Origin of the sequence: Sinorhizobium mexicanum (assembly GCF_013488225.1) — a bacterium.
Taxonomy (GTDB): domain Bacteria; phylum Pseudomonadota; class Alphaproteobacteria; order Rhizobiales; family Rhizobiaceae; genus Sinorhizobium; species Sinorhizobium mexicanum.
The window spans coordinates 3,942,501-4,000,171 of the sequence record NZ_CP041238.1; the positions used below are offsets into that span (position 1 = coordinate 3,942,501).

Annotated in this window: 43 protein-coding genes and 1 tRNA gene; 23 read left to right on the top strand and 21 right to left on the bottom strand. The window is 62.8% G+C overall.

The genetic code is table 11. The annotated features are described in order from the left end of the window. Positions 1–252: 252 nt before the first annotated feature. On the bottom strand, positions 253–1,200 hold the full coding sequence (locus FKV68_RS18570; RefSeq protein ID WP_180939240.1) for a LysR family transcriptional regulator: 948 nt from the start codon (positions 1,198–1,200) through the stop codon (positions 253–255). Between the two features lie 247 nt (positions 1,201–1,447). Between FKV68_RS18570 and FKV68_RS18575 the strand changes: the two genes are divergently transcribed. From FKV68_RS18575 to FKV68_RS18605, 7 genes are all read left to right on the top strand, one after another. After that, entirely contained in the window at positions 1,448–2,653 is a 1,206-nt protein-coding gene (locus FKV68_RS18575) for a beta-hydroxybutyrate-binding protein (RefSeq protein ID WP_180939241.1), read from the top strand. 12 nt (positions 2,654–2,665) lie between these two features. After that, positions 2,666–3,448 (top strand): ABC transporter ATP-binding protein, encoded by a 783-nt coding sequence (locus FKV68_RS18580; RefSeq protein ID WP_180939242.1) that lies wholly within the window; start codon positions 2,666–2,668, stop codon positions 3,446–3,448. 1 nt (position 3,449) lies between these two features. Next, positions 3,450–4,151, top strand: coding sequence for an ABC transporter ATP-binding protein (locus tag FKV68_RS18585; RefSeq protein WP_180939243.1), 702 nt, complete (start codon positions 3,450–3,452; stop codon positions 4,149–4,151). A 3-nt stretch (positions 4,152–4,154) separates the two neighbouring features. Next, complete coding sequence (locus FKV68_RS18590; RefSeq protein ID WP_180939244.1) at positions 4,155–5,042, top strand: branched-chain amino acid ABC transporter permease; 888 nt, start codon at positions 4,155–4,157, stop codon at positions 5,040–5,042. Continuing rightward, a complete protein-coding gene (locus FKV68_RS18595) occupies positions 5,035–6,036 on the top strand; it encodes a branched-chain amino acid ABC transporter permease (RefSeq protein WP_180939245.1) in 1,002 nt (333 codons plus the stop codon). The genes FKV68_RS18590 and FKV68_RS18595 overlap by 8 nt, the downstream gene beginning before the upstream one ends. Before the next feature lie 52 nt (positions 6,037–6,088). Further along, positions 6,089–7,684: a GMC family oxidoreductase gene (locus FKV68_RS18600; RefSeq protein WP_180939246.1), complete on the top strand. Its 1,596-nt coding sequence runs from the start codon at positions 6,089–6,091 to the stop codon at positions 7,682–7,684. 110 nt (positions 7,685–7,794) lie between these two features. Beyond that, complete coding sequence (locus FKV68_RS18605; protein ID WP_180939247.1) at positions 7,795–9,273, top strand: aldehyde dehydrogenase family protein; 1,479 nt, start codon at positions 7,795–7,797, stop codon at positions 9,271–9,273. A gap of 131 nt (positions 9,274–9,404) precedes the next feature. Here FKV68_RS18605 and metH read toward each other — a convergent pair whose 3' ends face one another. The 4 genes from metH to FKV68_RS18625 all read right to left on the bottom strand — a co-directional run bounded on the left by metH (position 9,405) and on the right by FKV68_RS18625 (position 15,949). Then, on the bottom strand, positions 9,405–13,178 hold the full coding sequence (gene metH / locus FKV68_RS18610) for a methionine synthase (RefSeq protein ID WP_180939248.1): 3,774 nt from the start codon (positions 13,176–13,178) through the stop codon (positions 9,405–9,407). Positions 13,179–13,356: 178 nt separating this feature from the next. Then, entirely contained in the window at positions 13,357–14,514 is a 1,158-nt protein-coding gene (gene pmi / locus FKV68_RS18615) for a mannose-6-phosphate isomerase Pmi (RefSeq protein WP_180939249.1), read from the bottom strand. 16 nt (positions 14,515–14,530) lie between these two features. Next, positions 14,531–15,025, bottom strand: coding sequence for a heme-degrading domain-containing protein (locus FKV68_RS18620; protein ID WP_180939250.1), 495 nt, complete (start codon positions 15,023–15,025; stop codon positions 14,531–14,533). Between the two features lie 27 nt (positions 15,026–15,052). Beyond that, positions 15,053–15,949 carry an ROK family protein gene (locus FKV68_RS18625; protein ID WP_180939251.1) on the bottom strand — a complete coding sequence of 299 codons (897 nt, stop codon included), beginning with the start codon at positions 15,947–15,949 and terminating at the stop codon, positions 15,053–15,055. A gap of 307 nt (positions 15,950–16,256) precedes the next feature. Here FKV68_RS18625 and FKV68_RS18630 point away from each other — a divergent pair. After that, positions 16,257–16,333 (top strand) — tRNA-Arg (locus FKV68_RS18630). A gap of 114 nt (positions 16,334–16,447) precedes the next feature. Here FKV68_RS18630 and FKV68_RS18635 read toward each other — a convergent pair. The 3 genes from FKV68_RS18635 to FKV68_RS18645 form a co-directional block, all read right to left on the bottom strand. Further along, complete coding sequence (locus FKV68_RS18635) at positions 16,448–17,743, bottom strand: MFS transporter (protein WP_180939252.1); 1,296 nt, start codon at positions 17,741–17,743, stop codon at positions 16,448–16,450. Positions 17,744–17,818: 75 nt separating this feature from the next. Next, positions 17,819–18,220, bottom strand: a complete 402-nt coding sequence (locus FKV68_RS18640; RefSeq protein WP_180939253.1) for a MarR family winged helix-turn-helix transcriptional regulator — start codon at positions 18,218–18,220, stop codon at positions 17,819–17,821. Between the two features lie 120 nt (positions 18,221–18,340). Further along, positions 18,341–19,066, bottom strand: coding sequence for an META domain-containing protein (locus FKV68_RS18645; protein WP_180939254.1), 726 nt, complete (start codon positions 19,064–19,066; stop codon positions 18,341–18,343). Positions 19,067–19,385: 319 nt separating this feature from the next. Here FKV68_RS18645 and dxr point away from each other — a divergent pair, with 319 nt between their 5' ends. Beyond that, the gene (gene dxr / locus FKV68_RS18650; protein WP_180939255.1) at positions 19,386–20,561 is read left to right on the top strand and encodes a 1-deoxy-D-xylulose-5-phosphate reductoisomerase; all 1,176 of its coding nucleotides are present in this window, start codon (positions 19,386–19,388) and stop codon (positions 20,559–20,561) included. Positions 20,562–20,632: 71 nt separating this feature from the next. Here dxr and hemA read toward each other — a convergent pair whose 3' ends face one another. The 4 genes from hemA to FKV68_RS18670 all read right to left on the bottom strand — a co-directional run bounded on the left by hemA (position 20,633) and on the right by FKV68_RS18670 (position 25,783). Next, complete coding sequence (gene hemA, locus FKV68_RS18655) at positions 20,633–21,847, bottom strand: 5-aminolevulinate synthase (protein ID WP_180939256.1); 1,215 nt, start codon at positions 21,845–21,847, stop codon at positions 20,633–20,635. 206 nt (positions 21,848–22,053) lie between these two features. After that, a complete protein-coding gene (locus FKV68_RS18660) occupies positions 22,054–22,851 on the bottom strand; it encodes an FAD binding domain-containing protein (RefSeq protein WP_180939257.1) in 798 nt (265 codons plus the stop codon). Between the two features lie 15 nt (positions 22,852–22,866). Continuing rightward, positions 22,867–25,215, bottom strand: coding sequence for a xanthine dehydrogenase family protein molybdopterin-binding subunit (locus FKV68_RS18665; protein ID WP_180939258.1), 2,349 nt, complete (start codon positions 25,213–25,215; stop codon positions 22,867–22,869). A 79-nt stretch (positions 25,216–25,294) separates the two neighbouring features. Beyond that, positions 25,295–25,783 (bottom strand): (2Fe-2S)-binding protein, encoded by a 489-nt coding sequence (locus FKV68_RS18670; protein ID WP_180939259.1) that lies wholly within the window; start codon positions 25,781–25,783, stop codon positions 25,295–25,297. Positions 25,784–26,207: 424 nt separating this feature from the next. On the opposite strand from FKV68_RS18670, the gene FKV68_RS18675 reads away from it, so the two are divergent. The 3 genes from FKV68_RS18675 to FKV68_RS18685 all read left to right on the top strand — a co-directional run bounded on the left by FKV68_RS18675 (position 26,208) and on the right by FKV68_RS18685 (position 35,814). Further along, entirely contained in the window at positions 26,208–26,459 is a 252-nt protein-coding gene (locus FKV68_RS18675; protein WP_180939260.1) for a glycine zipper domain-containing protein, read from the top strand. Between the two features lie 298 nt (positions 26,460–26,757). Then, positions 26,758–28,671: an autotransporter assembly complex protein TamA gene (locus FKV68_RS18680; protein WP_180939261.1), complete on the top strand. Its 1,914-nt coding sequence runs from the start codon at positions 26,758–26,760 to the stop codon at positions 28,669–28,671. A 99-nt stretch (positions 28,672–28,770) separates the two neighbouring features. Beyond that, a complete protein-coding gene (locus tag FKV68_RS18685; RefSeq protein WP_180939262.1) occupies positions 28,771–35,814 on the top strand; it encodes a translocation/assembly module TamB domain-containing protein in 7,044 nt (2,347 codons plus the stop codon). Between the two features lie 167 nt (positions 35,815–35,981). Here the strand turns inward: FKV68_RS18685 and FKV68_RS18690 are convergent, their stop codons facing one another. Continuing rightward, positions 35,982–36,458 (bottom strand): VOC family protein, encoded by a 477-nt coding sequence (locus FKV68_RS18690; RefSeq protein WP_180939263.1) that lies wholly within the window; start codon positions 36,456–36,458, stop codon positions 35,982–35,984. A gap of 344 nt (positions 36,459–36,802) precedes the next feature. Beyond that, a complete protein-coding gene (locus FKV68_RS18695) occupies positions 36,803–37,237 on the bottom strand; it encodes an Lrp/AsnC family transcriptional regulator (protein WP_180939264.1) in 435 nt (144 codons plus the stop codon). Between the two features lie 141 nt (positions 37,238–37,378). Here FKV68_RS18695 and rocF point away from each other — a divergent pair, with 141 nt between their 5' ends. The 3 genes from rocF (at position 37,379) to FKV68_RS18710 (ending at position 40,306) form a co-directional block, all read left to right on the top strand. Next, positions 37,379–38,302, top strand: coding sequence for an arginase (gene rocF, locus FKV68_RS18700; protein WP_180939265.1), 924 nt, complete (start codon positions 37,379–37,381; stop codon positions 38,300–38,302). A gap of 78 nt (positions 38,303–38,380) precedes the next feature. Then, the gene (gene rocD / locus FKV68_RS18705) at positions 38,381–39,586 is read left to right on the top strand and encodes an ornithine--oxo-acid transaminase (protein WP_180939266.1); all 1,206 of its coding nucleotides are present in this window, start codon (positions 38,381–38,383) and stop codon (positions 39,584–39,586) included. Positions 39,587–39,826: 240 nt separating this feature from the next. Continuing rightward, positions 39,827–40,306, top strand: a complete 480-nt coding sequence (locus tag FKV68_RS18710; protein WP_180939267.1) for a chemotaxis protein CheW — start codon at positions 39,827–39,829, stop codon at positions 40,304–40,306. Positions 40,307–40,469: 163 nt separating this feature from the next. Here the strand turns inward: FKV68_RS18710 and FKV68_RS18715 are convergent, their stop codons facing one another. The 7 genes from FKV68_RS18715 to FKV68_RS18745 form a co-directional block, all read right to left on the bottom strand. Continuing rightward, positions 40,470–40,700 carry a formate dehydrogenase subunit delta gene (locus FKV68_RS18715; protein WP_180939268.1) on the bottom strand — a complete coding sequence of 77 codons (231 nt, stop codon included), beginning with the start codon at positions 40,698–40,700 and terminating at the stop codon, positions 40,470–40,472. Then, positions 40,690–41,517, bottom strand: a complete 828-nt coding sequence (gene fdhD, locus FKV68_RS18720; protein WP_180939269.1) for a formate dehydrogenase accessory sulfurtransferase FdhD — start codon at positions 41,515–41,517, stop codon at positions 40,690–40,692. The genes FKV68_RS18715 and fdhD overlap by 11 nt, the downstream gene beginning before the upstream one ends. A 21-nt stretch (positions 41,518–41,538) precedes the next feature. Beyond that, entirely contained in the window at positions 41,539–44,421 is a 2,883-nt protein-coding gene (gene fdhF / locus FKV68_RS18725) for a formate dehydrogenase subunit alpha (protein WP_180939270.1), read from the bottom strand. Between the two features lie 224 nt (positions 44,422–44,645). After that, on the bottom strand, positions 44,646–46,202 hold the full coding sequence (locus FKV68_RS18730; protein ID WP_180939271.1) for a formate dehydrogenase beta subunit: 1,557 nt from the start codon (positions 46,200–46,202) through the stop codon (positions 44,646–44,648). Then, a complete protein-coding gene (locus FKV68_RS18735) occupies positions 46,199–46,678 on the bottom strand; it encodes a formate dehydrogenase subunit gamma (RefSeq protein WP_180939272.1) in 480 nt (159 codons plus the stop codon). The genes FKV68_RS18730 and FKV68_RS18735 overlap by 4 nt, the downstream gene beginning before the upstream one ends. Before the next feature lie 181 nt (positions 46,679–46,859). Beyond that, complete coding sequence (locus FKV68_RS18740) at positions 46,860–47,756, bottom strand: LysR family transcriptional regulator (RefSeq protein WP_180939273.1); 897 nt, start codon at positions 47,754–47,756, stop codon at positions 46,860–46,862. Positions 47,757–47,914: 158 nt separating this feature from the next. Then, a complete protein-coding gene (locus FKV68_RS18745) occupies positions 47,915–48,685 on the bottom strand; it encodes an SDR family NAD(P)-dependent oxidoreductase (protein ID WP_180939274.1) in 771 nt (256 codons plus the stop codon). A 269-nt stretch (positions 48,686–48,954) separates the two neighbouring features. On the opposite strand from FKV68_RS18745, the gene FKV68_RS18750 reads away from it, so the two are divergent. From FKV68_RS18750 to FKV68_RS18785, 8 genes are all read left to right on the top strand, one after another. Further along, positions 48,955–49,719: a DeoR/GlpR family DNA-binding transcription regulator gene (locus FKV68_RS18750; protein WP_180939275.1), complete on the top strand. Its 765-nt coding sequence runs from the start codon at positions 48,955–48,957 to the stop codon at positions 49,717–49,719. 130 nt (positions 49,720–49,849) lie between these two features. Further along, positions 49,850–51,367, top strand: coding sequence for a glycerol-3-phosphate dehydrogenase (gene glpD, locus FKV68_RS18755; protein ID WP_180939276.1), 1,518 nt, complete (start codon positions 49,850–49,852; stop codon positions 51,365–51,367). A 102-nt stretch (positions 51,368–51,469) separates the two neighbouring features. After that, positions 51,470–52,540, top strand: coding sequence for an ABC transporter ATP-binding protein (locus FKV68_RS18760; RefSeq protein ID WP_180939277.1), 1,071 nt, complete (start codon positions 51,470–51,472; stop codon positions 52,538–52,540). A 20-nt stretch (positions 52,541–52,560) separates the two neighbouring features. Next, the gene (locus tag FKV68_RS18765) at positions 52,561–53,631 is read left to right on the top strand and encodes an ABC transporter ATP-binding protein (protein WP_180939278.1); all 1,071 of its coding nucleotides are present in this window, start codon (positions 52,561–52,563) and stop codon (positions 53,629–53,631) included. Between the two features lie 3 nt (positions 53,632–53,634). Next, entirely contained in the window at positions 53,635–54,501 is an 867-nt protein-coding gene (locus FKV68_RS18770) for a carbohydrate ABC transporter permease (RefSeq protein ID WP_180939279.1), read from the top strand. A 20-nt stretch (positions 54,502–54,521) separates the two neighbouring features. Next, positions 54,522–55,346 (top strand): carbohydrate ABC transporter permease, encoded by an 825-nt coding sequence (locus tag FKV68_RS18775; RefSeq protein WP_180939280.1) that lies wholly within the window; start codon positions 54,522–54,524, stop codon positions 55,344–55,346. Beyond that, positions 55,346–55,765, top strand: a complete 420-nt coding sequence (locus tag FKV68_RS18780) for a DUF2160 domain-containing protein (protein WP_180939281.1) — start codon at positions 55,346–55,348, stop codon at positions 55,763–55,765. The genes FKV68_RS18775 and FKV68_RS18780 overlap by 1 nt, the downstream gene beginning before the upstream one ends. Positions 55,766–55,847: 82 nt before the next feature. Next, positions 55,848–57,572, top strand: coding sequence for an ABC transporter substrate-binding protein (locus FKV68_RS18785; RefSeq protein ID WP_180939282.1), 1,725 nt, complete (start codon positions 55,848–55,850; stop codon positions 57,570–57,572). Positions 57,573–57,671 lie beyond the last annotated feature (99 nt).

The window sequence follows — 57,671 nt, forward strand, 5'->3', positions numbered from 1 at the left end:
ACTCTAGAGCGAAGGTCATCGTCGCCAGCAGCGCCGCCGCCCTCGTCAGTGATCGGGCTTATAGACCCACCCTCCCCAACACGTCAACAACCATTTTCAAAAAAATGTCAAAAAAAGATAACATGCTGAAATCGTTGGTGCATTTTAATCGGGGCGGAAAATGAGAACCGGATGGCTTCCAAAAGCCCCGCATTTCGCGCCTCGGCAACGAATATGCGATCACTGGCCTCCTTTCCTAATATGGTTAACGCATTATTGCGCTTCAAGGGCGCGCCGAGGGCTGCTCCCCGACCCCGATCTTTCGCGCAGAAAACACGACCGGTTCTCGCTCACGGCCTCAATGAGAAAGTCGCGTACCGCGCGAACCCGCGGCACGGCGATCAGATCGCGATGGCAGATCATCCAGTAGGTGCGCTTGAGCTCGATTTCCTCCGGCAACACGATCTCGAGATTGGGCTCGTCACGCGCCATGAAATGCGGCAGGACACAGAGGCCCAGCCCCTGTCGCGCGGCCTTCAGCTGCGTCAGGATGCTCGAACTCTGGAAATGGGCTCGAAGTCCCGGCTGGACTTCGCCGAGATAGTCGAGTCCCGGCGTGAAGATCATGTCCTCGATATAGCCGACGAAACGATGGGAGCCGAGATCGTTGCGGCTGCGGATGAGCGGGTGCGTGGCGAGGTAGCTGCGCGCGCCATAGACATGCAGCGTATAGGGCGTCAGCACTTCCGAATGGTAGGGGCCCGCCTTGGGTGCGGCGAGTGCGACGGCAATATCGGCCTCCTTGCGCGACAGCGACATGATCTGCTGGATCGCAACGAGTTCGAGCGAGATATTCGGATAGCGGTTGGCAAAGGCTGCGAGCCGGTCCGACAGGAAGAAATTGCCGAAGCCTTCGAGGATGGACATGCGGACGACGCCGCGTTGTGCGGTCATGCCGTCGCTGATGTCGAGCTGGAGTTGCTCGGTCTCCCGTTCGATCCGCTCGGCCGTCTCGATAAAACGTTGCCCCATGGTCGTCAGCACGTAGCCGCGCGGATTGCGCTCGAAAAGCTTGACCTTGAGCGCGAATTCCAGCCGATCGATGCGGCGCGACACCGTCGCATGACTGGTCCTGAGCCGCCGTGCCGCGGTCGACAGTTGTCCGGTTCGCGCGACAGCTAGGAAGAATTGCAGGTCGTCCCAGGTGAAATTCGGATTCATGCCCGCCCCCTCTGTTCGAAAATGAACAGATCCTGTTTATAATTTACGGTTCGGCCCGCTTGCATCCAAGCAGAATTTTCGGGATTGTAAGCATTGAGCCGACATCTGAGGAGCATGTCTGGCCAATTTTGAACAGAGCCGAGTGGATCGAATCCCGCCGATATCGCCGAAAAGGCCTATCGGTACCGTCGCGCGTCCTTAGCGATATTTCGCCCGCCCAACTCTGAAAGTCCTGGGAGGAGACATGATGCATAAAAAACTGATGGCCACGCTTGCAATGGTGCTCGCAAGCAGCACGGCGGCACTCGCCGACGCGTCGGACGGTAAGGTCAAGATCGGCATTCTCAACGACCAGTCCGGCGTCTACGCCGATTTCGGCGGCAAGTCCTCCTACGAGGCGGCGCTGATGGCAGTCGAGGATTTCGGCGGCAAGGTGCTCGGCGTACCGGTTGAAGTGGTGACAGCCGACCATCAGAACAAGCCTGACATCGCGTCAAACATCGCTCGGCAATGGTACGACACCGAGCAGGTCGACAGCATCATGGAACTGACGACCTCGTCCGTGGCGCTCGCGGTTCAGGCGATCTCCAAGGAGAAGAAGAAGGTCAACATCGTTACCGGCGCGGCAACGACGGAGCTCACCGGCAAACAATGCAGCCCGTATGGCTTCCATTGGGCCTATGACACCTATTCGCTTGCCGTCGGTACGGGTGGTGCGCTTGTGAAACAGGGCGGCGACAGCTGGTTCTTCCTGACGGCCGACTACGCCTTCGGCTATTCGCTTGAAGAAAACACCGCGAATTTCGTGAAGGAAAACGGCGGCTCGGTCGTCGGCGCTGTCCGCCATCCGCTGGCGACCACCGATTTCTCCTCCTTCCTGCTGCAGGCGCAGTCCTCGGGTGCCAAGGTGATCGGGCTTGCCAATGCCGGTCTCGATACCTCGAATGCCATCAAGCAGGCCGCCGAGTTCGGCATCGTCCAGGGGGGCCAGCGCCTCGCCGCGCTGCTCTTCACCCTGGCGGAAGTCCACGGCCTCGGCCTAGAAGCGGCGCAGGGGCTGACGCTCACCGAGGGCTTCTACTGGAACCGCGACGAGGAAAGCGCGAAATTCGGCAAGCGCTTCATGGAGCGCACCGGCAAGATGCCGAACATGGTCCATGCCGGCACCTATTCGGCCGTGCTGCAATATCTGAAGGCGATCGAGAAGGCCGGCAGTGACGACGCCGAGGCGGTCGCCAAGGAGCTGCATGCACTCCCAGTCGACGACGTTTTCGCCCAGAACGGTACGGTCGCACCAAACGGCCGCATGATCCACGACATGTACCTGCTCGAGGTCAAGAAGCCCGACGAGAGCAAGGAGCCCTGGGACTACTTCAAGGTTCTCGCGACCATCCCCGGCAAGGACGCCTTCATCGACCCGGCCAAAAGCGGCTGTGATCTCGTGAAGTCCTGATCGGCCGGATCGATGACCGCGATCACGCCTTCGCAGAATGGAGCACCGCGGGTGGTTTTGTCCGCCCGCGGTCTCCGCCGTGACTTCGGCGGCTTCGCGGCCGTCAAGGACGTCAATCTCGACGTCCACCATGCCCGCGTGCACGCGTTGATCGGCCCGAACGGGGCCGGCAAGACCACGGTGTTCAACCTGCTGACCAAGTTCCTGCAGCCGACACACGGCACGATCACGCTGCTCGGCGAAGACATCACCAACACCGCGCCGGACAAGGTTGCCCGCATGGGCCTTGTGCGCTCGTTCCAGATCTCGGCCGTGTTCCCGCACCTGACAGTGCTCGACAATGTGCGCGTGGCCCTGCAGCGGCCGAACAACCTTGCAACGCAATTCTGGAAGCCGCTTTCCGCACTCGATGCCTTGAACGCCAAGGCCGATCAGCTGATCCGCTCGGTTGGCCTCGAAAAGGAGCGCAACGCCATCGCGGCCGACCTCTCCTATGGCCGCAAGCGCGTGCTCGAGATCGCGACGACGCTGGCGCTCGATCCGAAGGTGCTGCTGCTGGACGAACCGATGGCCGGCATGGGTCACGAGGACGTCGGCATGGTCGCCGAGATCATCCGCGACGTGGCGCGCGAGCGCGCTGTTCTGATGGTCGAGCACAATCTCTCGGTCGTCGCCACGCTCTGCCACCATGTCACTGTGCTGCAGCGCGGCGAAATTCTGGCCGAGGGCGACTATGCGACCGTGTCGGAGGATCCGCGCGTGCGCACCGCCTATATGGGCACGGAGGAAGCCTGACATGAAACCTCTGCTCAAGGTCTCGGGCCTCAATGCCTGGTACGGCGAAAGCCATATTCTTCACGGTGTCGACATGACTGTCGGCGAAGGCGAGATGGTGACGCTGCTCGGCCGCAACGGCGTCGGCAAAACGACGACGCTGCGTGCCATCATGGGCATTGTGCGCGAACGAAAAGGCGAGATCAGTTTCGCCGGCGAGGATCTGATCCGGGTGCCCCTCCACCGCGTCGCCCATCGCGGCCTCGGCTTCGTTCCCGAAGAGCGCGGCATCTTCTCGACGCTTTCGGTCTACGAAAACCTGCTGCTGCCGCCGGCGGTTGCCAGGGGTGGCATGACCATCGACGAGATTTTCGAGCTTTTCCCAAACCTGCACGAACGGCGCAACAGTCAGGGAACCAAGCTGTCCGGCGGCGAACAGCAGATGCTGGCGATTGCGCGCATTCTTAGAACCGGAGTGCGGATGATGCTGCTCGACGAACCCACCGAGGGACTTGCCCCGGTGATCGTCCAGCGCATCGGCGACGTCTTGAAGAAGCTGAAGGAACGCGGCATGACCGTCCTGCTCGTCGAGCAGAACTTCCGCTTTGCGGCCAAAGTCGCCGACCGCTTCTACCTCATGGACCATGGCCGGGTCGCCGGCGAGTTCCCGGTTTCGGAGCTTTCCCAGCGCATGGGCATGCTGCATGATGTGCTCGGAGTGTAGGCCATGATCACGATTTTCGGAATTCCGCTCCAAGCCTTTCTCGGGCAGCTTCTGATCGGGCTCATCAACGGCTCCTTCTATGCACTGTTGAGCCTCGGCCTTGCGATCATCTTCGGCCTGCTGCGCGTCATCAACTTCGCCCACGGTGCGCAATACATGCTGGGGGCCTTTGCCGCCTGGTTGCTCCTGTCGTATTTCGGCATCGGCTACTGGCCCGCCCTCATCATCGCTCCGCTTCTCGTCGGTCTTCTTGGCGCCTTCATCGAGCGCACGATGTTGAGGCGTCTCTATTCGCTCGATCCGCTGTATGGCCTGCTCTTCACCTTCGGCCTGGCGCTAACCGTCGAAGGGACTTTCCGCTATCTCTACGGCGCCTCTGGCCAGCCCTATGCGACGCCGGCATTGCTTACGGGCGGCACCAATCTCGGCTTCATGTTCCTGCCCGTCTACCGCGGCTGGGTGATCGCCTTCTCGCTTGTCGTATGCCTCGGTACCTGGCTCGTCATCGAGAAGACGAAACTCGGCTCCTATCTGCGCGCCGCAACGGAAAATCCGGTGCTCGTACAGTCCTTCGGCATCAACGTGCCATTCCTGCTGACGCTGACCTACGGTCTCGGCGCGGCGCTTGCGGCGCTTGCCGGCGTGCTGGCCGCGCCGATCTACCAGGTCTCACCGCTGATGGGATCGAACATCATCATCATCGTCTTTGCCGTCGTCGTCGTTGGCGGCATGGGCTCGATCATGGGGGCGATCGTCACCGGCTACATGCTCGGTGTCGCCGAGGGACTGACCAAGGTCTTCTATCCGGAGGCCTCCAATATCGTGATCTTCGTGATCATGGCCATCGTTCTCCTGCTGAGACCCGCGGGCCTCTTCGGCCGGGATGCTTGATATGACGCTGACACTCGAACTTGAAAAGCAGAAGGAACGCTCGCCGGTCGTCGCCCAGACGATCTTTCTCGGCGCGGGCCTTGCCTTGCTGCTGCTTGCCCCCCTGTTCTTCTACCCGGTCTTCCTGATGAAGATCCTGTGCTTCGCGCTCTTTGCCTGCGCGTTCAATCTGCTGCTCGGCTATACGGGGCTGCTTTCCTTCGGCCATGCCGCCTTTTTCGGCGGCGCGGCCTATTTTACAGCGCACGTCGTCAAGGAATGGGGCGTGCCGCCCGAGCTCGGCATCCTCGTCGGCGTCGTTGGCGCGGCGCTCCTCGGAGCTGTCGTTGGTTTCTTTGCCATCCGCCGCCAGGGTATCTATTTCGCGATGATCACGCTCGCGCTGGCGCAGATGTTCTATTTCTTCTGCCTCCAGGCCGAGTTCACGCATGGCGAGGACGGCATCCAGTCGGTACCGCGCGGCCATCTTTTCGGCTTCATCGACCTCTCGCAGTCGACGAACATGTACTACTTCGTGCTCGCCGTGTTCGTGATCGGCATCGCCATCATCTGGCGGATCATCAACTCGCCGTTCGGCATGATCCTGAAATCGATCCGCGAGAACGAGACACGCGCCATCTCGCTCGGCTATTCAGTGAGAAACTACAAGCTTGCGGCCTTCGTGATGTCGGCGGCGCTGACCGGATTGGCGGGCGGCGTGAAGGCCCTGGTCTTCCAGTTCGCGACCTTGACCGATGTCGGCTGGCAGATGTCGGGCGAAGTCATCCTGATGACCCTGCTCGGCGGTATCGGCACCCTGATCGGACCGCTCTTCGGCGCCGGCCTCGTCGTCGCGCTTCAGAACTACCTGGCAACGTCGGAATTCCCGGTCACGATCATCACCGGCCTTGTCTTCATGGCCTGCGTGCTGCTCTTCCGCCGCGGCATTGTCGGAGAGTTCTATAACTCGCGCCTCGGCCGAAAGCTCGGCTTCGAGCATCGCCACAAGCACTGACGCTTATCGCCTGGCACCGAGTGCGCCGGGCCGCGAAAATTAGAGAAAGCCCATGGAAACGTTCGACTACATCGTCGTCGGAGCGGGTAGCGCCGGCTGCGTGCTCGCAAATCGCCTCTCGGAAAATCCGGATCGCCGCGTCCTGCTGCTCGAGGCCGGCGGCAGTGATAACTATCACTGGATCCATATTCCGGTCGGCTATCTCTACTGCATCAACAATCCCCGCACCGACTGGTGCCTTACGACCGCCGCGGAGGAGGGCCTCAACGGCCGGTCGCTCTTTTACCCGCGCGGCAAGGTGCTCGGCGGCTGCTCCTCGATCAACGGCATGATCTATATGCGCGGCCAGGCGCGCGACTACGACCTCTGGCGCCAACTCGGCTGCGTCGGCTGGAGCTGGGAGGACGTGCTGCCGCTCTTCAGGAAATCCGAAGACCATTATCGCGGCGCCGACGACATGCACGGTGCGGGCGGCGAGTGGCGGGTCGAGAAGGCGCGTGTCCGCTGGGCGGTGCTCGATGCCTTTCAGAAGGCGGCAAGCGAAGCGGGCATTCCCGAAACGGAGGATTTCAACCGCGGCAGCAACGAAGGCTCCGGCTATTTCGACGTGAACCAGCGCTCCGGTGTTCGGTGGAATACGGCCAAGGCTTTTCTCAAGCCTGCCCGACATCGGCGCAATCTCGTGATCCTGACAAAGGCGCATGTGAAGCGGCTGATTCTCGAGGAAGACCGCGTTGCCGGCGTCGAATTCCAGCATGACGGCGTCACCAAGCGCGCAGATGCCCGGCGCGAGACCGTGCTTTCCGCCGGCTCGATCGGCTCGCCGCATGTTCTCGAACTCTCCGGCATCGGCCGCCCCGACGTCCTGAGCCAAAACGGCCTCGAAGTGCGCCACGCGCTGCCCGGCGTCGGCGAGAACCTGCAGGATCACCTGCAACTGCGGCTCGCCTACAAGGTCACCGGCGTGCCGACGCTCAACGAGAAGGCCAGTTCGCTTTTCGGCAAGGCGGCGATCGGGCTCGAATATCTCGCCCGCCGCTCCGGCCCGATGGCAATGGCGCCGAGCCAACTCGGCATCTTCACCCGGTCCGGTCCGGAAAAGGAAACACCGGACCTGCAATATCACGTCCAGCCGGTAACGCTCGAAAAGTTCGGCGAACCCGTGCACCCCTTCCCGGCAATCACCGCCAGTGTCTGTAACCTCAGACCCGAAAGCCGCGGCTCGGTGCATCTGAAGGGACCGGACTTCGCGGCCGTACCCGACATTCGTCCGCGCTATCTGACCGCCGAGGCCGATCGCAATGTGGCCGTGAAGGCGATCCGCCTCACGCGCCGCATCGTCGCGCAGCCCTCGTTTGCCCGCTTCAATCCGGTCGAGTTCAAGCCGGGCCCGGCTTACGAAACCGACGAAGACCTGACGCGCGCGGCCGGTGATATCGGCACGACGATCTTCCACCCGGTCGGGACCTGCCGCATGGGCGCCGATGCGGACAGCGTCGTCGATCCGGAGCTGCGCCTGCGCGGGCTCAAGGGATTGCGCATCGCCGATGCCTCGATCATGCCGACGATCACTTCCGGCAACACCAATTCGCCGACGATCATGATCGCGGAAAAGGCGGCGGAGATGATAGTCGCGGCCGACCGATGAGAGCTGCGGCAACCCTGTGACGCAGACAGACCCGTTGAGGCGCAGCAAAAACCGGCTGGCGCGACGACCGCCGCGTGGTCCATACTGGCGTGCTACAGATGGGGAGCGGCATGCAGGATAAGCTTTTCATTGACGGAAAATGGGAAAAGCCGCGCAAGGGCGGCACGATCGATGTTATCAATCCGGCGACGGAAGAGGTGATCGGCAAGGCAGCGGCAGGAACCTCGAACGACGTCGATCACGCCGTCAAGGCGGCTCGCATCGCGTTCGACAGCGGTCGCTGGCCGAAGCTGACTGGCGCGGAGCGAGCCCGCTACCTTCGGGCGATCGCCGGAAAGATCGACGAGCGACGCCACGCCCTTGCAAGGCTCGAAGTCACGGACAACGGCAAGCCGCTGCCGGAAGCGCTCTGGGATATCGATGACGCGGCCGGCTGCTTCAATTACTATGCGGGTCTCGCCGAAGAGCTCGACGACAATGCCGAGGAACCGATCGCGGTCGCCGACAGCCGCTTCTCTTCGAAAGCCGTTCGCGAACCGCTCGGCGTCGTCGGTGCCATCACGCCTTGGAATTATCCGCTGCTGATGGCCGCCTGGAAGGTCGCCCCGGCACTTGCCGCCGGCTGCACCATCGTGCTGAAACCATCCGAACTGACGCCGCTGACGGCGCTCGAGCTCGGCAGGATCGCCGAAGAAATCGACCTGCCGCCCGGCGTTCTCAACATCGTTACCGGCACCGGACCGGATGCCGGCGAGCCGCTGACCGAACACCCGCTCGTCGACAAGCTTGCCTTCACCGGCTCGGTGCCGACCGGCCGCAAGGTCATGATGGCGGGGGCGCAGGACATCAAGAACATCAGCCTCGAGCTCGGCGGCAAATCGCCCTTCGTCGTCTTCGCCGACAGCGATATCGAGAAGGCGGTTGAATGGATCATGTTCGGCATCTTCTGGAACCAGGGACAAGTCTGCTCCGCGACGTCGCGCGTGCTCGTAGAAGAGCCGATCTACGATGCTGTTTTGAGAAGGCTGACCGCGGAAGCGGCGAGGATCAAGATCGGCAACGGCCTCGATGAGGGAACATTGCTCGGCCCGATCGTCTCCAAGGGGCAATACGACAAGATTCTCGGCACGATCGAGCGGGCGCGCCAGGACGGCGCAACAGTGGCAGTCGGCGGTAGCCGCCCGGCCGGCTTCGACAGCGGCTATTTCATCGAGCCCACAGTGCTGACTGATATGGCGGAGGACAGCTTCGCCTGGCGGGAGGAAATCTTCGGACCCGTCGTCTGCCTCATGCCGTTCAGCGATGAAGAGGAGGCGATCAGGCTTGCCAACGACAGCCGCTTCGGCCTCGCCGCCGCCGTCATGTCCGACGACAGGACGCGCTGCGAACGCGTCGCGCGCGCCTTCCGCGCCGGCATCGTCTGGATCAACTGCTCGCAACCGACCTTCACCGAAGCACCGTGGGGTGGCTATAAGCAATCCGGCATCGGCCGCGAACTCGGCCGCTGGGGCCTCGCCAACTATCTGGAGGTGAAGCAGATCACCAGCTTCGATGCCGATGAACCGTGGGGCTGGTACATCAAAGGGTGAGCGGTGCGCTTAGCGCCGGGCATGGGCAAGAAGTCGAACCGCTTGGGACCGCCCCTCTGCCCTGCCGGGCATCCCCTGGGGGAGATGCCCGGCAGGGCAGAGGGGGGTAGTAACGCCCTCCGTTTTGGTCCCTACTCCGCCGCTTCCGCCTCCGGGATCGGCACATAGTTGAGGATGGGCGAGAGCCAGCGCTCGACCTCGCGAACACCCATCGCCTTGCGCTCCGCATAGTCCTCGACCTGGTCGCGCTCGATCTTGGCGACACCGAAATAGTAGGCGTCCGGATGGCCGATGTAGAGACCGGAAACCGACGAACCCGGCCACATTGCATAGTTCTCCGTCAGCTTGACGCCGATCGACTGATCGGCATCGAGGAGGCGGAAGAGCGTTTCCTTTTCCGTGTGATCGGGCTGCGCCGGATAGCCGGGCGCAGGGCGGATGCCGGCATAAGGCTCGCCGATCAGATCCTCAGGCGTGAAGGCTTCATCACGGGCATACCCCCAGAGCTCCTTGCGCACATACTCGTGCATGCGTTCGGCAAAGGCCTCGGCGAAACGGTCGGCAAGCGCCTTGACCATGATCGAGGAATAGTCGTCATTGGCGCGCTCGAAACGCTCGGCGATCGCCACCTCCTCGATGCCGGCGGTCACCACGAAGCCGCCGAGATAGTCTCTCGCGCCGCTGTCGACCGGCGCCACGAAGTCGGCGAGCGCAACATTCGGCCGGCCGTCTCGCTTCGTCAGTTGCTGCCGCAGGGTGAAGAACGTTGCAAGTTCCGCGTCGCGCGCTTCATCGGTAAACAGGCGGATGTCGTCATCGACGGCGCCGGCAGGCCAGAACCCGACCACGGCCTTCGGCGCGAACCATTTTTCCGCGACGATCTGCCGGAGCATCGCCTGGGCATCGTCGAAGAGCTGGCGCGCCGCCGGCCCCTGGTTCTCGTCGTCGAGGATCTTCGGGTAGGTGCCTTTCAGTTCCCAGGTCTGGAAGAACGGCGTCCAGTCGATATAGCGCGCAAGCTCCGCCAGGTCCCAGTCTCCGAAAACGCGGGTCCCTAGGAAGGAGGGTGCCTTCGGCCGATAGCTCGCCCAATCGAGCTTCTGCGCGTTGGCGCGTGCCTGCGACAAAGGCAGGCGCCGCTTCTCCGCCTCGTTGCGCGCGTGCGCATCGGCGACCTTGTGATATTCGGCGCGGACAGTCTCCGTATACGCGCCTCGCGCAGCCGGAGAGAGCAGGCTGGAAACGACGCCGACCGCGCGGCTGGCGTCGTTGACATGAACCGTCTGGCCCAGGCTGTAGCGCGGGTTGATCTTCACGGCCGTATGCACGCGGCTCGTCGTCGCCCCGCCGATCAGAAGCGGGATATCGAAGCCCTCGCGCTCGAGTTCGGAGGCGACATGGACCATTTCGTCGAGCGAAGGCGTAATGAGGCCGGAAAGCCCGATGATGTCGACCTTCTGCTCCTTCGCCACCTCGAGGATCTTCGCGGACGGCACCATGACGCCGAGATCGATGATCTCGTAATTGTTGCAGGCGAGCACGACGCCGACAATGTTCTTGCCGATGTCATGCACATCGCCCTTGACGGTCGCCATCAGGATCTTGCCGGCGCTCTCGCGTGTGCCGCCGCCACCATTGGCACGCTTCTCCGCTTCCATGTGCGGCAAAAGCACGGCGACTGCCTGTTTCATAACCCGCGCCGATTTCACCACTTGCGGCAGGAACATCTTGCCCGAGCCGAAGAGGTCGCCGACGACGTTCATGCCGGCCATCAGCGGACCTTCGATGACATGCAGCGGCCGCTCTACGGCAAGTCGCGCCTCGTCCGTGTCAGCCTCGATGAATTCGGTGATGCCGTTGACGAGCGCATGCTCCAGCCGCTTTTCGACCGGCCATTCGCGCCAGGAGAGATCCTTCTCCCTGCCCTGCGCGCCGCCTTGCCCGCGATAACGCTCGGCAATCTCCAGCATGCGCTCGGTCGCGTCCGCCCGGCGATTGAGCACCACGTCCTCGCAGGCTTCGCGCAGTTCCGCATCGATCGTGTCGTAGACGGCCAACTGGCCGGCATTGACGATGCCCATGTCCATGCCAGCCTGGATCGCGTGGTAGAGGAAGACGGCGTGCATCGCTTCGCGCACCGGCTCGTTGCCGCGGAAGGAGAAGGAAAGGTTCGACACGCCGCCCGAGACATGGACATGCGGCAGCGTCGCGATGATCTCCCGCGTCGCCTCGATGAAGTCGACGCCGTAATTGTTGTGCTCTTCGATGCCTGTCGCGACCGCGAAGATGTTCGGGTCGAAGATGATGTCCTCCGGCGGGAAGCCCGCCTTTTCGGTAAGCAGCCGATAGGCCCGCCTGCAGATCTCCACCTTGCGGGTCCTGGTGTCGGCCTGGCCGCTCTCGTCGAACGCCATCACCACGACGGCCGCGCCATAGGCGCGCACAAGGCGCGCGTGATGCAGGAACGCCTCCTCGCCTTCCTTGAGCGAGATCGAGTTCACCAGCGCCTTGCCCTGGACGCATCTGAGGCCCGCCTCGATCACCTCCCATTTGGACGAATCGATCATCACCGGAACGCGGGCGATATCGGGTTCGGACGCAACGAGGTTCAGGAACTCGACCATCGCTCGGGTCGAATCGATGAGGCCCTCATCCATGTTGATGTCGATGATCTGGGCGCCGTTCGCGACCTGGTCACGCGCCACGTCGAGCGCCGCAGCATAGTCACCGGCGGTAATGAGCTTGCGGAACTTGGCCGAGCCGGTGACGTTGGTGCGTTCGCCGACGTTGACGAAGGGTATGTCCTTGGTAAGCGTGTACGGCTCGAGGCCGGAAAGCCGCATATGCCGTTCGATTTCCGGGATCTGCCGCGGCGGGTATTTGGCGACGGCTTCGGCGATCGCGCGGATATGGGCCGGCGTCGAGCCGCAGCAACCGCCGACGATGTTGACGAGCCCGTCGTGGGCGAAACCCTCGATCTCAGCCGCCATCGCCTGGGGACTTTCGTCATAGCGGCCGAATTCGTTTGGCAGGCCGGCATTCGGATAGGCGCAGACGAGCGTATCGGCAACCGACGAAAGCTCGTCGATATGGGCACGCATCGCGCTTGCGCCGAGCGCGCAATTGAGGCCGATGGTGAAGGGGGCGGCGTGGCGCACCGAGTGCCAGAAGGCGGTCGGCGTCTGACCGGAAAGCGTGCGCCCGGAAAGATCGGTGATCGTACCCGAGATCATCACCGGAAGGTGGAGTCCCTTCTCGGCAAAGACTTCCTGCGTGGCGAAAATCGCCGCCTTGGCGTTCAGCGTGTCGAAGACCGTCTCGATCAGGATGATGTCGGCGCCACCGTCGATCAGGCCGCGGACCTGCTCGCCATAGGCAAGCCTCAGATCGTCGAAGGTGACGGCGCGATAGCCGGGATTGTTGACGTCCGGGGAAATCGACGCCGTGCGGTTGGTCGGCCCAAGCGCGCCGGCGACGAAACGCCGCCTGCCGTCTTCCGCCTGCGCGCGCTTCGCCGCGCGCCGCGCCAGCCGTGCTCCGTCACGGTTGAGCTCGTAGACCATGTCCTCCATGCCGTAGTCGGCCTGGGCGATCCGGGTCGATGAGAAGGTGTTGGTTTCGAGGATGTCGGCGCCGGCGATGGCGTAGCTGTAATGGATGTCCTCGATCGCCTTCGGCTGCGTCAGCGTCAGGAGGTCGTTGTTGCCCTGCTGGTGACAGGAGCAGCCGCCGAAGCGCTCGCCGCGGAAATGATCCTCGACGAAGCCGAGCTGCTGGATCTCAGTGCCCATGGCGCCGTCCATGATCAGGATGCGTTCGCTGGCCGCTTGCCTGAGCGCCAAAAGGACTTCCGAACCATCGGGTCTGGGCGAAACATCTCCGAAAAGGGAGTCGATGGCGGGCATGGGAAATCTCCCGTTCTGAAAACGACAATTTCTGATTTACTCACATAAACATATCTTTATGTCAACATACGAGCCAATCACAATTTCACCGTCGGCAAATAAAAAGGGCCCGCCGCGGTTGCGGCAGGCCGTCAGGAAGCAGTTTACAGCGAAGCTCGCGATGCCGGCGTGGGATGTCTCACATCCGCCCGAGACAATCCTCGAGCTCATAGATCGCGCAGACGATGTGATAGAAGCTGCTTGCCGGCGCAGGCTCCTCGACGAAGGCGCCATCCGCCTGCTGCTTGTCGCGCCAGAGACCGCGGATCGGCATTTGGAGGAAGCGGTCGAGGGCGGCGGCTGCCCGCGACGCCGAGGCGAGGTAGCGCTGGCGCTCATCCCCCTCGGTCAGGGCGGCAAAACGGATTGCCGCCTTCAGCCATTCGGTCTGCGGCCAAAGCCGCGCCACCGGGTCGGCCACTGAAAAATCATCGAGAAGCGTCATGATCGCGACGTCACGCTTCGCGCAGATTCCGTGTTCCTCGCCGATCTCGAACAGCCGCCGCGCCTTGGCGATGGCTTCGGCGCGGCCGCGCCGCTCCGCCCAGCGAAGCAGAAGCCACGCCCATTCGAACTGGTGGCCCGGCTCGACGACGCGGCCCTTCGCGCCGGGAAAGGGCGTCCAGTCATGGTCGAAGAATTCGCGCAGCGCACCGGTTTCGGCATCGATGAAATGATCCATCGCCAACTGGGCGATTTCGTCGGCAAGGTTGGCCCAGGCCACCCGGTCGAAGCCTTCGACCGTTTCGCTTGCGAGGCACGCTTCGAAGAGATGCATATGCGGATTGGAACCGAGCGGCAGGCGGAACGGATTGTCCTCTTCGAACCCTGCGATCGGATGCTTGCAATGGGCCTCCAGCCTTCGCCTGAGATCATTGCTGCGCTCGGCCATCTCGCCGCTCCGCTTCGGGAAGACTTGCGCGAGATAGGCGAAAGCAAGCAGCGCGAAGGCTTGGTTGTAAAGATCGAAGGATGGGTCGATCAGCTCGCCGTCGGCATCGGCGAGCGCACCGTAGAAGCCGCCCGGCAGCCCATAGACACGGTCGAAATAGGCAAGCCCGGCCTCGGCAACCGTCCGCCAGTCCCCCGGCCAGCCGCGCCGTCCGGCCTCGGCGAAGCAGTAGACCTGCCGCGGCTGCACCCGCGAGCGCCGGTTGGCCCGCGTCGGCTCACCCTTGATGTCGATCGTCTCGACGAAGCCGCCGCCGGCCGCGTCGAAACCCTTTTGCCGCCAGAGCGGCAAGGCAGCGTCGGCGAGCCAGCCGGCAAGTTCGCGCGCCTGCGAATGAATATCCATTCCGTGTCCGTTCCTGTCAGTCCTCGAGCTTCAGCGTGGCGTGATCGGTCTTGAACAATTCCGCCAGCGCCTCGACGACGAGATTATGGTCCTCGCGCTGCGGCAATCCGGAAACCGTGACGGCACCGATGCAGCCCGTGCCCTTGAGGACGATCGGGAAACTGCCGCCATGCGCGGCGTATTCGGCATCCGGCAGGCCGAGTTTCGCCTGCAGGTTCGTCTGTTGCTTCAACAGGCCGAGGCCGGTCGCGTAGCTGCTCTTGAACAGCCGGAAGACGGTGTTGCGCTTGCGCCTAACCCAGTTCGGATTGTCCGGCGTCGCGCCCTCGAGCGCAGCGTAGAAGACCTGCATGGAAAAGAGCGTGATGTCGATGACCACGCCGAGCTTGCGCTCGGCCGCCATACGCCGAAGCGCCGAGCCGAGTTCCCAGGCCGTGTCGAGATTGAACTGCTCGAACTGCAGTTCCCGCTCCTGCAGCGCGATGCGGCGCAGATCGTTGTCGATGTTCATGATATCTCCTTGCTCTAAGGTCAGGGCTCAGCTCTTCCAGAGCCAGGCGGCACCACGCACGCCGGAACTGTCGCCGTGCACCGCCTTGCGGATCGGCGTCTCGAAACTGTCGCCGAAGATGTACCTGGTGATCAGCGCCGGCAGTTCGCCGTAGATCTCGTCGACATTGGACATGCCGCCGCCGAGCACGAAGACGTCCGGGTCGACAACATTGGTGAGCAGCGCCAGGCTGCGGGCAAGACGATCGACAAAGCGTTCATAGACGCCCATCGCCACGGGGTCGCCGGCGCGCTTCGCCTCGATGATATCCCTGCCGCGGCGGTCGATGCCGGTCGTCGTGCGGTAGTCGAGCTCCAGTCCGGTGCCGCAGGCATACATGTCGAGACAGCCGAGCTTGCCGCACCAGCACTTGTGGCCGGGATATTCCTCCCGCGTCATCCAGGGCAGCGGATAGTGCCCGATCTCGGCGGCAACGCCCTGGTAGCCCGCGTGAACCTTCTTCCCGATGGCAAGCCCGCCGCCATGTCCCGTGCCGACGATTACGCCGAAGACGACGCGGGCGTCCTTGCCCGCCCCGTCCACCGCCTCCGAAACGGCAAGGCAATTGGCGTCGTTGGCGAGCCGAACCTCGCGGCCGAGGGCGGCTTCAAGATCGCGGCCGAGCGGCTTGCCGTTGATGAGGACGGCATTGGAGTTGCGCACGATGCCCGTGCGCGGATTGGGGCTGCCGGGAATGCCTATGCCGATCGATCCGCGCGCGCCGGCCGTCTGTTCGGCGGCGGCCACGAGGTCGATCACGGCGCGGATGCAGTCGTCATAACCGCTGGTCGGCGTTGCGACCCGGTGCCGGGCGCGCGTTTCGCCATCGCGGTCGAGCGCGATGACTTCCATTTTCGTGCCGCCCCAATCAATTCCGATGAACATGTGTGGATCAGATCTCAGGATGGATATCGAGGAAACGGCAGGACGCTCCTCCGGCCCCGCCGCTGGCCCTTGCTTAACATCTGCAACGTCGCAGATGCTACTGCATAATTCCTTAAATCCTGTTCGATTTAAGGACAAAATTATGCAGCAATTCAAATCCTACAGCGACCTTTGCGCGTCTGATAAGACGCGCGGCGCTGTAGAGTGGGATGCGGAAAAGTGCGAAGCGGCATATCGCAAATCGGCAGAACGCCGTGCAAAAACACTTGGCGAACGAGCCTTGCTTTTGTATGGGTCTATACCGAGTGGTCCCGTAGCTCAGCAGGATAGAGCATCAGATTCCTAATCTGGGGGTCGCGCGTTCGAATCGCGCCGGGATCACCATTTTCCGCTTTTTGTAGATCGCCACGACCATGCTCGCCGCCGCTTGATAGCCGGCCGGATCGAAACAGCGAAAGGCCCGCTTCGAGCGGGCCTTCTGTTGCCTGGGCGATGCGCCTACGCCGGTTGCGGCACCATGATCGCGGAGTCCGGCTTCCTTAACAGCAGAACCGAGATCGCAGCGACCATGCACATGACGCCGGCAATCTGCAGGGCCGGCATGTAGGTATCGAAGTCGCTCTTGAAGTAACCGGCACCGAAAGCCGCGGTCGCCGCGCCGAGCTGGTGGCCGGCAAACACCCAGCCGAAGACGAGGCCAGCTTTTTCACGACCGAATTTTTCGGCTGCGATCTTGACGGTCGGCGGCACGGTCGCCACCCAGTCGAGGCCGTAGAAGATTGCAAAGACCGACAGTTCCACGAAGCTGAAGCCCGAAACCGACAGATAGATCAACGACAAGCCGCGCAGGCCGTAGAACCAGAAGAGCAGCCAGCGGTTGTCATAGCGGTCGGAGAGCCAGCCGGCGAAGATCGTGCCGAAGAAGTCGAAGATGCCGATCACAGCCAGCGTGCTCGCCGCCGTCACCGCAGCCATGCCAAAATCACCGCAGATCGAGATCCAGTGCGTCTGGATGAGCCCATTGGTGGAAAGCCCGCAGACGAAGAAGGTTCCGAACAGAACCCAGAAAGTGGCACTGCCGGTTGCATCGCGGAGCGCGAAGAGCGGAGAGACAAGCGTCGCCAGCAGCTTGTGGTCCTGTTCCGGCGGCTTCGACACCGCAGCGTCGCCAAAGGCAGGCAGTCCGACATCGGCGGGATAATCACGCATCAGGAGGAGCACCAGCAACATGGCTGCTGCAATGACCGCCACGGTGACCGTCAGCGCCGCGCGCCAACCATAGGCTTCGGTCATTGCCGCGAGAAGGGGAAGGAAGACGAGCTGGCCGGTTGCGTTGCTGGCTGTCATCAGCCCGACGACTAGGCCTCGACGCTTGGAGAACCAGCGGGTTGCAACGGTCGCGCCGAGCACCAGCGCCGTCATTCCCGTGCCGACCCCGATTACCACGCCCCAGAGTGCCACGAGTTGCCAGACTTCGGTCATGAACAGCGACATGACGAGGCCGGCCATGATGAGCGCCAGTGCCGTCGTGACCACCTGCCGCACGCCGAAATGATTCATGAACGCGGCAGCGAAGGGCCCCAGCAGACCGAAGAGCACGAGGCGGACGGCCATGGCCGAGGAAATATCGGCAATGTCCCAGCCAAACTCCGCGTGCAGCGGCTGGATCATTACGCCGGCCGAACCCATGGCGCCGGCGGTGGCCAGCATGGTGAGGAAGGTGGTGGCGGCAACCGCCCATCCATAGTGAAGGTTTCTGTCGGCCATCCAGCGGGCGGCGCCATTGGAGATCATCTTAGCATCCTTTCCTGATCGTCGCCGCAGCTGCAGCGCGCATTGCGGGTATATGCCCGCTTTTGCATAAAAGAATCAGAGCTCCCTGAGCAGCTCCAGCAGTTGTTTCGTCTTCTCCGGTCCGAGACGGACCTCGATATTCTCCTGGACACTGTCCCAGAGAGGGGCGCCTTTTGCGAGCAGGCCGCGACCCTTCTCCGTCAGTGTCAGCATGGCTTCGCGCTGGTCTTCACCGTGACCGATCGCAACCAGTCCCATGCGCTCCAGCACCTTCGTATTGCGGCCCACCGTCGAACGGTCGAGTTCTACCTTGCCGGCAAGCTCGGTGAGCGAGACCGGCTCCAGCCGGTTGATGTTCCGGAGCAGGCTGAACTGCCCGATATTCACGCCGAGCGGCGCCAGCGCCTCGTCATAGTAGGACGAGACCTTTCGGGAGGCTTGGCGCAGCACGATGCAATGACATGTTTCGCTTGGCATAGCACGGGTATATACCCGTAGTTCCTTTTGCGCAAGAGGACGGATCCGGAATGCCGCTGACGCAATCGCCCTTGCGGTTCTCCAAACCCGACGAAGACGGGAAACGCTTATGGCTGTCGACTATCCAGTCTTACGGCAAGCGATGCCGGGATCATCCTCGCCCTTCGCGACATCAAAGAGCGTCGCCTCCTCGCCCTCGGTCCACCAGACATATCGGCCGCCGGCGTATCTTGCGCCAGATCCGGAGATGACCGCCGAAGCGACGATATAGGTGCCGCCGATCGAGAACGTCACCAGCGAGACCGGGCCGGCATTGATATATTCGGCCTCGACGGTCTCGCCGCCGCAATCATAACGAACCTTCTGTCGATCGACGGCGCCGGCATCGGGGATGTTGAGCGTGACTTCAGCGACACCAGCGGCCGCAGCCTCCATTGAGGTGAGCCGCATGACCGGCGTACCATCCGGCCTCGTCAGCGTCAGTCTTCCGCCGTCAATCCTCCAGGTAAGCCCGTCGCGCAGCGTGTCGAAGAACTTCTGCTCCTGGTCCATGATTGCGGGTGCGCACATCTTGCGCGCCGCAGCAGTTGGCCCAAATGTGATCGTGGTGCCTGAAAGGCTGAAAGCACCGGTGAAATTGTTGCAGCCGGCCATGCCGCCATAGGTGCCATCCTCGCGTATCTCGAGCACGGTCTGAAGGTCGTCGATCACGCCGCCGCCGCCGATATCCTCAGCAAGCCAGGAGCCGATCAGTTCTTCCGGCACCCTTTCGGCGGCGACGATCTGCGTCGAAGTCAGCTCGATCAACACGCAGGCGCAGGACGCGGCAGTCAGAGCTTTCAGCATCTCGAACTCCTCCACAAATCAGCACGTATTCGCTGCCTGTACCGATGCTACTGCATGTTTCCTTACATCGTAGCCGATTTAAGGATAAAAACATGCAGCGATTCAAAGTGCTACAGCGACCTTTGCGCGTCTAACAAGACGCGCGGCGCTGTAGGAAGTCACGACACAGGACGCGAGCGGAAAACGCTTCGCCTGAGCCTTACCCCGCTGTCTGCGAGCGATGCGATGGAGGGACAGCAAGTCCGCCCTTGTTGCCCGCGGCATTCGGCTGTAGAGCCTAAAGCAAATCTTACAAACGAGAAGAACACGGGATTTGGCAATGGCATCCGGCGACAGCACGAAGCGCCGTCTGACGATATTGGGCTCCACGGGCTCGATCGGCACAAACACGCTCGACGTCATCGAACGGCTCGGCGGGCGAGAACGCTTCGAGGTCGCCGCGCTGACCGGAAACGGCAACATCCCGCTGCTTGCCGAACAGGCGCGCCGGCTCGGCGCCGAACTGGCGGTGACCGCGGACGACAATCTTTATCAGGACCTGAAATCGGCGCTTGCCGGCAGCGGGATCGCGGTTGCCGCCGGTCGCAGCGGCTTGACCGAGGCGGCCGAGCGCGACGCCGGCTGGGTGATGGCGGCAATCGTCGGCAATGCCGGCCTTGCCCCGACACTTGCCGCTGCTAGGCGCGGGGCCGATATCGCGCTTGCCAACAAGGAATGTCTGGTCTCCGCCGGCAGCCTCTTCGTCGATGCGGTCAAGAAGGGCGGCGGCCGGCTGCTGCCCGTCGACAGCGAACACAATGCGATCTTCCAGGTGCTGGAAAACGATCAGCGCCATGCCGTCGAGCGGATCATCCTGACGGCCTCCGGCGGACCGTTCCGCACCAAATCGCTCGATGAGATGCGCCATGTTACGGCCGAGACGGCGCGCGCCCATCCGAACTGGTCGATGGGGCTGAAGATCTCGATCGACAGCGCCTCGATGTTCAACAAGGCGCTGGAAATGATCGAGGCGCGCCATATCTTCGGGCTCAACCCCGAGCAGATCGAGGTCATCGTGCATCCGCAGTCGGTCATCCATTCGATGGTCGGCTACAGCGACGGATCGGTGCTGGCGCAGCTCGGCTGCCCCGACATGCGCACCGCGATCGGCTATGCGCTTTCCTATCCGAGCCGGTGCGATCTGCCGGTCGAGCGGCTCGATTTCGCAAAGCTTTCGCGGCTCGATTTCGAGGCGCCGGACGAAATCCGCTTTCCGGCCCTGCGCCTGGCGCGGCGCGCCATGGAAGCCGGCGGGGTCCAGGGCGCCGTGCTGAACGGCGCCAAGGAAACCGCGCTCGAGGCCTTCATCAAGGGACGGGCCGGTTTCCTTGCCATGGCCGAAATCGTCGAGAAGGTGATGGACGCGCTTGCCGACCTGCCTGCAGCCGCCACCATGGATGATGTCTTCGCGGCGGACGAAAAAGCCCGGCAGATGGCTGCCGGGTTCATTCCGTGACGCAATTCCACGAAAAGTACGTAACGGCTTTCCGTCCGGAATTGCGTGGGCTTCAAAGAGTCAGGCTGCGCTTACGCGACGGCCCTTGCCAGCGCACAGCGCGACCACAACGAATGCAACGCGCCGACCAGATGGTCGATATCGGCATCCGAATGCAGCGGCGTCGGGGTGATGCGCAGGCGCTCGGTCTTCTTCGGCACCGTCGGATAGTTGATCGGCTGGACGTAGACGCCGAAATTGTCGAGCAGCAAGTCGGAGATCCACTTGCACTTGGCAGCATCGCCCACCATCACCGGCACGATGTGGCTCGGATTGACCATGTGCGGGATGCCGCGCTGGTCGAGCAGCGAACGCAGCCGACGCACGCGCTCCTGATGCGCGAAACGTTCGACCTGGCTTTCCTTCAGGTGCCTGATGGAAGCGAGCGCACCGGCTGCAAGCGCCGGCGGCAACGCCGTCGTGAAGATGAAGCCGGAAGCGAACGAGCGGACGAAATCGCAAAGCGCGGTCGAGCCGGTGATGTAGCCGCCCATGACGCCGAAGGCCTTGCCGAGCGTGCCTTCGATCACCGTCAGCCGGTGCATCAGCCCCTCGCGTTCGGCAATGCCGCCGCCGCGCGGGCCGTACATGCCGACAGCGTGCACTTCGTCGAGATAGGTCATCGCGCCGTACTTGTCGGCAAGATCGCAGAATTCCTTGATTGGCGCGATGTCGCCATCCATCGAGTAGACGGATTCAAAGGCGATGATTTTGGGCGCACGCGGATCGGCCGCGGCAAGCTTGGCTTCGAGATCGGCGACAGAATTGTGCTTGAAGATCACGCGTTCGCATTTCGAATGGCGGATCCCCTCGATCATCGAAGCATGATTCCCGGCGTCAGAGAAGACGATGATACCGGGAATCTTGGAACAGAGCGTTCCAAGCGCGGCCCAGTTCGACACATAGCCGGAGGTGAACAGGAGGGCGGCTTCCTTGCCGTGCAGATCGGCAAGCTCGCGTTCGAGGAGGACGTGGTAGTGATTGGTGCCGGAGATGTTGCGCGTGCCGCCGGCGCCGGCACCGCATTCGTCGATCGCCCGCTTCATCGCTTCGGTCACGACCGGAGACTGACCCATGCCGAGATAGTCGTTCGAGCACCAGACGGTCACTTCCTGGGTGCCTTCGGCCGTGTGGCGCGTCGCCCTCGGAAACTCACCGCGATGGCGGGCTAGATCCGCGAAAACCCGATAGCGGCCTTCCTGATGCAGCCCGTCCAGCTCGTTTTTGAAGAAACTCTCGAAATCCATCATCATCTCCAGTGCCCTGACGCCTTTCTTGATTCAAAGCAATCAGCGGTCAACCCCGGAAAGACCCCCGCTCCTGCGGCAAAAGGCCTCTACTTTTGAACTATTCCAAAACAGCTAGCGCAACTCAATCCCCTCAACTTTGATCGAAGTCAAGCTTTTGCAAAAAAGGACGGCCGGAGCCGCCCTTTTTCAATACTTAAGTCCCATCAAGCCGCGGCCACGGCGCGCTTGGTCATAACCTTGATTAGGTTGGCGCGGTAGACAGCACTGGCATGAAGGTCTGCCAGCAAATCCGATGCATCCACGGAGACATTGCCGACCGCATCCGGCGACCAGTTGCCGGCAAGTGCCGCCTCCATGCCCTGATGGCGAAAGACACCACTCGAACCCGCTCCGGTCACGGCAACGCGCACGTCGCCATTGTCGCGACGCACGACGAAGACGCCAGCCATCGCGTAGCGCGAGGCCGGGTTCGGGAACTTCTGGTACGCCGCCTTCGCCGGCGCATCGAAGGTGATGGCGGTAATGATCTCGCCATCGTCCAACGCCGTCTCGAACAGCCCGGTGAAGAAGTCCGCCGCCGCGATCTCGCGGCTGTTGGTGACGATCGTCGCGTCGAGCGCCAGCATCGCCGCCGGATAGTCCGCCGCCGGATCATTGTTGGCAATGGAGCCGCCGATCGTTCCCATGTTGCGGACATGCGGGTCGCCGATATGACTGGCCAGCGCGCAGATCGCCGGGCAGACCGCCCCGAGTTCGGCCGACGACGCGACCTCGCGATGGGTCGTCGCCGCGCCGATCCGCACGGATCGTCCGTTGACCGTGATCCCTTTCATTTCGGCGATGTGCCGAAGATCGACGAGATCGCTTGGCGCCGCGAGCCGCTGTTTCATCGTCGCAATGAGCGTCATGCCGCCGGCGAGATATTTGCCTTCGGCGGCTCCGCCGATCAGCTTCACCGCCTCCTGCACGGAGGCCGGCCTATGATAGTTGGTCTCATACATCTCTGGTCCTCCGTATCACTTGGCGGCATGGGCCGCAGCCCATACCTTCTCGGGCGTCGCGGGCATGGTAAGCGCGTTGTTGCCGATCGCGTCGGTGATCGCATTGATCAGCGCCGGCGGCGAACCGATCGCACCCGCTTCGCCGCAACCCTTGACGCCGAGCGGATTGTTCGGACACGGCGTATTCGAGGTCGACACCTTGAAGGACGGCAGGTTATCGGCACGCGGCATGGCGTAGTCCATATAGCTCGCCGTCAGGAGCTGGCCGTTTTCTGGATCGTAATGGACGCCCTCGAGCAGGGCCTGGCCGATACCCTGCGCCAGCCCGCCATGCACCTGACCCTCGACGATCATCGGGTTGATAAGGTTGCCGAAATCGTCCGCCGCGACGAACTGGACGATCTCCGTCTGCCCGGTTTCCGGGTCGACTTCCACCTCGCAGATGTAGCATCCGGCCGGGAACGTGAAATTCGACGGATCGTAGAAGGCGCCCTCCTTCAGGCCGGGCTCCATTCCGGCCGGCAGGTTGTGGGCAGTGTAGGCGGCAAGCGCCATCTGGAACCAGGGCACCGACTTGTCGGTACCGGCAACCTTCAGCTCGCCGTTTTCGATGACGATGTCGCTTTCGTCTGCCTCCATGAGATGCGCGGCGATCTTCCTGGCCTTGGCCTCGACCTTGTCCAATGCCTTGACGACCGCCGACATGCCGACGGCACCGGACCGGGAGCCATAGGTTCCCATTCCCATCTGCACCTTGTCCGTGTCGCCATGGACGATATTGACGCTGTCGATCGGCACGCCGAAGCGCTCTGCGACGAGCTGGGCAAAGGTCGTCTCGTGCCCCTGGCCGTGGCTATGCGAGCCGGTCATCACCTCGATCGTGCCGACCGCATTGACCCTGACTTCTGCCGATTCCCAAAGGCCGACGCCGGCGCCGAGCGAGCCGACGGCGGAAGACGGCGCAAGCCCGCAAGCCTCGATATAGCAGCTCATGCCGATGCCCCGCTTCATGCCGGTCCGCGCCGCTTCCGCCTTCCGGGCGGCAAAGCCGTCCCAGTCGGCCGCCGCCATAGCGGCATTCAGCGACGCATCGTAGTCGCCGGCGTCGTAGTTCATGATCACCGGCGTCTGATGGGGGAAGGTGCGGATGAAGTTGATCCGCCGCAGCTCGGCGGGCGAAAGACCGAGTTCCCGTGCCGCAATCTCCATCGTCCGCTCGAGGAGATAGGTGGCCTCCGGCCGCCCCGCGCCGCGATAGGCATCGACCGGAGCGGTGTTGGTATAGACCGTGCGGACATTGGCATGGATCGCCGGGATATCGTATTGCCCGGAGAGCAACGTCGCATAGAGATAGGTCGGCACGCACGAGGAGAAGAGCGACATATAGGCGCCGAGATTGGCGATGGTGTCGACTTTCAGCGCGGTGATTTTGTTAGAGCTGTCGAACGCCATCTTCACGGTCGACACGTGATCGCGGCCGTGGGCGTCGGTCATGAAGGCTTCGGTACGGTCGCACGTCCACTTCACCGGCACGCCGGTCCGCTTCGAGGCCCAGAGACAGACGATCTCCTCCGGATAAATGTAGATCTTCGAGCCGAAACCACCGCCGACATCGGGTGCGATCACCCGCAACTTGTTTTCCGGCGCGACGTTGTAGAAGGCGCTCATCACCAGCCGGGCAACATGCGGATTCTGGCTGGTCGTGTAGCAGGTGTAGTGGTCGTCGCCCGAGTCGTAGATGCCGAGGGCCGCGCGCGGCTCCATTGCATTCGGCGACAGGCGGTTGTTGAGGATCTTCACCTCCGTTACATGCGCCGCCGCCGCGATCGCCGCATCCGTCGCCGCCGCATCGCCCAACTGCCAGTCGAAGATCAGATTGTTCGGCGCTTCCGGATGCAGCTGGGGCTGACCGTCTGCGAGCGCCTTGACCGGATCGGTGACCACCGGCAGCGCATCGTAATCGACGACCACAGCCTCGGCCGCATCGCGCGCTTCGTTCACGCTGTCGGCGACGACCACCGCGACCGCATCGCCGACATAGCGCACCGTCTGGTCGGCCAGCGGTCTCCAGGCGCCCATCTTCATCGGCGAGCCGTCCTTTGAGTGGATCATCCAGCCGCAAATGAGGTTCCCGATGCCGTCTGCGGTGAGCTGCTTGCCATCGAGCACGTCGATGACGCCGGGCATCGCTTTCGCCGCCGCGGCATCGATGCTCTTGATCTTCGCGTGCGCGTGCGGGCTGCGCACGAACACGGCGTATTTCATGCCCGGCACGCTCATATCGTCCGTGTAGCGGCCCTTTCCGGTCAGGAACCGCTTGTCTTCCTTGCGCGCCACCCGCGCGCCAATTCCTTCAACGCCCATTGCCTATCTCCTCCCGAGACATTCAGCGAAAGTGCTGCGATGAAACCGTCTGGGACGTTTTCGTCCCTGTGAAAGCGCCTCATTCGGCCGCTTGGCGGACGCCGCCCATCTCGGCCGCGGCGGCGAGGATCGCCTTGACGACATTGTGGTAGCCGGTGCAGCGACAGATATTGCCCTCGAGCTCGGCGCGCACCGTCGCCTCGTCGAGGTTGCTGCCGTGCCGGGCGATCATATCGACGGCCGTCATCACCATGCCGGGCGTGCAGAATCCGCATTGCAGCCCGTGATGCGCCTTGAATGCCGCCTGGACCGGATGAAGCTCGCCGTCCTTTGCCAACCCTTCGATGGTGGTGATCGATGAGCCTGCCGCTTGCACTGCAAGAATCGAACAGCTCTTAACCGACAGCCCGTCCATATGGATGACGCAGGCGCCGCACTGCGACGTCTCGCAGCCGACATGCGTCCCGGTCAGTCCAAGATTTTCGCGGATAAAGTGCACCAGTAGCGTCCGGTCATCGCACGTGCCGCTGACCTGGCGGCCGTTGACCGTCATCGTTATTTTCGCCATTTCGCTCCTCCGGGGTCGGTCGTGCCAACTTGAGCGCGGCTTCAATTCGGGTGACATGCGTCCACGCGACTGAAGTACGCGCCAACTGATATCTATGCCCTTGCCCGCGGGCCCGCTCCTCCCGGACTGACGCGGCGCTTTGTATCATTTGTCTTTTTTTGGAATGCCGCAACCGTTTCGGCCAACGCGCGACAAAAAAATTCCGCGGTGGCTGTGACTGCGGGAACAGCGCCTTCATGTTCCGTTCAGGAAACATCGCATTATCTGGCGCCGGGACCATTTCGGCCGCCCCGTGGACTTTCCCGGGCGGCTGTTTATTGTCCCGAATGCAAGTTCAAGTGGCGGAGACGTTCGTCGACCCGCCTTTCAATCCAGGGACGGACGAAGCGACAAGCTGAGATCCGTAGAGATCGGAGAGGACAATATGAAGAAAGCCATCGCACTGGTGCTGGTCGCCTTGTCGGTCGCAAGCTGCACGCAGACGGAAAAGGGCGCCGGCATCGGTGCTGCATCGGGCGCGATCATCGGCGGCGCCATCTCGAACGACGTGCGCGGCGCGGCTGTCGGCGCAGCCATCGGTGGCGTCGGGGGCGCGCTTATCGGCCATGCCACCGAACAGCCGGGCCAGTGCTACTACCGCGACCGCTACGGCCGCCGCTATATCGACCGTTGCTGATTGCCGTGGCAATCGCAGACCAGTGGCCCCGGAGCGATCCGGGGCTTTTTTATTGTCGGTAGCGAGGCGGCCCCGCCGGCTCCGAGCCACGGCAGCTTTAGCGTAAAGCCGCGTTGTTGTGCCTGAAGGACAACATAAAGAGTCCGTTTTGCCGAAAATCCGCCCCGAATCGTCGCTTCGGGGTGGATGCGGCAGCCCGTCATCGTTAACAGATAGAAAACTTTGTTCTGCTATAGTGGCCTGTGCCGCATATGCAGGCAGTTTGTTAAGAGTCGCCTGAAACGGGATGCGGAGAGCGATGTCTCCAGCACGGTCGAGTATTGCGCACTGGAAGGCAGCAACCGCGCTCGCAGTTGTCGCTTCGGCGCTGTTCGGCCCGTTTTCCATCGACCAGGCCCACGCCTTCAGGCTCTTCGGCATGCGCTTCTTCGAAAGCGACGAGGAAGAAGTCCAGGTCATCAACCCGGTCAACTACGCCCTGACATTCGAGGCCGGCACCGACGACAAGGAGCTGCGGGAGGCCATAGAGAACAGTTCGATGCTCTTCCAGGACCGGGAAAAGCCGGTCTCGGGCGATCTCGGCCTCGCGATCAAGGCACGCGACGACCGGGAGCGTATTCTCGCGGCCCTTTATGAGAAGGCCCGCTACGGCGGAACCGTAACCATTCTGGTCAACGGACAGAATATCGACAGCCTGCCACCCGATCCGTCCTTCCCCAAGGGCAAACCTGTGCCGGTTTCGGTCACGGTCATGCCCGGGCCGGCGTTTACGTTGGACTCGGTCAGATTCGAAGGTGATGCCGCCGGGCTCGACCCGGCCACTTACGATCTGAAGCGCGGCGCCCGCGCCGACTCGATATTGATAATCAAGGCGGGCGAGCAGATCGTGAACGATCTGAAGGAGCAGAGCCGCCCCCTGGCAAAGCTGACGGAGCGCAGCGTCGTCGCCGACCATGCCACGTCTACGGTCGACGTCACGATCAGCGCCGCCGGAGGACCGGTCGCGCCGGTCGGACAGCTCACGGTTACCGGCACGAAGACCGTCGACGCGGATTTCGTCAGGGATTATTCCCGCCTCAACCACGGCCGCCCCTACTCGCCGGAAAATATCCGCAAGGCCGCCGAGCGCCTGCGCCAGTTGAACGTTTTTTCGAGCGTCACGATCAAGGAAGCCGATGCGCTGACACCCGACGGCGCGATCCCAATGAACATCGAGGTGTCCGAAGGCAAGCACCGCTATTTCGGCTTCGGCGGCCAGGTCTCGACCACCGACGGCCTCGGCGTGCAGGGCTATTGGGGCCATCGCAACCTCTTTGGCCGCGCAGAATCCGTGCGAATAGAAGGCTCGGTCAACCGCATCGGCGAGACCACGGACGTCGGCGGCCTCGACTATTCCGCCGGTATCCTGTTCGCGAAACCTGGCGCCTTCGGGCCCGCATCGACCTTTACGGCAAGCCTCACGGCCAGCCTCGTCGACCCGGACGCCTACCGCGCAAAGATGATCACCGGGGCGGCCGGCGCGACATTCGAGCTTTCGCCGCAGGATACCTTCTCCGGCGGTGCGGAATTGAGCTGGGCCGACGTCGACGACGCTTTCGGCAAGAACTCCTACCTTACCGCCAGCATCCCGCTCGAATATGTCCGCGACACGCGCGACGACAAGTTGAACGCAACGGAAGGCTATCGAGCCCTGATCAACGCCAAACCGAGCTACGAGATCGAGGGGCAGACCTTCTTCAGTTCGTTCGAGGCCTCGGCTTCCGGCTTTTACGCGCTCGGCGACGAAAAGCGCTTCGTTCTTGCCGGCAAGCTCGGCGCGGGCGTGCTTGTCGGCGGCAACGAGCTTGTCGACATTCCGGCGCCTCGGCGCTTCTACCTCGGTGGCGGCGGGTCGGTGCGCGGCTATTCTTATCAGGAGATCAGCCCGCGCGACGAAAACAACGATATCACGGGCGGCCGCTCCTATGTCAGCGCCTCGCTGGAAGCGCGCATCGCGATTACCGACACGATCGGCATCGTCCCCTTCCTCGACGCCGGTACCGTTTCGGAAAACACGACCCCCGATTTCTCCGATATCCGCGCCGGCGCCGGCATCGGCCTGCGCTATGCCACCCCTTTCGGACCGATCCGGTTGGATTTTGCGGTCCCACTCAACAAATATCCAGACGGGACCGACTACGGCATCTACGCCGGCATCGGCCAGTCCTTCTGAATTGCGCCTGATTTCGTTGATAGTTCAGGCAGATATATTCCGCAGGCGACAAGGTCCCTAAGGATTCCGAAACGGCGTAAGTTGGTCTATGGGTAGGCTATGAATCAGGTCATCCGCTTCCTTCGATCCGGGCTGCGCTTTTTCTTTGCCGGCCTTGGCACTCTTGTGGTCCTGCTCCTGCTCATCATCGCCTTTGTCGGCTTCACGACGCCCGGCGCGCGGCTCGTCGCCTGGGCAATCGAGAAATATGCCGCAACGCCCGACCAGATCGTCCGGATCTCGGATCCGAGCGCCCTGTTGACCGGCGATTTCAGGGCTGGCTCGATCACGCTTTTCGATGGAAAGGGGATCTATGCGGAAATCCGCGACCTCTCGGTCAACTGGTCGCCAACCGAACTCCTGTCCATGCGGTTCGATGCGAGCCATATCTCGGCGGGTTCGGTCCGCGTCGAACGCACGCCCATTCCCTCGACCGAAACGAGGGAGGTACGCAGGAGTTTCGCACTGCCGGTCGAAGTGAAGATCGACGCCTTCGATCTCAAGGAGATCATGATCGGCAAAGCGATTGCCGGCGAGGATCAGTTCCTGACTGCGCGCGGCAAGGTCAACGCCACGAACTCGAGCATCGCCCTTGCCTTCGATGCCGCCGAGCGCGATCGCCCAGAGGCGCACGCCGTCGCGGACATCGTCTTCAATCCGGCCGGCAACCAGCTGAAACTGGAAGCGAATGTCTCCGAACCGAAAGGCGGGCTGCTTGCCAAGATGCTCCGCTTGCCGGGCGAGCCGGCTGTCGGTATCACCTTGACCGGAGAAGGGCCGCTTTCCGATTGGGCGGGATCGGGCACCGCCTCGCTTGACGGCAACGAGATCCTCCGGCTCGACGGACGCCATGTGCAGGCCGGGGACGGCATGCACCGGCTGGCCGTCTCCGGTGGCGGAGCCTTCGCGTCACTCGCGCCAGCGATCTTCCAGCCACTGTTCGAGGGAACGACGAGCATTGACGTGACGGCCGCCTTCGACGGATCGAGCAAGGTGGAGATCGAGGCCGGCAAGCTTTCGACCGGTGCACTGACCCTCAACGCCTCTGGAACGGTCAACAGCAAGGGCGAGAACAACCTCCAGGCAAGCCTTGCAGGCACCAACGGCGCCATCGACTTCCGCTGGCCGCTGAGGGAAGGCGGGTTGCGCGCGCTGATCAACAGCGCCAATCTGTCGCTGATCGGCGACGGTCAATCGGCGATCCTCGACATCGCCGCCGATCTCCCTTCCGTCTCTCTACCGGAGGTGAGCTTTGGCGCCATTCGGCTTTCGGCGCAAAGCGACGCCTTCAATCTGCAAACGCAATCCGGGCCGCTGAAGACGACGGTCGACGTCGGCGAAAGCCGTTTTGCAAGCGCGGATCTGGACCGGGCGATCAAGGCGCCGATGAAGCTCGACGGAACGATCGCTGTCGGGCCGGAGAACATCCGCTTCGATCCGCTGACGATCGAAAGCGCAAGCGTCGGCGGCACCCTCACCGGCAACCTGAACCGTGCCAATACGACGGTCGAGGTGGCCTTCAAGCTGTTCGCGGTGCCCGGTGTTCTGCCACCCGGCATCGCCGCAAAGTTCGATAATACGATTGCGGCAACAGGGAGCCTCGCGACCGGTGAGGACGGCAGCGTCCGGCTGAGCGGGCTGGAAGTCAAATCCGGAACCCTGGATGCTTCGGGCACCGTGACGCTCGCCGACCGCGCATTGACCGCGGATATCGCGGGCAATCTTCCCGATCTTGGCAAGCTTGTCGCCGACGCCCGCGGGGCGGCGGCGTTCCGTGCTTCGATCTCCGGTCCGCTCAACGAACTCGGCATCAAGGCGGAAATGACCTCCAGCGGTGCGACGCTGGCCGGCCGTACGCTGGAAGAACTCAGAATCAACGCCGATGCGACGGCGACGCCGAACAATCCTCGAGCCAAGCTGACCGCAACCGGAAGCCTCGGCGGCCAGGCGATTAATGCCGCGGCCGATGTGGTCTCCGAGAACGGCCGCACCTCGATCCCGACGCTGGAGGCGACGATCGGCAACAACCGGCTGACCGGCGCACTCGATCTGACGCCCGACTTCAAGCCGGACGGCACGATCGACTTCAACCTGCCCGATCTCGGCCTTCTGGCGGCGATGGCCGGCCAGACCGCGTCCGGCGATCTCGCCGGTACGGCAACAGTGCGCACCGTCAACGGCGTCACCTCGATCGCGCTCAAGGCCAGCGGCGGTAGCATCAGCCGCGATGCGCTGACGATTGCCAGGCCCACCGCCGACATCAGCATCACCGATATCGCCAGGCTGGCGATCCGGGGCAACATCGGTGCGGAAAGCCTCGGACAGGGGGAAAACCGCCTTTCGGGCCTCAATCTCGCCTTCGAGCAGCAGGCGGGACGGACCGGCTTCTCGATCGACGCTGCCTATGACGGCGCGGCGGTCGCGGCGACGGGCGACCTCGTAAGCAATGCCGGGCGCACGGAAATCCGCCTGGCGTCCTTCTCGGCAACGCCGAAGAAGGTCCCGCTGCAGCTTGCCGCGCCGACGACGATCGCGATCGAGAACGGCATCGTTCGCCTCGGCGACCTCACCATCCTTGCGTCGGACGGCACGATTGTCGTCGCGGGCACCGCCGGCGAGCAACTCGACATTTCGGCGCAAATCAACGCGCTGCCGGCCACCCTGATCAACACTTTCGCCCCGACGCTTGGCGCCGAGGGCGCAATCGGCGGCACGGTCGATGTCAGCGGGGCGGCAGCAGCGCCGGTGGTCGGGTATGACCTCGTCTGGAACGGCGCATCGATTGCGTCGGTTCGCTCCGCCGGCATCGTCGCGCAGGACGTCACCGCGAAAGGCACGATCACGGTTGCCGAAGGCGACGTCCGCTTCGATCCGCTGACGATCGAAAGCGGCGCCTTCCGTGGCAACGTCACCGGCCGCCTGGACCGGGCGAATGCGACCACCGAGGTGGCCTTCAAGCTCTTTGCAGAACCGCATCTGCTACCCCCCAACCTCGCGGCGAAATTCGACCGGACGATTGCGGTTTCCGGTAACGTCGCAACCGGCGAAGGCGGCAGCGTCAGGCTGAGCGCACTCGAACTCACCTCGGGCACCATCGACGCCCGCGGCACCGCCGCCCTTGCCGAAGGCGCCCTGACGGCGGCAATCGAAGGCACGCTGCCCAACCTCGGCAAGCTGCTTGCGGACGCACAGGGTACAGCCGCGTTCAGCGCCGACATCTCCGGTCCGCTCAACGAGCTCGGCATCAAGGCGGAAATGACCTCCAGCGGTGCGACGCTGGCCGGCCGTACGCTGGAAGAACTCAGAATCAACGCCGATGCGACGGCGACGCCGAACAATCCTCGAGCCAAGCTGACCGCAACCGGAAGCCTCGGCGGCCAGGCGATCAATGCCAGGGCCGATGTGGTCTCCGAGAACGGCCGCACCTCGATCCCGACGCTGGAGGCGACGATCGGCAACAACCGGCTGACCGGCGCACTCGATCTGACGCCCGACTTCAAGCCGGACGGCACGATCGACTTCAACCTGCCCGATCTCGGCCTTCTGGCGGCGATGGCCGGCCAGACCGCGTCCGGCGATCTCGCCGGTACGGCAACAGTGCGCACCGTCAACGGCGTCACCTCGATCGCGCTCAAGGCCAGCGGCGGTAGCATCAGCCGCGATGCGCTGACGATTGCCAGGCCCACCGCCGACATCAGCATCACCGATATCGCCAGGCTGGCGATCCGGGGCAACATCGGTGCGGAAAGCCTCGGACAGGGGGAAAACCGCCTTTCGGGCCTCAATCTCGCCTTCGAGCAGCAGGCGGGACGGACCGGCTTCTCGATCGACGCTGCCTATGACGGCGCGGCGGTCGCGGCGACGGGCGACCTCGTAAGCAATGCCGGGCGCACGGAAATCCGCCTGGCGTCCTTCTCGGCAACGCCGAAGAAGGTCCCGCTGCAGCTTGCCGCGCCGACGACGATCGCGATCGAGAACGGCATCGTTCGCCTCGGCGACCTCACCATCCTTGCGTCGGACGGCACGATTGTCGTCGCGGGCACCGCCGGCGAGCAACTCGACATTTCGGCGCAAATCAACGCGCTGCCGGCCACCCTGATCAACACTTTCGCCCCGACGCTTGGCGCCGAGGGCGCAATCGGCGGCACGGTCGATGTCAGCGGGGCGGCAGCAGCGCCGGTGGTCGGGTATGACCTCGTCTGGAACGGCGCATCGATTGCGTCGGTTCGCTCCGCCGGCATCGTCGCGCAGGACGTCACCGCGAAAGGCACGATCACGGTTGCCGAAGGCGACGTCCGCTTCGATCCGCTGACGATCGAAAGCGGCGCCTTCCGTGGCAACGTCACCGGCCGCCTGGACCGGGCGAATGCGACCACCGAGGTGGCCTTCAAGCTCTTTGCAGAACCGCATCTGCTACCCCCCAACCTCGCGGCGAAATTCGACCGGACGATTGCGGTTTCCGGTAACGTCGCAACCGGCGAAGGCGGCAGCGTCAGGCTGAGCGCACTCGAACTCACCTCGGGCACCATCGACGCCCGCGGCACCGCCGCCCTTGCCGAAGGAGCCCTGACGGCGGCAATCGAAGGCACGTTGCCCAACCTCGGCAAGCTGCTTGCGGACGCACAGGGTACAGCCGCGTTCAGCGCCGACATCTCCGGTCCGCTCAACGAGCTCGGCATCAAGGCGGAAATGACCTCCAGCGGTGCGACGCTGGCCGGCCGCGCGTTGACGGACTTGATGATCAATGCCGACGTGACAGCCAAGCCCGGCAGCCCGCAGGCGAAACTGACCGCAACCGGCGCGCTCGGCGGCCAGGCGATCAATATCCGGACCGATGTGGTGTCCGAGAACGGCCGCACCTCGATCCCGACGCTGGAGGCGACGATCGGCGACAACCGGCTGACCGGCGCCCTCAATCTCACGCCTGACTTCAAGCCGGACGGAACAATTGATTTCAACCTGCCCGATCTCGGCCTGCTGGCCGCGATGGCCGGCCAGACCGCATCCGGCGACCTCGCCGGTACGGCAACAGTGCGCACCGTCAACGGCGTCACCTCGGTGTCAGTCAAGGCAAGCGGCAGCGGCATCAAACGCGACGCCCTGACGATCGCAAGGCCTGTTGCCGACATCAGCATCGCCGATGTTGCCGCGCTCGCGATCAGGGGCAGCGTCCGGGCGGACAGCATCGCGCAGGGCGCAAATCGTGTTTCGGGCCTCAATCTGACTTTCGAACAGCAGGGTGGCAGGACGGGTTTTTCGATCGACGGAAACTATGACGGTAGCCCGCTCGCGGCGAAGGGTGATCTTTCGAGCGCTGCAGGCCGTACGGAAATCCGCCTCGCCTCCTTGTCGGCGACGCCGAGACAAATTCCGTTGAGGCTAGCCAAGCCCACCGTCGTGGCGATCGACAACGGCTTCGTGCGTCTCAACGACATTGTCATTCAGGCGTCAAGGGGTACCATCACGGTCACCGGCACAGCAGGGCAAAGGCTCGATATCTCGGCGCGACTGAACGCGTTGCCTGCTGCGCTGATCAACACCTTCGCGCCCACCCTTGGCGCGGAAGGCACGATCGCCGGAACAGTCGACATCGACGGCAGACCGGCCGCTCCGGTGGTCGCATACGATCTCAGATGGAGCGGTGCGTCCGTGGCGGCAGTGCGTTCCGCCGGGGTCGGCGCTGTCGACATCTCCGCGAACGGCAGGCTCGTCAACAATCGCGTCACGCTCGACACAGAGCTGTCCGGTGCTTCCGGCCTTTCCCTCCGGGGCGGCGGTACGGTGGAACTCGGTGGTACGATGCCGCTTTCGATGAGATTTTCGGGCAACGTGCCGTTCGCGCTGCTTGCCAATATGATGGCGCAAAACGGCTTCACGCTCACCGGTTCCGCGACAGTCGATCTTTCCCTTTCCGGTTCCGCAAGGGCGCCGCAGATCAACGGAACGATCAGGACGGCAGGCGGCAGGCTGGTCGACGTCCGTCGCAACCTCGCTCTCAACGACCTGACCGCAAACGTCACGCTCGACGGCAGGCAGGCAACCATTTCGAGGCTTTCCGCCAATCTCGCCACCGGCGGCTCGATCGAGGCAAGCGGAACGATCGGGATTGCGGCCGGCTCGAATTTTCCGGCGGATTTGAGAATTCGCCTGAACAATGCGAGCTATGTCGACGGCACGCTCTTTACCGCAAATCTTACCGGCGATCTGACGCTTAGGGGCCCGCTCGTGGCGACGCCGGTGCTCGGCGGAAGGCTGACGATCCGCCGCGCGGCAATCACCGTTCCGGAGAAACTGCCAACGTCGCTCACTGCGATCGACATCACGCACAGGAACGCCCCGGCCAAGGTGCAGCAGATGGCAAGGACCCTGCACAGGAACACCTCCGCAGGGGCCAACGCCAGTGGTGTCATTGCCTTCGATCTTGTTGTCAGCGCTCCCGGACAGTTTTTCGTGCGCGGGCGCGGCATCGACGCAGAGCTCGGCGGCGAGCTGACAATCCGCGGCACCGCCGTGCAGCCGATCGTTTCCGGCGGCTTCGACATGCGGCGCGGGCGGCTCGAAATTCTCGGCAAGCGCCTCACCTTTACGCGAGGGCGGATCGGTTTCGGCGGCGACCTGATTCCGACGCTCGACCTCGACGCCACGTCGAGCGCCGGTTCGACGACCATCACCGTCAACGTCTCGGGCCTCGCCAACAATCCGCAGGTGACGTTCTCGTCCTCGCCGGCGCTGCCCCAGGACGAAATACTGGCGCGCCTCATCTTCAACCGGTCGCTCAACAACCTGTCGGCATTCCAGATCGCCCAACTCGCGTCGGCCGTCAGTCAGCTTGCCGGCGGCGGCTCGACCTCGCTACTCGACGGCTTGCGCAACAAGCTTGGCGTCGACGATCTTGATGTGACGACCGACGAGAGTGGCGGCACCCAGGTGCGCGCCGGCAAGTACCTGAACGACCGGACCTATCTCGAATTGCAACAGGGCTCGGGCGCCAGCGCCGGCAAGGCCGTGATCAATCTCGATGTCGGCAGAGGCGTCAAGCTGAGAGGTGAAGCGGGCGGAGACGGATCGGCAGCAGGCGGCGTCTTCTTCGAGAGGGAGTATTAGAGCAATTCCAGGAAAAGTGTGTAGCGGTTTTCCGTCCGGAATTGCGTAGTTTCAACGAGTTAGATCATTCAGTGTTTCAATGAAACAATGAATGATCTAGCCGGGCCTTCGTGTTACCCTCGCTTCCGGACCGAACAGCGGGGTGGCAGCTTGCGGCAAGGCGCGCATCAAGCAGCGTTTCGATCGACGCCGAACGCGTCCAATACCTCGCTCTCGTCAATGGCGGTGAACAGCGCCCAGATGTGCCCGAACGGATCGATGAGGGCGCCGACCCGATCTCCCGTCGGCAGCGTTTCGGCGGCATTGCGCAGGCTCGCGCCAGAACCGATCGCCCGCCCCAGCACCCGATCCACATCGTCGACATGGAGCTCGAGGATGGCCGCGGTCGTGCCGAGCGCATGTGGCGACCGCGGTCCGCCAAGCCCCGGCTCGGCATCCCGGCGCGGATTGGCGCCAGCGACGCGGAAGACGGAATCGCCGATGCAAAGGTCGGCGCTCGTCAGGATGCCACTCCATTCATGGCGCTGCAGAAGGTCGGCGCCGAAGACGTCACGATAGAACGCGATTGCTCGCTCCTCGTCTCCATGCCTGACGAACAGCTTTATGCAAATCTGCCGTGCCCGGCCGCCATTGTACATGGCCATGACAACCTCCCAAGGATCGCGATCAACGTGATCGTCTGCACCGCATGATTCCTCAAATCGGAATCGACTTGAGGAATCATGCAGCAATTCAACGTGGTCCGGTGACCTTTACGCATCTCAAAAGACGCGCGGCGTAGTGAACGAGAACGGATGCGGGCGGACGCCGCGCACTTTCCTCATGCCTCTCATTTTCGCTGAGGTGAAACACTTTACAGAGGAATCGGAACAAATCAAGAACAAATCAACTTTGCGTCCGAGAAAAAATGGACGGCGCTTTGGCGCCGGGAGTTGCCACATCATTCCATCGCTAAGTCGCCTCCCATTCGCGGGAACGTACCGCCGCGTCAGAACGCTCCGCTCATCTTGCTGGTCTTCAGTAGGATATTGGTCTCGGTCACGGTGATGCCGTCGATGAGTCGAATGCGCCTCAGCGTTTCATCGAAACTGACGAGGTCGCGATCCTCGAGCTCGGCAATAAAATCCCACCGTCCGTTGGTGCTGTGCAGCGCCCTGACCTGCGGCAAGCCGCGCAATTGATCCGCGACACGATCGGCCATCTTGCCGTGAACTTCGATCATGACGACGGCGCGCACACCGGACGCCGGAATTTCCGAGCCGGTCCGGATCGTGAAGGCCGCAATCGTTCCATTTGCAACCAGCCGATCGATGCGCGCGGCAACGGTCGCACGCGACACGCCCGTCATCGCCGAAAGCGTCGAGACCGGTGTGCGCGCATTCTGTCGGAGCGCGCTGATGAGGGTTTGGTCGAGATCGTCCATGCTTCTCAATTTGGAAAATTGACCTTATCAATATGCCGAGTATAGCCTTCCAATCGACAGTTTTCCATCTTTTTGCTGCCACGCCTTTTGACCATAATCCGCGCCATTCTTGCGTGAATCAGAGGAAGGAAAACGGCGGAAATGAAGACCATAACCTTGATCGGCGCACCCATCGAAGAAGGCTCCGGGCGGCGCGGCGCGGCCATGGGCCCGACGGCGCTGAGGATCGCCGGCATCGACACGGTTCTGGCCGAACTCGGCCATACGGTTCACGACGAAGGCGATGTCCGGCCGCTGCCGGCGCGCGACCTCGCTAATCATCCGGGCGCCAATAACCTGCAGATGGTCGCAGCCTTCGCCCGCGCGCTGCACGACGGCGTGCATGACGCCGCTCGCAAGGGACATTTCCCGATCATCCTCGGTGGCGACCACGCGCTTTCCATGGGCAGCGTCTCGGGTATGGCCCGCTACGCGGACGAGGTCGGCCGGCCGCTTTTCGTGCTCTGGCTCGATGCGCATGCCGACTTCAATTCGCCCGACACGTCGCCCTCCGGCAACATGCATGGCATGCCGGTCGCCTTTTTCTGCGGCGAGGCCGAGTTCGCCCCGATCCTCGCCGGCGATCGGCCGCTGGTCGACCCGAAGAAGGTCTATCAGATCGGCATTCGCTCGGTCGATGCGCGCGAGCGCGAGGAGATCGCCGAGCACGGCGTCAATGTCTACGACATGCGCGCCGTCGACGAACTCGGCATCGCCCAGATCATGCGCCAGATCCTCGATGAGGTCCGCGCCGCCAACGGCCTCTTGCATGTGAGCCTGGACGTCGATTTCATGGATCCGGAAATTGCGCCCGGCGTCGGCACCACCGTTCCGGGCGGCGCGACATTCCGCGAAGCCCACCTGATCATGGAGATGCTCTGCGACAGCGATCTCGTCTCGTCGCTCGACGTCGTCGAACTCAACCCCTTCCTCGACGACCGCGGCAAGAGCGCCCGCATCCTGGTCGAGCTAACGGCAAGCCTTTTCGGTCGCCGCATTCTTGATCGGCCGACCCGCAGCGCCTGAAGGTAACTGAGACGTCCCGGCGATCCGCGCATGACCCACGAGGCGCGCGGCGCCACGATACAACCCGGAGGATCGTTTATGACAACAACTGAGGCCCTGATCGAAACCGAATACCGGCTGGGCGCCCATAACTACAAACCACTCGACGTCGTGCTTTCGCGCGGCGAGGGGGTCTACGTCTGGGATATCGACGGCAATCGCTATCTTGACTGCCTCTCGGCCTATTCCGCCGTCAACCAGGGCCATTGTCATCCAAAGATCTTCAAGGCGATGATCGAGCAGGCGCAGAAGCTGACGCTCACCTCGCGCGCCTTCCGCAACGACCAGCTCGCGCATTTCTATGAGGAGATCGCGGCGCTTACCGGCTCGCACAAGGTGCTGCCGATGAACTCCGGCGCCGAGGCGGTCGAGACCGCCATCAAGGCGGTGCGCAAGTGGGGATACGAGGTCAAGGGCGTCGCCGGCGACAAGGCGGAGATCATCGTTTGCTCCAACAATTTCCACGGCCGCACCATGGGCATCGTCGGCTTTTCGACCGATCCGGACGCCCGCAGCGGCTTCGGGCCCTTTGCGCCCGGCTTCAAGGTCGTCCCCTTCGGCGACATCGATGCCTTCCGCGAAGCGATCAGCGAAAACACCGTCGCCTTCCTGGTCGAGCCGATCCAGGGCGAGGCCGGCGTGATCGTGCCGCCGGCCGGATATTTCGCCGGCGTGCGCGAGCTCTGCACGAAACATGGCATCACGCTCATTCTCGACGAAATCCAGACCGGTCTCGGCCGCACGGGCAAGCTGCTTGCGGAAGAGCATGAAGGCATCGAGGCGGATGTGACGCTGATCGGCAAGGCGCTGTCCGGCGGCTTCTATCCGGTCTCGGCCGTGCTTTCGAATTCGGAAGTGCTCGGTGTCCTGAAACCCGGCCAGCATGGCTCGACTTTCGGCGGCAATCCGCTTGCCTGCGCGATTGCCCGGGCGGCGCTGAAGGCGCTCACGGAAGAGGGCATGATCGAAAACTCCGCCCGGATGGGCGAGCGCTTCCAGAACGGCCTGCGCGATGTTCGCTCCAACATCATCAAGGATGTTCGCGGCCGCGGCCTCATGCTCGCGGTCGAGCTGGTTCCGGAAGCCGGCGGCGCCCGCAAATATTGCGAGGCCCTGAAGGCGCGCGGCATTCTCGCCAAGGACACCCATGGCGACACGATCCGCATCGCGCCGCCGCTTGTCATCACCGAGGACCAGGTCGACTGGGCGGTAGAACATTTCGCGGCCGTACTCGCCTCCGCATAAAAACTATACCTCCGATCCGTCTCGACATCGGGGCGGATCGGCCGCTCCGCAAAAGCAAGTCTTAACGAATCCCGGCTTAGAATAGCTCCCCAAAGCGCAAAACGGGTTCCCCGCGCATGATGCAGCTTGCGCCTCGCCGGATGTCCTCGGCGGATCTAACGGCACCTCCTATCGGCTGGAACCTGCGCTTGCTCGCAGCATCCGCGGGAGGCGTCGACCGGAAAGCTGGAGGGACCTTCGATGACAGGCACATTGAGAACGGCCGGATTTGACGGCGAAACGCTGGAAATCATAGCGTTCCGCCTTCACGATCAGGAATTTTGCGTCAAGACCACGACGATCCGAGAAATCCGCGGCTGGGCACCGTCGACACCCATCCCGCATTCGCCGCCTGAAGTCATCGGCGTGATGAACCTGCGCGGCACGGTGATCCCGATCATCGACCTTGCTCACAAGCTCGGAATGAAGTCGACCGTCGCCAACGAGCGCAGCGCGATCGTCGTCGCCGAGGTGCACAACATGGTCATCGGCCTCGTCGTCGACCGGGTCTCCGACATTTTGACGGTCCAGGGCAGCCAGGTTCAGCCTGTGCCGGAAGTAACGGCCTCCTTCGACAAGAGCTTTGCCGAAGGCATCATCGCCAATGAATCGGGTATGATCTGCTTCCTCAACCTTTCCCGCATGTTCAAGGAACGGGACGTGGAAGACCTCGCCGCCTGAGGTTTCGCCGGTTATTCGATAAGGGGCCGTCTCGCTCGCGCTGAGGCGGCCTTTTTCATCGGGCGACGGCAACCGGATAATCCGCCACGACCGAGAAATAAGGGTGGGCACAACAAGGCAGCCCTCGCTTGTTCGGGGCGCGTTGGTCTTGCTTTGAGTGATGCTACGCCGCTTCCGGACGACGAATCTTCGAAGCCGCCTCAAGTACCAGCGGGTTCAGCCCTTCGCCGCCATGATCGATATGCTCGAAGAGTTTGCGCCGCATGCGCGGCTCCCAATATTTGTTGATATGGGTCGCAACGCCCTCAGCCGCTTCCGCTGCCGGCTGGCTCTTGAAGAACGTGGCGATCTGGTTGGCCATGTAGATGAGCTTGGCATTGGTATCAGGCGACATCGGCAACAGCTCCGGAATGTATGCGCGCGGCATGGGTGAAGATTTCGAATTCATCGCCGCGCACCAGCGCGATAAGCGTCATGCCCGCCTCTTCCGCCGTGCGAATGGCGAGCGCCGTCGGCGCCGAAATGGCAATGATCACCGGGCTCCCGATGATCGCGGTTTTCTGGACCATCTCGACCGATACGCGCGAGGTTACGACGACGGCACCCTCATCGCCCTTGAAACCGGCGCGCGCCGCCGCACCCACGAGCTTGTCGAGCGCATTGTGGCGTCCGACATCCTCGCGCACCGCAATCAGGCCTTTTCCCGGAACATAGAACGCTGCGCCATGCACGGCGCGTGTTTCGAAGTGCAGCGGCTGCTGGCCGTTGAGAAGAGCGACGGACTTGACGACGTCAGCCTGCGACAGCCTAAGCTTCGCCCCCGAGACATCCGGAGTGTGGCGGACAGCCTGCTCGATCGATTCGATGCCGCAAAGGCCGCAGCCGACCGGACCGGCCATGTGCCGGCGCCGCTGCCGCAGCATGTCGTTTTCTTCGTCACGAAGCCTGATCTGCAGGTCGATGCCCTTGTCCTCGGCCACGACATCGACAGCCTCGATCTGGTCCGGCTCGGTAACGATGCCTTCGGTCAGGCTGAAGCCGACGGCAAAATCCTCGAAGTCGGCGGGCGTCGCCATCATCACCGCGTGCGTCGAGCCGCCATAGGTCAGCGCGATCGGCGTCTCCTCGGGCACTACTCGTGACCCGGCCACAAGGGCCCCGCCGCGGCGCGCAGCTTCGGCCACCTTCACGCTTGTCTTGATACCGGTCATGCGACGTGCTCCCGCGCTCGCCTACTCCGCCGCCTCCAGCTTGCCGCTGATGCGGCGCGACTGCCGGGCCTGGTCGTCATATTCGCGCTGCCAGTCGGAGGGACCGTTCGAGGGCGAGACCTGCACGGCCGTCACCTTGTATTCCGGGCAGTTGGTCGCCCAGTCGGTGAAGTCGGTGGTGATGACGTTCGCCTGCGTCGTCGGGTGATGGAAGGTGGTGTAGACGACGCCCGGTGCGACGCGATCGGTGATGAGAGCGCGCAGCGTCGTTTCGCCCGAACGGCTGGCGAGCCTGACCCAGTCGCCATCGCGAATGCCGCGCTGCTCGGCATCGTGCGGATGGATCTCCAGCCGGTCTTCCGCATGCCAGACGACGTTCTCGGTGCGCCGCGTCTGGGCGCCGACATTGTACTGGCTGAGGATACGGCCGGTGGTCAAAAGCAGCGGGAAGCGCGGACCGGCCTTCTCGTCGGTTGCGACGAATTCGGTGCGGATGAACTTGCCCTTGCCGCGAACGAAGCCGTCGACATGCATGATCGGTGAACCAAGCGGCGCCTTCTCGTTGCAAGGCCACTGCACCGAACCCATCTTGTCCAGATAGTCGTAGGAGACCATTGCGAAGGTAGGCGTCGTCGCGGCGATCTCGTCCATGATCTCGGACGGATGGCGGTAGTTCCAGTCAAGCCCGATAGCCTGGGCGAGCTTCTGCGTCACCTCCCAATCGGCATAGCCGTTCTTCGGGCTCATTACGCGGCGAACGCGGTTGATCCGCCGCTCGGCATTGGTGAAGGTGCCGTCCTTCTCGAGGAAGGTCGAGCCCGGCAGGAAGACGTGCGCGTAGTTGGCCGTTTCGTTGAGGAAGAGGTCGTGCACGACGACGCACTCCATCGCGGCAAGGCCGGCAGCGACATGCTTGGTGTCCGGATCCGACTGCAGGATATCCTCGCCCTGGATGTAGAGCGCCTTGAAGGTGCCCTCGACGGCGGCATCGAGCATGTTGGGGATGCGCAGGCCCGGCTCGTTGTTGAGCGTAACGCCCCAGAGTTTCTCGAAGATGTCGCGCGTCGCGTCATCGGAGATGTGCCGGTAGCCGGGCAATTCATGCGGGAACGAGCCCATGTCACACGAGCCCTGCACGTTGTTCTGGCCGCGCAGCGGATTGACGCCCACGCCTGGCCGGCCGATGTTGCCGGTCACCATGGCGAGGTTGGCGATCGCCATGACGGTCGTCGAGCCCTGGCTGTGCTCGGTGACACCGAGGCCGTAATAGATCGCGCCGTTGCCGCCGGTGGCGTAAAGTCGCGCGGCGCCGCGGACGAGCTCTGCCGGGACACCGGTATAGGCCTCGGTCGCTTCCGGGCTGTGATAGGGCTCGGCGACGAAGGCCGCCCAATCCTCATACTCCGACCAGTCGCAGCGCTCGCGGATAAAGGCTTCGTTGGCGAGCCCTTCGGTGACGATGACATGGGCGAGCGACGTCAGGATGGCGACGTTGGTGCCGGGCTTCAGCGGCAGGTGGTAAGAGGCCTCGACATGGGCCGAGCGGACGAGGTCGATCCGGCGCGGATCGATGACGATCAGCTTGGCGCCCTCGCGCAGCCGCTTCTTCAGCCGCGAAGCGAAGACCGGGTGGCCGTCGGTCGGGTTGGCGCCAATGATGATCGCGACATCCGTATGCTCGACGCTGTCGAAATCCTGCGTGCCGGCGGACGTGCCGAAGGTCTGGTTGAGACCGTAGCCGGTCGGTGAATGGCAGACGCGGGCGCAGGTATCGACATTGTTGTTGCCGAAGCCGGCGCGCACCAGCTTCTGTACAAGATAGGTCTCCTCGTTGGTGCAGCGCGACGAGGTGATGCCGCCGACGGAATCGCGGCCATATTGATATTGGATACGGCGGAACTCGGAAGCGATATGCGCGAACGCCTCTTCCCAGGTAACCTCGCGCCAGGGATCGGTGACCTTCTCGCGGACCATCGGATTGAGGATGCGGTCCTTATGGCTCGAATAGCCGTAGGCGAAACGCCCCTTGACGCAGGAATGCCCGCGGTTCGCCTGGCCGTCCTTCCATGGCACCATCCGCACCAGTTCCTCGCCGCGCATTTCCGCCTTGAAGGAGCAGCCGACGCCGCAATAGGCGCAGGTGGTGACGACCGAATGTTCCGGCTGGCCGATCTCGATCACGGATTTTTCGGTAAGCGTCGCCGTCGGGCAGGCCTGCACGCAGGCGCCGCAGGACACGCATTCCGACGAAACGAAATCCTCGTCCATGCCCGCGGCAACACGCGAATCGAAGCCGCGCCCGCCGATCGTCAGCGCGAAGGTGCCCTGCACCTCCTCGCAGGCGCGAACGCAGCGCGAGCAGACGATGCATTTCGCCGGATCAAAGGTGAAATAGGGATTGGATTCGTCCTTCGGCGCCCATTTGAGGTTGATCTCGCCGCCATTGTTGCGTGCCTTGACGTGGTTGGAACCGTCATAGCCGTAACGCACGTCGCGCAGACCCACAGCGCCGGCCATGTCCTGCAATTCGCAATCGCCATTGGCCGCGCAGGTGAGGCAGTCGAGCGGGTGGTCGGAGATATAGAGCTCCATCACCCCGCGACGCACATCCTTGAGCCGCTTGGTCTGAGTGGAAACCACAATCCCCGGCGCCACCGGCGTCGTGCACGAGGCCGGCATGCCGGCGCGTCCCTCGATTTCCACGAGACAGAGGCGGCAGGAACCAAAGGCTTCCATCATGTCGGAGGCGCAGAGCTTCGGCACCTCGACGCCGGCTTCCATCGCCGCGCGCATGATCGAGGTGCCCTCCGGTACCGTGATCTCGCGCCCGTCGATGGTCAGCGTCACCTGCTTTTCGGATTTGGAAGCAGGAGTGCCGTAGTCGATTTCATGAATGAGAGACATTTAGGCCTCCTGAGAAATTGCGTTCAGGGAGAGATCACCCCCCTCTGCCCTGCCGGGCATCTCCCCCACAAGGGGGGAGAATGGATGTGGCACGCTCGGCGTCTCCACTGGGGCATTCCGCTCGCAGAAGCGTTTCGGTTGGAGCGGATATCCTGCCGCGAACCGATCTCCCCCCTTGTGGGGGAGATGGCCGGCGGGCCAGAGGGGCGTATACGTCGTCACCATCATTCCGCCGCCTCCACCGCCGGTACCGGCTCAAAATCCTCCGGGAAATGCGTCATCGCGCTCATCACCGGATAGGGCGTGAAGCCGCCGAGTGCGCAGAGGGAGCCGAACTTCATCGTGTTGCAGAGATCGGCAAGCAGTTTCCGGTTCTTCTGCGGATCGATGCCGGCCGCGATGTTGTCCGCGACCTCGACGCCGCGTATCGAGCCGATACGGCAGGGCGTGCACTTGCCGCAGCTTTCGACTGCGCAGAACTCCATGGCGAAGCGCGCCTGTTTCAGCATGTCGGCCGTATCGTCGAAGACGACGATGCCGGCGTGGCCGATCAAGCCATCCTTGGCCGCGAAGGCCTCGTAGTCGAACGGCGTGTTGAACAGCGAGCGCGGGAAATAGGCGCCGAGCGGACCGCCGACCTGCACCGCCTTGACCGGCCGGCCACTCGCCGTGCCGCCGGCAATGTCGTCGACAAGCTCGCCGAGCGTCAGACCGAAGGCGGTTTCATAGAGGCCGCCATGCTTGACGTTGCCGGCGATCTGGATCGGGATCGTCCCGCGCGACCGACCCATGCCGAAGTCGCGGTAGAAGCCTGCCCCCTTGTCGAGGATCACCGGCACGGAGGCGAGCGAGATGACGTTGTTGATGACGGTCGGGCAGTCGAAGAGCCCCTTGTGCGCCGGAAGCGGCGGCTTGGCGCGAACGATGCCGCGCTTGCCTTCGAGGCTGTTCAGGAGCGAGGTTTCCTCGCCACAGACATAGGCGCCTGCACCGGTCCTGACCTCCATGTCGAAGGCGTGGCTGGAACCGAGCACCGAAGATCCGAGCACGCCGGCCGCGCGGGCGATTTCGATCGCCTCGCTCATGACGGCGATCGCATGCGGATATTCGGAACGCGTGTAGACGTAGCCCCTGGTGGCGCCGGTCGCGATGCCAGCGATCGCCATGCCCTCGATCAGGACGAAGGGGTCTCCCTCCATGATCATCCGGTCGGCGAAGGTGCCGCTGTCGCCCTCGTCGGCATTGCAGACGATGTATTTCTGCGCACCTTGCGCTTCGAGCACCGTCTTCCACTTGATGCCGGTCGGGAAGCCGGCGCCGCCGCGCCCGCGAAGTCCGCTCTCGGTCACCTCCGCGACGATCGCAGCAGGCTGCATGGCCACCGCTTTTTCAAGGCCACGCAGGCCGCCATGGGCGCGATAGTCGTCGAGCGAGACGGGATCGGTGACGCCGCACCGGGCGAAGGTCAGCCGCGTCTGGTTCTTGAGGAAGGGAATTTCTTCGGTCTTGCCAAGACAAAGCGGATGCGCGCCGCCAGAGAGCAGCCCGGCATCGAGAAGTGAAGGCACGTCGCGCGCCTTCACCGGCCCATAGGCGATGCGGCCCCCGGCCGTTTCGACCTCGACCAGCGGCTCCAGCCAGTGCATGCCGCGCGAGCCGTTGCGGACGATCGTCGCGTCGAGCCCACGCGCGGCGAGCTCGTCGGCCATCGCCGTCGCCACCTTTTCGGCGCCGAGCGCCAGCACGGCGGCATCACGAGGGATGTAGATCTTCACGGTCATCGGCGCGCCTCCGCAACCAGCGCTTCGAGCTCTGCGTCGTCGACCCGGCCATGCACCTCGCCGTCGAGCATCGCCGACGGCGAGCAGGAACAGAGCCCGAGACAGTAGACCGGCTCGAGCGTCACCGCTCCGTCCGGCGTGGTCTCGTGGAAATCGATGCCGAGCAGCGACTTGGCGCGTTCGGCCAGCCGGTCGCCGCCCATCGATTGGCAGGCTTCGGCACGACAGAGTTTCAAGACGTGGCGTCCCGCGGGGTGCTCACGGAAATCATGATAGAAGGTGACGACGCCATAGACCTCGGCGCGCGAAAGATTGAGCTCGCGCGCAATCACCGGCAAGCACTCCTCAGGCACATAGCCGAATTCGTCCTGGATCTCGTGCAGGATCGGAAGAAGTGGCCCTTCGAGCCCCTTGAGTTCACCGACAATCGCCTGCGTACGCTCAGCCACGTCTGCGCGCGGCAGCTGAATATTCACGCGAAGAGCCCTCCCGGCTCGCGGCGCTCTGCGCTGCCAGGTGTTTCCCGACCGTCATCGCGCCGAATTATCAACCACTTGGCAAAGATCAAAGCCTCCTAGGTCTTTGCCCATGGAGTCAAGCTTCGCGCTTATGGCCCGAAGGGTCAATAATGCTGTTCCGTTGATTGATAGAAAAAATCTATTGAGTTTTGTTGCGTTCGGCGAGGATGCGCGCCTCATGCAGTAGCGCGGAGACCAGCGGCGTAAAGGGCTCGCGGTAGGTGGCGACCAGCCCGACGGTGTGATGGACATCCGGATCGACGATCGGGATCATCCGGATGTCCTCGTGAAAGCCAAATGATTTCGCGACGTTAAACGGCATGATGCTCGCCCAGCGGCCGGTGCGCACATGGGAGAAAAGCACGATCATCGAATTCGATTCGAGCGTCGGGCTGGCGATCGCGCCGGCTTCGGCAAAATGCTGATTGATGATACGGCGGTTCTGCATGTCGGCAGTCAATAGACAAAGCCGAACGTTGCTGACTTCCTTCCAGGTCACGCTTTTGCGATCCGACAGCGGTGTGCCGGAGGCGGTAACCAGATGATATTGCTCGATCTGTAGCGGCACGCTCGTCACCCGGCCGAGCGGCTCGTTCTCCAGATAGGTCAAACCGGCATCGATCTCGAGGTTTTCGAGAAGCCCCAGAATCTGCAACGATGTGGTCGAAAGCACGGAGAAAGTGACGTCCGGATGCTTTTCCTGGAAGGGTGCGGTGATCATCGGCACCATGGCAAGCGTTGTCGGGATCGCGGCCAGCCGGATGTGCCCCGACAAACCCGTGCGCGCCGCGCGCATCTCCTCGCGCATGGTCCGGGTGTCGCTGACGATCCGCCGCGCCCATTCAAGCACTCGCTGGCCCTCGGGCGTCAGACCCTGGTAACGCGATCCGCGGTTGACGAGCATGACGCCGAGTTGGTCCTCAAGTTGCCGGATCGCCGCCGACAGCGTCGGCTGCGTGACGCCGCATTCCTCCGCAGCCCGGCCAAAATGCCGTTCGCGAGCAAGTGCGAGAAAAAATTCCAGCTTGTCGATCATGCCTGACCTTTAGAGTGGCGATTGAATCGGCCCCTCACCCTAACCCTCTCCCCGTCGAGACGGGGAGAGGGGACTGAGACGCCGCCCGCTTGTCCCTTCGCCCCGCATGCGGGGCGAAGGTGCCGGCAGGCGGATGAGGGGCGGAAACCGCCATGGCTTTAGCAGATAAGTTGCCCCCCGTTCACCTCCAGCACCTGTCCGGTGATGTAGCCCGAAAGCGCATGCGAGGCGAGGAAGAGATAGGCGGGCGCGCAATCTTCGGCGGTGCCGAGCCGCGCCAGCGGGATCGTCTTGCGCGTCGCCTCCAGCTTCTCCGGCGATGAATAGCGCTCGTGGAAATCGGTCGCGATCGTTCCCGGCGAGACACAGTTGACGCGGATGCCCTCCGGCGCCAGCTCGCGTGCCAGTGCCTTCGAATAGGTCGCGACGAAGGCCTTGGTCGCAGAGTAGATCGACGAGCCGGCGCTGCCGCCGGTTGAGGCGGAGATCGACACGGTGTTGACGATCGCAGGATGGGTGCCCTTGCGCAGCAGCGGCAATACTGCGCGCGTCATTTCGACGACCGACGTCTGATTAAGCTGCACGACGGTGCGATAGTCTTCATCGGTCAGGTCGGCGGCAGGGAAACGCCCGACCATCGTGCCGGCATTGTTGATGAGGACATCGACACGGTCGAACCGCTCGCGGACGGCATCCGCCAGGCTTTCGACACCTCCGGCGGCAAGAAAATCGGCGGCACAAAGAAATGCCCTGCCCTCGGTTGCGGCCAATTCGAGAAAATCGTGACGCTCGCGGGCGGCTGTCCTGCCCATGTGGACGAGGACATGCGCGCCGCAGTCGAGAAATTGTCGCGCAACCTCCAGCCCGATCCCCCGGCCACCGCCGGTCACCACTACGTTCATGCCCCTGAACAAGGCCGGATGAAACATGCCTTCCCCCTCTGCCCCACGATCCCGGTCCGGATCACAAGCGCCGATCAACAATCATAAAGTTGGAGCAGAATGCGGGAGAAAAAAGTGCCCAGCGTCCTTTCTCCCACCCTGACAGACCAACAGGCTCGCCCATCCACCGCCGGATTGCAACACGGGCGCGTCAGCGATTGCCGCGAAACCAGCATCGTGCAAAAACGCTGGCTTCTGAAATTGCAAGGGTTTCGTTTTTGCATATTATGAAAGAAAACGAAAACGAGGGAGCCGAGATGTATCTCAGCGGGCGGCAAGCGGAAATTCTGGAGCTGGCAAAAATGGAGGGGCGCGTCCTCGTCGAGGAGCTTGCCCAGCGCTTTTCGGTGACGCCGCAAACGATCCGCAAGGATCTCAACGATCTCTGCGATGCAAGGGTGCTGAACCGCATTCACGGCGGCGCCATCTTCCCGAGCGGCAAGGAAAACGTCAAATACGACGCGCGACGCCAGATCGCCGCGGCCGAGAAACAAGCAATCGGCCGCGCCGCCGCCGCCCTTATCCCCGACAACGCCTCGCTCTTCATCAATATCGGCACCACCACCGAGGCGGTGGGAGAAGCCCTGCTCGACCACAAGGAATTGATGGTCATCACCAACAACATCAATGTTGCCAATAGGTTGCGCGTTTTCCCCTCGATCGAAGTGGTGATCGCGGGCGGTGTCGTGCGCGGTTCCGACGGCGGCATCGTCGGCGAGGCCGCCGTTGACTTCATCAAGCAGTTCAAGGTGGATTTCGCCGTCATCGGGGCCTCGGCAATCGACCACGACGGTGCTCTCCTCGATTTCGACTATCGCGAAGTGAAAGTCGCGCAGGCGATTATCGCCAACGCGCGCCACGTCATTCTCGTTTCGGATTCCACGAAATTCGAGCGAACCGCGCCGGTCAGGATCGGTCACATCTCCCAGGTCCAGACTTTCATCACCGACCGCTGCATCATTGAAAACGTTCGGAAAATATGCGCCGAACAGGACGTCCAGCTGATCGAGACGGATGCCTGATCCACGACCAATTGGGAGCGTCCAAGACTCGGGAAACATTCGTTTGACATTCGATATGTTTTCGTTTTAACTGATTTCACTTTCGCAGTTGCATCAATTTGTGCGTTGCGGGATGCGGAGGGGAAATACAGTGTCAGAGCAGGCAATCTTCGACGTCTTCGTCATAGGCGGCGGCATCAACGGATGCGGCATTGCACGCGACGCGGTCGGTCGTGGCTATTCGGTTGCGCTCGCCGAGATGAAAGATTTTGCCTCGGGTACGTCGTCCGGCTCGACCAAGCTTATCCATGGCGGGCTGCGCTATCTCGAATATTATGAGTTTCGCCTGGTCCGCGAGGCGCTGATGGAGCGCGAGATCTTGTGGGCGATGGCGCCGCACGTCATCTGGCCGATGCGCTTCGTGCTGCCCTTCCACAAGGGCGGCCTGCGGCCGGCCTGGCTCATCCGGCTCGGCCTGTTTCTTTATGATCACATCGGCGGCCGCAAGCTGTTGCCCGCAACCCGCACGCTGGACATGACGCGCGATCCGGCGGGATTGCCGCTGAAGCGCCTTTTTACCAAGGCATTCGAATATTCCGACGGCTGGGTCAACGATGCCCGCCTTGTCGTGCTGAACGCCCGCGACGCGGCCGATCGCGGCGCGCGGGTCATGCCACGTACCCGGGTCGTCTCGGCGCGCCGCAAGGATGGCCACTGGACAATCGAAACGGAGAATATGGTGACGGGCGCACGCGCAACCCTGCGTTCCCGTCTGCTCGTCAACGCCACCGGTCCCTGGGTGGATCGCGTGCTTGCCGACACGATCGGCAAGAACGACGTGCATAATGTCCGCCTCGTCCAGGGCAGCCATATCGTCGTGAAGAAGAAATTTGACGATCCGCGTGCCTATTTCTTCCAGAACCCGGATGGACGGATCATCTTCGCCATTCCCTACGAGAACGAGTTCACGCTGATCGGAACGACGGATCGCGATTTCGACGGCAACCCGGCGGAAGCGCGCATCAGCGATGCCGAGATCGACTATCTTTGCAAGGCGGCGAGCGAATACTTCACCGAGCCGGTAACGCGGGACGACATCGTCTGGACCTATTCGGCGGTGCGCCCGCTGTTCGACGACGGCGCCAGCAAGGCACAGGAGGCGACGCGCGATTACGTGCTGCGCCTTGAGGGCGAGAACCGCCAGGCGCCGCTGCTCAACGTCTTCGGCGGCAAGCTCACTACCTACCGGCGGCTGAGCGAGTCCGCGCTGGAAAAAATCGGCGAGGCGATCGGGGTCAAGGGTCGGAAATGGACGGCCGGGTCGAACCTGCCGGGCGGCGATTTTCCAGCTACCGGCTACGACGCCGAGGTCGCCAGCCTCAAGGCGCGCTATCCTTTTCTTGCCAATACGCACGCGCGCCGCCTTGTGCGGCTCTACGGCACGCGGGCGGCACAGCTTCTCGGCAAGGCGGCGAGCGAAGCCGATCTCGGAAGACGTTTCGGAGCCGACCTCTACGAAACCGAAGTCAATTGGCTGATCGAGCAGGAATGGGCGCGGCGTGCGGAGGACGTTTTGTGGCGCCGGACGAAACTCGGACTGAAGCTCTCACCGGCCGAAGCCGCGGAGTTGGAGGAATATATGCAGGGCGCGGCCAACGCTGCCGCCTAGATCACGATATGCGGGCGGAAAACCGAGGCCCTTTTCCTCGTCCCGCTCTGATACCCTGCAATTTGAGACTGCCGATGGCTGGGTGGAACACCGGAGAATTCAATGCTTGAAATGAAGAACATATCCAAGGTCGTGGGCGGGGAGACGCATATCCACCCGACCGACCTTGTGCTGGAGAGGGGGTCGCTGAATGTGCTGCTCGGCCCCACGCTCTCCGGCAAGACGTCGTTGATGCGGCTGATGGCCGGTCTCGACAAGCCTGCCTCCGGATCGCTTCGCTTCGATGGCGCCGACGTCACCGGCCTGCCCGTGCAGCAACGCTCCGTCGCCATGGTCTACCAGCAGTTCATCAACTATCCGGCGATGACGGTCTACGACAACATCGCCTCTCCGATGCGCATCAAGGGCGCCGACAGCGCGACCGTCGACCGGGAAGTGCGCAAGGCCGCCGAACTCCTGAAGCTCACCCCCTATCTCGACCGCACACCCTTGAATCTTTCCGGCGGCCAGCAGCAGCGCACCGCGCTTGCGCGTGCGATCGTCAAGAACGCCGATCTGGTGCTGCTCGACGAACCGCTCGCCAATCTCGATTACAAGCTGCGCGAGGAACTGCGCGAGGAACTGCCGAAGATATTCTCCGCCTCCGGCGCGATCTTCGTTTATGCGACGACGGAGCCGTCCGAGGCCTTGCTGCTCGGCGGCAATACCGCGACCCTGAGCGAAGGCCGCATCACCCAGTTCGGCCGCACGATCGACGTCTATCGCCGCCCGATCGATATCGTCACCGCGCGCACATTCGCCGATCCGCCGCTGAACACGATCGAGCTCGTTAAGACGGGAGCGGATTTCACGCTCGATGGAAAGCCCGTGCTGACCGTCCCGGCCCACCTTTCGGCCGTCCCCGACGGCCCCTGCACCGTCGCCTTCCAGCCGCACCACCTTTCTTTCGATCCGCCGAACGGCAGGGGCAATGCGCTTACCGTCAAGACGGCGATCTCTGAAATCGCAGGCTCGGAGAGCTTCATTCACGTCGGCTTTGCCGGCGCGCGCTGGGTCATGCTCGCGCCCGGCATTCACGACATCGAACCGGACGCGGTTCTCAAGGTCTTTGTCGATACACGCCACCTCATGGCCTTCGGGCCCGACGGTCGCGCGATCGGCGGCACGGCCTGAGACGGCGCTGGGAGGAGAAAATGGCACGAATCAACCTTGAACATATCCGCCACGCCTACGGCGCCAAGCCAAAGTCGGAGGCGGACTACGCGCTGAGGGAAGTGCATCACGAGTGGAACGACGGCGGCGCCTATGCGCTGCTCGGCCCTTCCGGATGTGGCAAGACGACGCTTCTCAACATCATCTCCGGCCTCATCAATCCGTCCGAAGGACGCATTCTTTTCGACGGCCATGATGTCACGCATCTCTCCACCCAGGAACGCAACATCGCCCAGGTGTTCCAGTTCCCGGTGATCTACGACACGATGACCGTTTATGACAATCTCGCCTTCCCGCTTCGCAACCGGCACGTGCCGGAGGCGGAAGTCGACCGGCGCGTCAAGGAGATCATCGAGATGACAGGCCTCGGCGGATGGGCGAAGAAGACGGCCCGGAGATTGACCGCCGACCAGAAGCAGAAGATCTCGCTCGGCCGCGGTCTGGTGCGCTCGGACGTCAGCGCCATCCTCTTCGACGAGCCGTTGACCGTCATCGACCCCGAGATGAAGTGGGTGCTGCGCTCCCAGATCAAGCGGCTGCACAAGCAGTTCGGCTTCACCATGGTCTATGTCACGCACGACCAGACCGAGGCGCTGACCTTCGCCGACAAGGTCGTGGTCATGTATGACGGCCAGATCGTCCAGATCGGCACGCCGGCCGAACTCTTCGAGCGGCCGCGCCATACCTTCGTCGGCTATTTCATCGGCTCGCCGGGCATGAACGTCCTGCCGGCGACGATCGAAGGCAGCAGGGCCGCGATCGGCGGCGAGAGCATCCCGCTCAATTTCCTGCCGAAAATCCAGCCCGGGGCCAAGACCGAACTTGGCATCCGGCCGGAGTTCATCATGCTTGGGCGCGAAGGCATGCCGGTCGCGATCACCAAGGTCGAGGATATCGGACGCCGCAAGATCGTCCGCGCCCGCTTTGCCGACCGACCGATCTCGATCGTCGTCGACGAGGATGGCGAGATCCCCGCCGAACCGCGCGTCACCTTCGATCCGAAGGCAATCAATATCTACGCCGATTCCTGGCGCGTCGGTGAGGAGGCTTGAGCCATGGAAAAAACCTGGAACAACAAGGCCTGGTTCATGGTCCTGCCGGTGCTGGTGCTCGTCGCCTTCTCCGCCGTGGTCCCGCTGATGACCGTCGTCAACTATTCGGTGCAGGACACCTTCGGCAATAACGAGTTCTTCTGGGCCGGCACCGACTGGTTTGTGGATACACTCGAATCCGACCGCTTCTGGGATGCGCTGACCCGCAACCTGATCTTCTCGGCGATCATCCTGACGATCCAGATTCCGCTCGGCATCGTGATCGCGCTCAACATGCCGAAGAAGGGCATCGGCGTTCCGATCTGCCTGGTGCTGATGGCGCTGCCGCTGCTCATTCCGTGGAATGTCGTCGGCACCATCTGGCAGGTCTTCGGCCGCGTCGACATCGGCCTCCTCGGACGCACGCTCGCCTCGCTCGGCATCAACTACAACTATGTGCAGAATCCGATCGATGCGTGGGTCACGCTGATCGTCATGGACGTCTGGCACTGGACGAGCCTCGTCGTGCTCCTCTGCTATGCCGGGCTCGTCTCGATCCCGGACGCTTACTATCAGGCGGCCAAGATCGACGGCGCCTCGCGCTGGTCCGTCTTCCGTTACATCCAGCTTCCGAAGATGAAGCGCGTGCTCCTGATCGCCTTCCTGCTGCGCTTCATGGACAGTTTCATGATCTACACGGAACCCTTCGTCGTGACCGGCGGTGGTCCGGGTAATTCGACGACCTTCCTGTCGATCGATCTCGTCAAGATGGCGATCGGCCAGTTCGACCTCGGCCCGGCCGCAGCCCTCTCGATCATCTACTTCCTCATCATCCTGCTGCTCTCGTGGATCTTCTACACGGTGATGACCACGAGCGATGCGCAGGGCTGAGAAAGGAGGGAGGAGACACTATGAAAACCAATTCACAACCGCTCTCGCAACGCCTCTCCTGGCTGGTGCCGACAATCTACATCGTCTTCCTGCTCCTGCCGATCTATTGGCTTGTCAACATGAGCTTCAAGGAGACGAGCGAGATTCTCAGCACGTTCTCGCTCTGGCCACAGAACCCGACGCTCAGGAACTACCAGGTGATCTTCACCGACCCCTCCTGGTACAACGGCTACATCAACTCCATCACCTACGTGGTGATGAACACGGTGATCTCGGTCTCCGTTGCACTGCCGGCGGCCTACGCCTTCTCGCGTTACCGTTTCCTCGGAGACAAGCATCTGTTCTTCTGGCTGCTGACGAACCGGATGGCGCCGCCGGCCGTTTTCGCGCTGCCCTTCTTTCAGCTCTATTCAGCCTTCGGCCTGATCGACACGCATATCGCGGTCGCGATCGCCCACTGCCTATTCAACGTGCCGCTGGCGGTCTGGATCCTCGAAGGCTTCATGTCGGGCGTGCCGAAGGAGATCGACGAGACGGCCTATATCGACGGCTACTCCTTCCCGCGCTTCTTCGTAAAAATCTTCGTGCCGCTGATCGCATCCGGCATCGGCGTCGCCGCCTTCTTCTGCTTCATGTTCTCCTGGGTCGAACTTCTGATCGCCCGCACCCTCACGACCACCGACGCCAAGCCGATCGCGGCGACAATGACCCGCACGGTCTCGGCGTCCGGTCTCGACTGGGGTGTGCTTGCCGCCGCCGGTGTGCTGACGATCATCCCCGGTGCGCTCGTGATCTATTTCGTTCGCAACTACATCGCCAAGGGCTTCGCCCTGGGGAGGGTCTGATGGAAACCATCGCCACTCGCAAGAACCGCTGGCCCGTCGCACTTGTCGCCGTTCTCGTCGTCTATGTCGTCGCTGCGGGGCTGCTGGTTTCCACCCTGCCGCTCAAGGACGGCGAACGCGACTGGTTCGCCCCGCTGATCCCCGGCGGCTGGATGGCCTGGTCCTTCCCGACCGCCATGTTCTTTCTGACGATCTTCACGCTGCTGTCGCTGATGGCCGTCTGGGAATATGCCCGGCCCGGAGGCAACCCGCGCGTCGGCATTCTGCGCTTCGAGACGACGCGCGGCGATCGGCTTTTCGTCTCGCTGCTTGGATCCGCCTTCATTCATCTCGGCTGGCTGGGGCTCGTCGGCACAAACCTCTGGTGGGCGGTCGCGCTCTCCGTGGTCTATGCCATCGGTGTCTTCCGCTACGTCTGAGAAACGCAAATGGGGGGCGCATCGACGGCGCGCCCCTCGAAACTGCAATGAACTGCAATCGCAAAACCCAAGGGAGGAAATTATGCGACGGCATCTTCTAACGACGACGGCAGCAATGCTGCTGGCTCTCACCGGCTCGGCCTATGCCGGCATGGATGAGGCAAAGGCATTCCTGGACAAGGAAATCGGCGACCTCTCGTCGCTCGATCGCGCCGCCCAGGAAGCGGAAATGCAATGGTTCGTCGATGCAGCAAAGCCCTTTGCCGGCATGGAAATCAAGGTCGTCTCCGAAACGATCACCACCCATGAATACGAATCGAAGACCCTGGCCAAGGCCTTCTCCGACATTACCGGCATCAAGATCACCCACGACCTGATCGGCGAAGGCGACGTCGTCGAAAAGCTGCAGACGCAGATGCAGTCGGGCGAGAACGTCTATGACGCCTACATCAACGACTCGGACCTCATCGGCACCCATTGGCGCTATCAGCAGGCCCGCAGCCTGACCGATTTCATGGCGAACGAGGGCAAGGACGTCACCAACCCCAACCTCGACATTGATGACTTCATCGGCAAGTCCTTCACCACCGCTCCGGACGGCAAGCTCTACCAGTTGCCCGACCAGCAGTTCGCGAACCTCTACTGGTTCCGCTATGACTGGTTCAACGATCCGAAGATCCAGGAAGAATTCAAGGCTAAGTACGGCTACGATCTCGGCGTTCCGGTCAACTGGTCGGCCTACGAGGACATCGCCGAGTTCTTCAATGGCCGCGAGATCGACGGCAAGAAGGTCTACGGCCACATGGATTACGGCAAGAAGGACCCGTCCCTCGGTTGGCGGTTCACCGACGCCTGGCTGTCGATGGCCGGCAACGGTGACAAGGGCATCCCGAACGGCAAGCCGGTCGACGAGTGGGGCATCCGAGTCGACGAGAACTCGCGTCCCGTCGGATCCTGCGTTGCGCGCGGCGGCGACACCAACGGCCCGGCGTCGGTCTATGCCATCCAGAAGTATCTCGACTGGCTGAAGGCCTATGCTCCGGCTGCCGCCCAGGGCATGACCTTCTCGGAATCCGGTCCGGTTCCGTCGCAGGGTGAGATTGCCCAGCAAATGTTCACCTATACGGCGTTCACCGCAGACTTCGTGAAGCCGGGCCTGCCGGTGGTGAACGAGGACGGCACGCCGAAGTGGCGTTTTGCCCCGAGCCCGCATGGCGTCTACTGGAAGGATGGCATGAAGCTCGGCTATCAGGATGCCGGTTCCTGGACGATCCTGAAGTCCACTCCGGACGACCGCGCCAAGGCCGCGTGGCTCTACGCGCAGTTCGTGACCTCCAAGACCGTGGACGTGAAGAAGAGCCATGTCGGTCTCACCTTCATCCGCCAGTCGACGCTCGATCATCAGAGCTTTACCGAGCGCGCACCGAAGCTCGGCGGTCTGGTCGAGTTCTACCGCTCGCCGGCCCGCCTGCAGTGGTCGCCGACCGGCACGAACGTGCCTGACTATCCGAAGCTGGCTCAGCTCTGGTGGCAGGCGATCGGCGATGCCTCCTCCGGCGCAAAAACAGCCCAGGAAGCCATGGACTCGCTTTGCGCCGAGCAGGAAAAGGTCCTGCAGCGCCTCGAGCGCGCCGGCATCCAGGGCGACATCGGTCCGAAGCTGGCGGAAGAGCACGACCTCGAATTCTGGAACGCGGAAGCCGTCAAGGCCGGCAACCTCGCTCCGCAGCTGAAGGTCGAGAACGAGAAGGAAAAGCCGATGACCGTCAACTACGACGAACTGGTCAAGAGCTGGCAGACGAACTAAGCCTCCCAAGGCCGCTGCATGTTTCCTTAAATCGTAGCCGGTTTAAGGGCAAAAACATGCAGCAATTCAAAGTGCTACAGCGCCGTCTGGTAAGACGCG

What these genes read in the sequence shown, in the direction of transcription:
- FKV68_RS18570 (WP_180939240.1), bottom strand. Translation starts at nt 1,200, where the DNA reads ATGAATCCGAATTTCACCTGGGACGACCTGCAATTCTTCCTAGCTGTC.
- FKV68_RS18575 (WP_180939241.1), top strand. Translation starts at nt 1,448, where the DNA reads ATGCATAAAAAACTGATGGCCACGCTTGCAATGGTGCTCGCAAGCAGC.
- FKV68_RS18580 (WP_180939242.1), top strand. Translation starts at nt 2,666, where the DNA reads ATGACCGCGATCACGCCTTCGCAGAATGGAGCACCGCGGGTGGTTTTG.
- FKV68_RS18585 (WP_180939243.1), top strand. Translation starts at nt 3,450, where the DNA reads ATGAAACCTCTGCTCAAGGTCTCGGGCCTCAATGCCTGGTACGGCGAA.
- FKV68_RS18590 (WP_180939244.1), top strand. Translation starts at nt 4,155, where the DNA reads ATGATCACGATTTTCGGAATTCCGCTCCAAGCCTTTCTCGGGCAGCTT.
- FKV68_RS18595 (WP_180939245.1), top strand. Translation starts at nt 5,035, where the DNA reads ATGCTTGATATGACGCTGACACTCGAACTTGAAAAGCAGAAGGAACGC.
- FKV68_RS18600 (WP_180939246.1), top strand. Translation starts at nt 6,089, where the DNA reads ATGGAAACGTTCGACTACATCGTCGTCGGAGCGGGTAGCGCCGGCTGC.
- FKV68_RS18605 (WP_180939247.1), top strand. Translation starts at nt 7,795, where the DNA reads ATGCAGGATAAGCTTTTCATTGACGGAAAATGGGAAAAGCCGCGCAAG.
- metH (WP_180939248.1), bottom strand. Translation starts at nt 13,178, where the DNA reads ATGCCCGCCATCGACTCCCTTTTCGGAGATGTTTCGCCCAGACCCGAT.
- pmi (WP_180939249.1), bottom strand. Translation starts at nt 14,514, where the DNA reads ATGGATATTCATTCGCAGGCGCGCGAACTTGCCGGCTGGCTCGCCGAC.
- FKV68_RS18620 (WP_180939250.1), bottom strand. Translation starts at nt 15,025, where the DNA reads ATGAACATCGACAACGATCTGCGCCGCATCGCGCTGCAGGAGCGGGAA.
- FKV68_RS18625 (WP_180939251.1), bottom strand. Translation starts at nt 15,949, where the DNA reads ATGTTCATCGGAATTGATTGGGGCGGCACGAAAATGGAAGTCATCGCG.
- FKV68_RS18635 (WP_180939252.1), bottom strand. Translation starts at nt 17,743, where the DNA reads ATGATCTCCAATGGCGCCGCCCGCTGGATGGCCGACAGAAACCTTCAC.
- FKV68_RS18640 (WP_180939253.1), bottom strand. Translation starts at nt 18,220, where the DNA reads ATGCCAAGCGAAACATGTCATTGCATCGTGCTGCGCCAAGCCTCCCGA.
- FKV68_RS18645 (WP_180939254.1), bottom strand. Translation starts at nt 19,066, where the DNA reads ATGCTGAAAGCTCTGACTGCCGCGTCCTGCGCCTGCGTGTTGATCGAG.
- dxr (WP_180939255.1), top strand. Translation starts at nt 19,386, where the DNA reads ATGGCATCCGGCGACAGCACGAAGCGCCGTCTGACGATATTGGGCTCC.
- hemA (WP_180939256.1), bottom strand. Translation starts at nt 21,847, where the DNA reads ATGGATTTCGAGAGTTTCTTCAAAAACGAGCTGGACGGGCTGCATCAG.
- FKV68_RS18660 (WP_180939257.1), bottom strand. Translation starts at nt 22,851, where the DNA reads ATGTATGAGACCAACTATCATAGGCCGGCCTCCGTGCAGGAGGCGGTG.
- FKV68_RS18665 (WP_180939258.1), bottom strand. Translation starts at nt 25,215, where the DNA reads ATGGGCGTTGAAGGAATTGGCGCGCGGGTGGCGCGCAAGGAAGACAAG.
- FKV68_RS18670 (WP_180939259.1), bottom strand. Translation starts at nt 25,783, where the DNA reads ATGGCGAAAATAACGATGACGGTCAACGGCCGCCAGGTCAGCGGCACG.
- FKV68_RS18675 (WP_180939260.1), top strand. Translation starts at nt 26,208, where the DNA reads ATGAAGAAAGCCATCGCACTGGTGCTGGTCGCCTTGTCGGTCGCAAGC.
- FKV68_RS18680 (WP_180939261.1), top strand. Translation starts at nt 26,758, where the DNA reads ATGTCTCCAGCACGGTCGAGTATTGCGCACTGGAAGGCAGCAACCGCG.
- FKV68_RS18685 (WP_180939262.1), top strand. Translation starts at nt 28,771, where the DNA reads ATGAATCAGGTCATCCGCTTCCTTCGATCCGGGCTGCGCTTTTTCTTT.
- FKV68_RS18690 (WP_180939263.1), bottom strand. Translation starts at nt 36,458, where the DNA reads ATGGCCATGTACAATGGCGGCCGGGCACGGCAGATTTGCATAAAGCTG.
- FKV68_RS18695 (WP_180939264.1), bottom strand. Translation starts at nt 37,237, where the DNA reads ATGGACGATCTCGACCAAACCCTCATCAGCGCGCTCCGACAGAATGCG.
- rocF (WP_180939265.1), top strand. Translation starts at nt 37,379, where the DNA reads ATGAAGACCATAACCTTGATCGGCGCACCCATCGAAGAAGGCTCCGGG.
- rocD (WP_180939266.1), top strand. Translation starts at nt 38,381, where the DNA reads ATGACAACAACTGAGGCCCTGATCGAAACCGAATACCGGCTGGGCGCC.
- FKV68_RS18710 (WP_180939267.1), top strand. Translation starts at nt 39,827, where the DNA reads ATGACAGGCACATTGAGAACGGCCGGATTTGACGGCGAAACGCTGGAA.
- FKV68_RS18715 (WP_180939268.1), bottom strand. Translation starts at nt 40,700, where the DNA reads ATGTCGCCTGATACCAATGCCAAGCTCATCTACATGGCCAACCAGATC.
- fdhD (WP_180939269.1), bottom strand. Translation starts at nt 41,517, where the DNA reads ATGACCGGTATCAAGACAAGCGTGAAGGTGGCCGAAGCTGCGCGCCGC.
- fdhF (WP_180939270.1), bottom strand. Translation starts at nt 44,421, where the DNA reads ATGTCTCTCATTCATGAAATCGACTACGGCACTCCTGCTTCCAAATCC.
- FKV68_RS18730 (WP_180939271.1), bottom strand. Translation starts at nt 46,202, where the DNA reads ATGACCGTGAAGATCTACATCCCTCGTGATGCCGCCGTGCTGGCGCTC.
- FKV68_RS18740 (WP_180939273.1), bottom strand. Translation starts at nt 47,756, where the DNA reads ATGATCGACAAGCTGGAATTTTTTCTCGCACTTGCTCGCGAACGGCAT.
- FKV68_RS18745 (WP_180939274.1), bottom strand. Translation starts at nt 48,685, where the DNA reads ATGTTTCATCCGGCCTTGTTCAGGGGCATGAACGTAGTGGTGACCGGC.
- FKV68_RS18750 (WP_180939275.1), top strand. Translation starts at nt 48,955, where the DNA reads ATGTATCTCAGCGGGCGGCAAGCGGAAATTCTGGAGCTGGCAAAAATG.
- FKV68_RS18760 (WP_180939277.1), top strand. Translation starts at nt 51,470, where the DNA reads ATGCTTGAAATGAAGAACATATCCAAGGTCGTGGGCGGGGAGACGCAT.
- FKV68_RS18765 (WP_180939278.1), top strand. Translation starts at nt 52,561, where the DNA reads ATGGCACGAATCAACCTTGAACATATCCGCCACGCCTACGGCGCCAAG.
- FKV68_RS18770 (WP_180939279.1), top strand. Translation starts at nt 53,635, where the DNA reads ATGGAAAAAACCTGGAACAACAAGGCCTGGTTCATGGTCCTGCCGGTG.
- FKV68_RS18775 (WP_180939280.1), top strand. Translation starts at nt 54,522, where the DNA reads ATGAAAACCAATTCACAACCGCTCTCGCAACGCCTCTCCTGGCTGGTG.
- FKV68_RS18780 (WP_180939281.1), top strand. Translation starts at nt 55,346, where the DNA reads ATGGAAACCATCGCCACTCGCAAGAACCGCTGGCCCGTCGCACTTGTC.
- FKV68_RS18785 (WP_180939282.1), top strand. Translation starts at nt 55,848, where the DNA reads ATGCGACGGCATCTTCTAACGACGACGGCAGCAATGCTGCTGGCTCTC.